Below are 55,757 nucleotides of genomic sequence, written 5' to 3'. Positions count from 1 at the left end.
CGAAGCTGCTGTTCCTGATGCCGTCGGCGCTGGACGGTCAGCTGACCCGCGACGCCGACCTGAACATGGGCGACTACATGGTGCTGGCGATCCTCTCCAACGAGCCCGGTCCGGCCCTGCGGATGAGCGAGCTGGCGGTGCGGGCCGGCTGCTCGCAGTCGCGGCTGTCCCGCATCGTCGGCCGGCTGGAGCGCGCCGACCTCGTCCAACGCACGATGTCGCCCGACGACCGGCGGGTGGTCATGGCCGAGCTGACCGAGACCGGGGTCCGGAGGATCGCGGCGGCCGCACCCGGTCATCTGCGGGAAGTGCGTCGGCTGGTGTTCGACCGGCTGAGCGACGAGCAGGTGCAGATGCTCGCCGAGGTCGGTGAGGCGCTGCTGGGTCAGGATGCGCTCCCGCCACCTCCTCGCTCACCGAAGTGACGTGGCGGCTGGCGGTGCCTGCGCCGCTCCTGGAGTCACAGCGGCGCTACTTCGGCGAGTCCGGTCGGTGCTGGGTCGACGCTCTGCCCGCGTTGGCCGCGGAGCGCCTCGCGGCGTGGTCCCTGCGGCCGGACGGCGACCCCCGTGTCGGGGCGGTGGCGCTGGTGCTGCCGGTGCTGCGGGCAGACGGCACGAAGGCTGCCCTCAAGCTGCAGCCCGTGGACGAGGAGACCGTCGGCGAGCCGGACGCGCTCCGCCGTTGGGCCGGGCTGGGTGCCGTCGCCCTGCTGGAGCACGATCCGGTGTCCGGCTCGATACTGCTGGAGCGGCTGAACGCGGAGCGCTCGTTGGCCGCCGTCACCGACGACCTGGCCGCGCTGTCGGTGATCGCCGGTCTGCTGCGGTCGTTCCACACCGTGCAGGCGCCCGCCGGCCTGCGGCGGCTGGCGGACCTCACGGCGACGATGCTGGGCGACCTGCCGGCTCTGCTGCCGCGGCTGACCGACCCGGACGAGCGTGCACTGCTCACCCGGAGCGCCGACCGGGTGCGGGAGCTGCTGGCCGAGCCCGTCGCGGACCGCCTGCTGCACTGGGACCTGCACTACGACAACGTGCTGGCCGTGCTCGACGCGGACGCCGGCGCGCGGGCAACTGAACCCCGGGCCTGGCGGGCGATCGACCCGAAGCCGCTCTCCGGCGACCCGGGCTTCGACCTGCTGCCGGCGCTGTGGAACCGCTGGGACGACGTGGTGGCCACCGGGGATGTGGCCGGAGCCGTGGGGCGACGCTTCGACCTGATGGTGGAGGTGCTCGAGCTGGACCCGGGCCGCGCCCGTACCTGGACCCTCGCCCGGGTGTTGCAGAACGCGCGGTGGGAGCTCGCCTCGGTCCGGTCCTCCCAGCTGGTCTCGTCCCACCGGGTGATCGCTGAGGCTCTGCTGAGATAGGTCCGACCCGGCTGGTAGTCCTCGCAGGCCGGGGGCCGTCCGGGCAGCAGGGGGTGCCCTCGATGGCGGCTCGGTGGGCACCCGGGGCAGCCTTCCCCTCGCTAACGTGGCCCGGGTGCATCACCTGTCGGCGGGTCGGGCCGAGGTGCTCGTCGACCGTCCGCCTCCGCGGCCGCCCCGCTCCTCGTTGACCCGGGCGCAGTCGGCCGTGCTCGACCTCCAGCAGAGCGCCGGGAACCGGGCCACCTCGCAGGCCTTCGCCGCGCCGGAGGCCATCACCGTGTCGCGGGCCCCGCTGACGGCAGCGGAGAAGGCGCAGGATCTCAGCTCGGCCCGTTACGCCGGTCAGCCTGCTCTCGAGGCGGCCTACGACGACTCCCCGATGCTGTCCCAGGGCGCCCGCGGAACCGGCGTCGCCGCGGTGCAGCAGGGACTCGTCGACGCCGGGTTCCCGATGCCCGTCTCGACGTCGTCCGGCAAGCCCGACGGCGTCTTCGGCTCCGAGACCGCCGCCACCGTCCGGGCCTTCCAGAGTCGCAACGGCCTGGTGCCCGACGGGCTGGTGGGCCGCAAGACGATGGGTCGGCTCGACGAGCTGGCCGGAGGGAAGGCGGCTGGGCAGCCGGAGATCGTCAACGACGAGGCGTCCCTCGGCAAGCACGTCGCCGACGAGATGACCCGGGTGAACCAGGACGCGTCCTTCGGGCCCGACAAGGGGGTCTGGTACGACTACAACTACTTCGCCGAGCACCAGAAGGACCCGGCGACCTACCCGTGGAACGACGACTGGCGCAGCGGGCTCGCCAGCCCGGCGCACTTCGACCGGACCGGTTGGATGGACTGGAAGCTCAAGCCGGGGCAGAGCGCGTCCGCCGCCATCCAGGCGTGGCTGCACGGGCTCACCATCGCGGAGTGCCTGACGGCCATCGTGGCCATCGAGATCGACACGGTGCGCGCCGCGGTCGGCGACACCGAGTTCGACCGTCGGTACGGCCAGGCCGGTGGTGGCGCGGCGGAGGGAGCGTTGCGCGTCCACGCCGGAACCGAGGGCACGCCCGTGGCCGGCTCGCTGACCTCCAACGCCGTCTCCGGGGCGTTCGGCAAGCGCGACCTCAAGCTGGGCGACTGGGTCTACTTCTACAACCACCCCCGCTACCTGCTGAAGCACCCCGGCGGCGCGTGGCAGGGCGAGAACGCGGTCTACACCGGCGACGATGCCGCGGGCCAGCAGCTCTTCACCGGACTGGGTGCGGCCGGCAAGACCGAAGCCGGGATGCTGACGGAGATGGTGGGCGCCTACGGCGGTGCCCGCGACGGCGCCGACTACGTCGCCCTGCTCGACACCTACGCCGCCGACAAGCCCGAGGTGGTCGCTCCGACCCGGCAGTACCTCGACCACGACGACGCCTACACCCAGGGGCTCTACCAGAAGTACCTCTCGAGCATTCCGGCGAAGTACCGCGAGGACGGCGGCGAGTTCCCCGACACCTGCACCAGCCAGGACATCCTGGACGCACCGCCGTATGAGCTGAACGGCACCACGCGCACGGGCGGCTTCACCGGCACCGCTAACCGGCTCGACCCTGCCAAGGTGAAGCCATGAGTGAGCTGTCGATGGCCGCGGCGCTCGTCGCGGTCCACCGTCGGCGCCCGCCACGGGTCGAGCTGGCGGTCACCCTGGAGCTGGCCAACGACGGTCCGGGACCGCGCTGGCTGCTGCTCCCGGACACGCTGGCGACGCCTCCACGCGAGCCGGCTGACCAGGTGGTGACGCTCGCCGGGTGGCTGCTGGGCGAGTACCGGACGATCCCCCTGCTGCGCGCCACGGCCGATCATGGCTGGTATGCCGTGCTGGTGCCGCCGCGGTCCGGGCTGACCGTGGTCGGGCTGCCACTCGGCTGGTGGGGGGCCCTGCCGAACGCGGTCACGGTCACAGCTCTCAGCGTCACCGACCTGCTGGTCGGGGGCGCGCCGGTGCTGGCGGCGCTGGGTCTGCCAGGGCCCACCACGGCTGATCGTGCGGGGAACGCGGAGGTGCTGACCGATCCGGGCGCGGTGGTCGGCGCGGTCGCCGGTGCGCCTGCCGAGCCTCTGGGTGTGAGCTGGGGGAGGGCTCAGCCGCTGACCGCACGGCTGGCGCTGGGGACCACCGGCTGACGAGGGTCCGTTGGACTGGCGGAGGACACGAGCTTCAGGGACGGTGCCGAACGCCGACAACGGAGACCAGAACTGAGACCGTTCTGGAGCGCGTTGTTTCCGGGCGTCGCCTGGCGACGAGACTGTCAGCTCATGGCGACAACATGACCCTCGGCTGGGTCGGTCACCGGAGGTCGTCGGTCTCGGTGTCCTCGTCGACCCACTCGAGCGTCCGACTGACAGCCTTCGCCCAGTTGCGGTGCAGCCGGTCGCGCTCGGCTACGGCCATGTGCGGGGTCCAGCGGCGGCCCTCGGCCCAGTTCTCCTTGATCTCGGCCTGGCTGTCCCAGAAGCCGACGGCCAGCCCGGCGGCGTAGGCGGCGCCGAGGGCCGTGGTCTCGGTCACCTGCGGACGAATGACGTCGACCCCTAGCTGGTCGGCCTGGAACTGCATCAGGAGCTCGTTGGCGACCATGCCGCCGTCGACCTTGAGCTCGCTGAGGGGACGACCGACGTCGGCGTTCATCGCTTCGACGACGTCCCGGGTCTGGTAGGCCACCGACTCCAGGACCGCCCGGCACAGGTGGGCCCGGGTGACGAAGCGGGTCAGGCCCACCAGGGCACCTCGGGCGTCGGCGCGCCAGTGCGGCGCGAAGAGGCCGGAGAAGGCCGGCACGATATAGGCGCCGCCGTTGTCCTCGACCTGGCGCGCGTAGGTCTCGACGTCGGCGGTGCGCTCGATCAGCCCGAGGCTGTCGCGGATCCACTGGACCAGTGAGCCGGTGACCGCGATCGAGCCCTCCAGCGCATAGACGGGATCGGCCTCGCCGATCCGGTAGCAGACCGTGGTCAGCAGACCGTGCTGGCTGCGGACCGGCGTCGTCCCGGTGTTGAGCAGCAGGAAGCTGCCGGTACCGAACGTGCTCTTGGCGCTGCCCGGCTCGAAGCACGCCTGGCCGAAGGTGGCGGCCTGCTGGTCACCGAGGATTCCCGCGATCGGCACGCCGGCCAGCAGACCGTCGGCCCGCCCGTGGCCGTACACCTCCGCCGACGACCTGATCTCGGGCAGCATGGCCAGCGGGATGCCGAGCTCGGCGCAGATGTCGGCGTTCCACTCCAGCGTGTCGATGTTCATCAGCAGGGTGCGGGAGGCGTTGGTGACGTCGGTGACGTGGATCCCGCCGTCCGGCCCGCCGGTCATGTTCCAGAGCAGCCAGGTGTCGATGGTGCCCATCAGGAGGTCGCCGGAAGCTGCCCGCTCCCGGGCCCCGTCGACGTGGTCCAGGATCCAGGCGACCTTCGGGCCGGTGAAGTAGGTGGCCAGCGGCAGGCCGGTCTGCTGCTTGAAGCGGTCGGCTCCGCCGTCGCGGCCGAGCCTCTCGACCATGGACTTGGTCCGCGTGTCCTGCCAGACGATGGCGTGGTGCACCGGTTGGCCGGTGTGACGGTCCCAGACCACGGCGGTCTCGCGCTGGTTCGTGATCCCGACGGCCGCGACTGCCCGGGCCGGGATGTCGCCCGACGCCAGAGCTTGAGCAACCACCTCGCGGACGTTGGTCCAGATCCGGATCGGGTCGTGCTCGACCCAACCGGCACGCGGGAACAGCTGCTCGTGCTCCACCTGACCGGTGGAGACGATCTGTCCGGCGTGGTCGAAGACGATCGCCCGGGTGCTGGTGGTGCCCTGGTCGATCGCCATCACGTAGCGCGCAGTGCTCATCATCGAGTTCTCCCTGGTATCGGGCTGCTGTCGGGGCTGGTGGGTGCCGGTCAGGCGAGCGAGGCGGGCTGGGCGGACGGCAGCTCGGCGAGGACGTCACCCAGCCGCTGTCGGGCTCCCTGGGCCGCCTCGTCGTCGGGGGCGCCGGCCGCGGCGTCCTCGGCGCCGCACCGGTCCCGGTAGGCCGTCAGCTCGGACCGGCGACGTGCGTCGTCCCAGCCCAGCTCCTCGGCCATCAGGTCGGCAATCTCCTCCGCGGCCGCGAGGCCGTGGCCGCGCACCTCGTAGGTGAGGCGGGTGCGCAGCGTCATCACGTCCTCCAGGTGCAGCGCGCCCTCGTGGGTCACGGAGTAGAGGATCTCGACTCGCAGGTAGGCCTCGGCGCCCGTGACCGGACGTCCGAGGTCGGGCCGGGCGTCGACGAGGGCGAGCAGCTCAGGCAGGTCCGAGCCGTAGCGGTGCAGCAGGTGCGCGACCATCTCCTCCGACCAACCGTAGGTGGCGGCGATCAGGGGGGCGCGGCGCGCGAACATGTGGAAGCCGGCGGCGCCGACCAGCGGGGTCTCGCTGGTGCCGGAGGGCAGCTCCTTCGCGCGAGCGGCGCCGAGAGCGAAGTCGACGGCGTCCTCGGCCATCACCCGGTAGGTCGTCAGCTTGCCGCCGGCGATCGAGATGAGCCCGGGAGCGACCTCGGTGACCGTGTGCTCGCGCGACACCTTGGTGGAGGCGGTGCTGTCGCCCTTGAGCGCCGGCTGCAGCAGGGGCCGCAGTCCGGCCCAGGTGCCGATGACGTCGGCGCGGGTCAGCGGCCGGGCCAGGACGGCGTTGGCGTGGTCGAGCACGTAGTCGATGTCGGCCGCCGTCGCGACCGGGTGGGTCAGGTCGCCGTGGTAGGCGGTGTCGGTGGTGCCGATGACCCAGTAGCGCGACCAGGGGATCAGGAACAGAACGGACTTCTCCGTCTGCAGGATCATCCCGGACTGGCCCTCGATACGGTCCCGGGGCACGACGATGTGGATGCCTTTCGAGGCGAGCACCTGCAGTCCGCTCTCCTCTCCGGCCCGGTGCTGGGTCTCCTCGGTCCACACCCCGGTCGCGCTGATCACCTTCTGGGCCTTGATCGTCCGCCGGTCGCCCGTCTCCAGGTCGCGCACGACCGCGCCGTTCACCACGCCGGCGTCGTCGCGGACGAAGTCGACCACCTCGGTCCGGCTGGCCGCCAGTGCCCCGAAGTTGACCGCGGTCCGGAGCAGGGCGACCACCAGGCGCGCGTCGTCGACCTGGCCGTCGTAGTAGCGGACGGCGCCGTGGCACACCCCCGGCTTGATGTCAGGGAAGATCCGCTGCACCCCGCGGGCACTCACGTGGCGGTGCACCGGGACCGCCCGGTTGCGCGTCCCGACCGTGGCGAGCGCGTCGTAGAGGGCGATCCCGGCTCCGACGTAGGGGCGCTCGTACCAGTGGCTGAGCGGGTAGAGGAACGGCACCGCGCGAACCAGGTGCGGAGCCAGCCGGTCGATCAGCAGACCGCGCTCGGTCAGTGCTTCGCTGACCAGCTTGAAGTCGAGCATCTGGAGGTAGCGCAGCCCGCCGTGCACCAGCTTGCTGGAACGGCTCGAGGTGCCCGAGCCCCAGTCCTGCGCCTCGACGATGCCGACGCGCAGTCCTCTGGTGGCCGCGTCGAGGGCGATGCCGGCTCCCGTGACGCCGCCGCCGACGACCAGGACGTCGAGACCGCGGTCGTCGGCCATCGAGTCCAGGGCAAGGGTGCGGCTGTGAGCGGTCAGGATGGACACGGGTGAGCTCCTCGTGGTCGGGGTGTCTGCGGTACTAGTGTCGTGGCTGAGTGCACGTTGTCTCAAGCGCGTGCACGAATGTGCAGAACTCTGGCGGTGGGCTGAGAGGAAGAGGATCCAGATGGCCGAAGGGATCTGGTCCGATGGGGAGCTGCAGCGGGTGGCGACGCTCTACTACGGGCACGACGAGACCACCGAGGCGATCGCCGCCCGGACGGGGGTGTCGCGCTCGACGGTCTCCCGTCAGCTCAAGGCTGCCCGGGACAAGGGCATCGTCCGGATCACGGTGGCAACCGACGGCGGCACAGGAAGCATCGGCCGCCAGCTCGCCGACCGCTTCGGGATCCGGGCTCACGTCGTGCCGGTGCGCGAGACCGCGACGGACGCGCAACGTCTCGCCCAGGTCGCTCGCACGGCCGGCCGGCTGCTGAGCGAGACGGTGACGAGCGACATGGTGCTGGGTCTGGCCTGGGGAACAACCGTTTCCACCACGATGGAGCACCTGGTGCCGAAGGCCACTCGGGGGACGGTCGTCGTCCAGCTCAACGGAGCGGTCCACGCCTCCAGCACCGAGGTGCTCTCCGTGAGCGACCTGCTGGGTCGGGCGTGCGCGGCTTTCGAGGCCCGCCCGGTGTTCTTTCCCGTGCCCGCGTTCTTCGACGACCCTGCGACGAAGGCCGCCCTGTGGCGGGAGCGCTCGATCCAGACGGTGGTCGACCTGCAGCGGTCCTGCCACGTCGTCGTGTTCGGGGTCGGGTCGTGGACGGGGTCGCTGACCTCGCAGGTCTACGACGGCACCTACCTCGACCAGGCCGACATGGCTGACCTCGAGGCGGCCCGCGCGGTGGGAGACGTGTGCACGACGTTCTACCGGGCCGACGGGAGCTACGCCGACCTGGCGATCAACCAGCGCAGCAGCGGTCCCGGCTTCGACCAGTTGAAGGACGTGCCGCGGCGGCTGTGCGTCTCCGCCAGCCCGGCGCGGGCGACCGGCACGATCGGGGCCCTGCGCGCGGGTGTGGTCACCGACCTCGTGGTCGACGAGCAGACCGCGCAGGCCGTCCTGGATCTGGAGGCCCGCCAGCGCCCGCTGCGTCCTGCGCGGTCACGAGACGCGAGGCGGTCGGGCGAGTGAGTCGCGGGTGACGAGGGGGCAGGGGACCGTGAGCCGCGCGGGCCGGTCGGTGCTGCCGTCCACGAGCAGTCGACCGGCCTGCCATCCCATGTCGTAGTGGGGGAGCCGGATGGTGGTCAGCCCGGGTCGGAGCTGGTCGGCGACGTCGGGCTGGGAGTGCCCGCAGATCCTCACCCTCGATGGACAGCAGGTGGCCCTGGTCGGTTCGTGGACACCGGAGGCCGGGACCATGGACGTCTTCTCCTTCGTCGTGTCCACGGCGGGCGGAGACGGCGTGGTCGCCCCGACGCCGGAAGACCTTCGGCTGGTCGACCACGGGCCTGACTTCTACGCGGCCTCCGTTCTGGCCCAGAGCCCGTGGGGATCTCTGGTCTGCGGCTGGGCCACCGAGGCCAGATCGAGCAGCTGGTGCGTGGACGACGGCTGGTCCGGGGTGCTGACGCTGCCTCGGGTGATCACCGTCCGAGCAGACGGCTCGCTCGCCAGCGCGCCGCTTCCGGCTTTAGCCGCCCTGCGCACGGAGCCGGCCGGTCGAGCGGTCCTCGACACGCTCGACGGGCTGGGAGCCCAGCTCGAGTTCCTGCTCGAGAGCGTGGACGACTCCGACTCCGACTCGGCCTCGGCCTCCGACCTCGACTCGGCCTTGGGCTACGGCTTGCGGCTCCGCTTCGGATCGACCGAGTTCCTCGACATCGTCGTCGACCCGGCGCGGAACCAGATGTCGGTCGACCGGAGGTGGGCGAGCGGCGATCCCCGAGCCGACGGGGGCTGCTTCACCGTGTCCGAGGTCGCCGGGCTGTCGGCGGCGGGGCAACAAGTCCGAGGCTTCGTCGACGGCTCGGTGCTCGAGCTCTTCCTGCCCGGCGGCCGTGTCATGACCACCAGGTTCTACCCCACCACGCCGCCACCCTGGCGGCTCGAGCTCCGTCCGAGCGAGAGACGGCTGCGCCTCACGGTCTGGCGCTTGTCGGGCTGAGCCACGAGCGCGCGCAACCCGTTCCTGCTGCCTGATCCACCGCCACCACCGATCCGCGACCACCCCCTGATCCACGACACACCCAAGGAGCACCACCATGGACATTCGCACCTCGGCCGACAGGGCCTCAGCCTCGCCGCGATCGGCTACGGCGCGATGGGCACCGCCGTCGGCTACGGCGCCACCGACGACACCGAGTCGATCGCCGCGATCCGCCGCGCCCACGAACTCGGCGTCACCCACTTCGACACCGCCGAGATGTACGGCTGGGGCGAGGGCGAGAGGCTCCTCGGCACCGCGCTGGCCCCGATCCGCGACCAGGTCACCATTGCGACCAAGTTCGGCTTCACCCCCAGCTACGCCCCGAACTCCCAGCTCGACCACGTTCGCCAGGTCGTCGACACCAGCCTCGAGAACCTGAACATCGACGTCATCGACGTGCTCTACCAGCACGTCAACGACCCGAGCGTGCCCGTCGAGGAGGTCGTCGGCGTGATGGCTGAGTACGTCACCGCCGGCAAGGTCCGATACCTCGGGCTGTCCAACACCGATGCCGACAACATCCGCAGGGCGCATGCGGTGCACCCCATCTCGGTGCTGCAGACCGAGTACTCGATCTTCGCCCGCGAGTCCGAGGCACTGCTCGGCACCCTCGAGGAGCTCGGCATCGGCATGGTTGCCTACTCCCCCCTGGCCCGCGGGTTCCTCAGCGGTGTGGTCAGGCCTCGAACCGCCTACGACGGCAGCGACTTCCGCCAGCACATCGGCTGGTGGGCGCCAGAGAACTACGACGCGAACGTCGCCCTGGTCGACCAGCTCACCGAGCTCGCCGACAGCCTGCGCGTCAGCCTGTCCCAGCTCGCGCTGGCCTGGCTGCTCGCCCGCAAGGACTACATCGTCCCCATCCCCGGCTCACGTAACCCCGACCGCGTTGCCCAGAACATTGCCGCCGCCGATCTGCAGCTCAGCGACGCCGACCTCGACGCGATCGACCAGATCGTCCCTGGCGGGGGAATCGACGGGCGCAACTGACCACGCCAGATCGGCGGCCGGTTCCGCCTCATCTCCCACGCGTGCTGGCCGATCCACCGCTGCCTGGCGGCCAAACCGTAGCGGGAAGCGGACCGGGCCCGTGTTACCGGAGACCGGCAGCCATTCGCCAGGACCGTCGGCCTCGATGCCGGGCAGCCGTGAGGCGAGCAGAGGGAGGGCGACGCTCATGTCGGTCCGGGCGACGAAGTGGCCGAGGCAGAAGTGCAACCCACCGCCGAAGCCGCTCTGCTGTGGTCGGTCCGTCACGGTGATGTCGAAGCCAGGTTCGTCGCCCATCGCCCGCGGATCGGTGCCGGCAGCGTGCGAGAGCACCTGGACCATCCCGCCCCGCGGAACGGCCAGACCGAAGAGGTCCACGTCCTCGGTCGCCTCCCGGGTGACCCAGGTGACCGTGGGATTGACCCGCATCACCTCCTCGACCGCGTTGCCGCCGAGCTCGGGCCGCTGCGCGAGCAGAGCCCACTGCTCGGGATGACGTAGGAAGGTCTGGAGAGCCAGCCCGAGCTGGTTGCGGGTGGTCTCCATCCCGGCGAAGGCCAGGAAGACCAGGCCGACGCTCAGCTCACGGCGGGTCAGCGCGTCGTCGTGCTCCTGGGCGGTCAACAACGTGGTGACCAGATCGGCCCGCGGGTGCCGACGCCGGTCGGCGACCACGGCGTCGACGTAGCCCGTGAGCCCGGCCAGAGCCGCCTCGATCCGCCCCAGGTCCTGTTTGAGGTTGACCCCGAACGACTTCCCGAGGTCGTCGGCCCAGTGGGCGACCTGCGGGGACTCATCCTCGGGTAGACCGAGCAGCAGGCAGATGATGCGGGCGGCGTACGGCTCGGCGAACTCGCGAACGAACTCCACCCGACCCCGCTCGACGAAGCCGTCGATCAGATCGTGCGCGAGAGCCTGGAACTCCTGCCGCATGGCCTCGATGGCCCTGCTGCGGAACGCCGGGCCGAGAAGCTTGCGCAGGCGGAGGTGGTCGGGGCCCTCGAGACTCAGCAGCGTCTCTCCCCACCACTGGGCGAACGGGCCGTCGTGGACGCCGTTCTGGGCGGGCCACTTGGCGTTCCCCTGCTGGAAACGCTTGTCCTTGAGCACAGCCGTTCCCTCGGCGTAGCGCAGAACGGCCCATCCGTACGGGGTTACGGCGTACCAGTCCTCCTCCCGCGCCTGGTGGACCGCCGCCGAGTTCACGTCGAAGGTGGGATCGGCGAGATCGAGAAAGGCGACCATACTCGGAGCCTACGACCGGCGGACGGGACGGCCCTACGCTCTGCTGGTCTCCGGTGCGGCCTTCCCTACAGGGTCCGTGCGCCGGGGTCCCAGTCCGGCGGTAACAGGGCCGCGCGGCGCACGGTGCTGGTGATGGGTGCGTATGCGGTGGTGGTGACCGCCTGGCCGATGCGGGTCATGATCTCGAGCACGTGGAAGGCCAGATCGCCTCGGGCGCGGTGTGGCCGGTCTGCCCGGATCGCCCGGGCCATCTCCAGTACTCCGGTACCGCGTGAGGACAGGGCGGGCGGCTCGGCCGCTACCCGCGGCACGTCGTCGGTCGGGTGCTGGATCGCGACGGCGCCGTCGAACGTGTTCGGGTCGGGAAAGACCATCGTGGCCTCGGTTCCAGTGATCTCAAGGACGGTGCGCTGAATGGGCGACTCGAAAGTCAGCACGAGCGTGGCCGACTGGCCCGAGGCGAACTGCACGGAAGCGCTCACGTGGGTCGGGACGGTCACGTCGAACTCCTCACCGGCCCTCGGCCCCGTGGCAATGGTCCGGCGCGTGCGGGCGGTCGAGCCGGTCGCGGCCACCCTCGATGCTGGTCCGAAGGTCTGGATCAGCGCGGTCAGGTAGTACGGTCCCAGGTCGAAGACCGGGCCGGCGCCGAGCTGGAAGAGGAAGGCCGGGTTGGGGTGCCACAGCTCCGGCCCGGGCTATTGCAGCAGGACCAGTGCAGTCAAGGGGCGGCCGATCCGACCCTCGTCGATCAGGCGCCGGGCGGTCTGCAGACCTGACCCGAGAAACGTGTCAGGGGCGCAGCCGACGCGGAGACCGGCTGAGTCGGCGGTGTCGAGAAGATCCCGGGCGTCCCCCAGGTCGAGGGCCAGGGGCTTCTCGTTCCAGACGTGCTTTCCGGCGGCGAGCGCGGCGCTGGCGACCTGAGCGTGAGCGGCGGGGATGGTGAGGTTGACCACGAGCTCGATGTCGGGGTGAGCGAGGACCGTCTCCACGTCCCCGGCGCTGCGGATGCCGAACTGGGCAGCCCGGGTCTGGGCTGCGGCCGGGAACATGTCTCCGACGGCGGCAACTCGGAGGTCGGGAAAGCTCGTCAGGTTCTGCAGGTAGGTCTCACTGATGACTCCGGCGCCGATGACACCGACGGTCACGGGACCCGAGGTGGCACTCATGCGCGGTGGACGGACTGAAGCGGGACCGAAGGCCGGGAGAGGGGATCGCGGGAAATGGTCATGGAACAGGGTCGTCCTCAGTTGTCGATGGGGAGTCGGTGGCGCTTTGACCAGCAGTCGGAGGACGAGCGGACCAACCGGGTCCGGACGGATGGGCCGGACCCGGTCGGGGCATCGGTCAGCGTCCGGCGAGCGATCCGCCGATGCCGCCGACGCTGAAGTACTTGTTCAGAACGGCGAACAAGACGGTGGGCGGTAGGAGCATCACGACCGACACCGCCATCACCGATCCCCAGTCGGTGGCGTTCTGCTGGAAGAAGCTCTGCAGCCCGACGGGAAGGGTGAACACGTTGCTGGACTTGAGGAAGACCAGCGCGACCAGATAGTCGTTCCAGGCGACCAGGAACGCGAAGATCGCCGTGGACAGGATGCCGGGCAGGGAGTTGCGCAGGATGATCCTCAAGAATCCGCCGAAGACGGACGCGCCGTCGACCCAGGCCGCCTCTTCCAGGGTCTGCGGGATGGAGTCGAAGTAGGCCGCCATCATCCACGTCGCCACCGACATCGAGCTCCCGACGTAGACGATGACCAGGCCGATCAGGTTGTCGGCGAGTCCGATCTTGGCGAACAGGATGAACAGCGGGATGATCGCGGTGATAATCGGCAGGGACTGGATGACGAACAGTAGAAGCGAGTAGCCGGCGACGGCCTTGCTCCGACCTCGCGACAGCACGTAGCCGGCCGGTGCGGCGACCACGACCGAGACGATGACCGTGACCAGGGTGACGCCGAGGCTGTTGGCGAGCCAGGTGAGGACCCCGGTGTTGGCGAAGACGGCGCTGAAGTTGTCCAGGGTGAAGAAGGCGGTGCTGTTGCTAAAGCCGCCCGGTCGGATGGAGAGGAACAGGGTCACGTAGATCGGAATCAGCACCACGGCGGTGACCACCAGGAGCAGGCTGAACCGCCCCCACCGCCCTTTCATCCCAGGCTCCTGGCTGGCCTTGACGGTCAGCGTCCTGGCCGGGATGGCGGCGGGACGACCGCCGATCTCGAGTGCGGTCATGCGGTCTCACCCTTTCGGATCTGGCGGTAGAGGATGGTCGAGATGATGACCAGCACGATGGTCATGATGAAGGCGATCGCGACACCGGGTCCGGTCTGGAAATCCTGGAAGACGGTCCGGTAGGCCAGCACGACCAGCGAGGAGGTCGCGGTGATCGGACCGCCTCCGGTGAGCAGGAAGATGGTCGGGAAGTCGTTGACGCAGAAGATCGTCATCAGGATCCAGCTGATGTAGGTGGAGCGGCTGATCATCGGCAGGGTGATCTGGGTGAGCTGCTGCCACTTGGTCGCCCCGTCCATGTTCGCGGCCTCGTAGACCGTGCCATCGACCGAGGCCAGGGCGGCTGAGGTCATCAGCATCATGAAAGGGAAGCTGACCCAGACCTTGAAGATGCAGACCGTGATCGCCGCCAGGGTGGGGTTGGCCAGGAACAGCAGCTCTCCCATGCCCAGGCTGCGGGCTAGGGCCGGGACCGGCGAGTCGGGGGTGGCGACCAACCAGTTCCAGGCCGTCGACGACACGACGATCGGCACTACCCACGGCAGCATCAGCAGGACCTTGAAGACGGCGTTGCCCGGGATGGTGGTCCGCATCAGCAGAGCCAAGGCCATGCCGATCAGCCAGGAGCCGAAGACTCCGATGATGGTGAAGATCACGGTGAACCGGGCAGCCTCCCAGAAAGCCGGCCGGGTCAGGACGTCGGTGTAGTTGGCCAGGCCGATGAACTTCCCGGTGATGATCAACGAACCTTTGTGCAGCGACTGGTTCGCCGCGTAGACGAGCGGATAGGCGTTGATCAACAGCAGCAGGATCACCGACGGTGCGACCAGCAGCACCATGGTGAGCGCGCCGCGGGAGGCCTGCGTGCTTCTGGCCGGCCGTCGCGACCCGCCGCCCCCGGCCACCCCTACCGCGGCCCTGGCCCGCTGGAGGCCGGTCGTCGTTGAGGTGGCCATCAGTTTCTCCAGCCGATCGCGACGCTGGTCACTTGACGGCCTCTTCGATGCCAGCCTGCAGCTTGGTGAGTGCGGTCTTGGCGTCGGTCTTGCCCTGCAGCATGGTCTGGGCGAACTGGGTCAGTGCCTGCCCGCCGTCGACCGAGGCCAGCCCCGCGAACATCTTCGTGCCCTTGGCGGCGTACGTGGTGGAGATCGGGACGTACTCCGAGATGATCTTGGTCTGCGCCTTGTTCTTCTTGATCGCGTCGGATGCGGCGATCGACTTCAGCACTGGCACTCCGCCCACCTGGTTGGCGTCCCAGTACTGGTGGATGTTCTTGAAGTAGTACGACATGAAGGCCTCAGACGCCGCCTGCGACGGGGTCTTCTGGTACATCATGATGCTGTTGACGAAGTGCAGTGCGGCCTTGTCGCCGTGCGGCCCAGCCAGTGGCGAGATCACCTCGAGGTCGTCGGCGACGGCCGCGGCCGAGGCCTGGAGACCGGCGTTGGCGATACCGAGGCCGATCTTCTTCTTGGACCACGACGCATAGAGGTTGTCGGAGGTGTAGCTGATGCTGGCCGGGTCGATGATGCCCTCGTTGGCCAGGGTCTTGACGAACTCCATCGCCTCGACGTTGCGGTCGATCAGGCAGTCGGGCTTGCCGTCGGGGGTGAACAGCCCGCCGCCGTTCATGATCATCAGCGCGACCATGGTGTGCGAACCGAAGTTGTTCCCCGCCCCGGTGCCGGTACCGAAGCCGAAGACGCCGATCTTCTTCAGTGCCAGCCCGGCCTTCAGCAGCGAGTCGAAGTCGGTCGGCACCTCAGCGCCGGCCTGCTCGAGGAGCTTCGTGTTGGCCCACATGATGCGGGAGTCGAGCTGCCAGGGCATGGCGGCGATGCCGTTGTCGGTCTTGTTGGCCTCGGCCAGACCCGGCAGGAAGTCGTCGTAGGTGCCGTCCTTCTTCCAGGCCTCGACCAGGTTGTCGGCGTAGGCGATCGCGCCCTGCTCCGCGAACTGGAACGGCTGGAAGCCGCCGCCGCTCGAGACCGCTGGGCCGGTGCCGGACGCGATCGCGGAGGCGTAGGTCTGGTAGAAGTTGTTCCACGGAATGACCTGGTAGTTCGCCTTGCCCATGCCGGCGGCCGGGGCGTACGCGTCGGTGATCTTCTTGCCCAGGTCGTTGTAGGCGGTGGTGCCCCAGGGCTGGTCCCAGAACTTGATCGGGTCCGCACTACCGCCGGTCCCGCCGGAGTTGCTCGACCCCGAAACGTTGCAGGCAGCCAACGTGGGAACGGCGGCGGCCGTGGCGGCCAGGCCCAGGAAGCCGCGACGGCTCATCGGGTTGGGAGTGGATCCTGTCATGTCTTGCTCCTTCTGCGACCGCGCGGTGGCGGCGGCTCTTCATTGAGGGGTGGAAGGTTGCTAGGAGGCTGGAGGCCTAGCCCTCGACGAGCAGGAACGCGGTTCGGGCCGCCTCCCCGTCGGACGCGAAGTCGTCGAGGTCGGTGGCGAGGTTGGGGGTGGCGGCGGTGGGCTGGGAGGAAAGCAGGGCCCGGAGCCTTCGCCAGGTGGCGCGGTGGCCGGACTCGTACCGGGTGGGTGACAGGCGGGTGCCCTCCGGATTGGTCACCGCGAGCGTCGCGGGCTGTGCGGTGACGCCGCTCGGGATCATCAGCTCGACGCTGCCGTCGTCGGTCAGCAGCCGTACCCACGCACTCTCCGGGACGGCGTCGGTGCAGACCAGGCTGAGGTCGACGGGGTGGTCGGCGACCAGACCGACGGCCGCGTACCCGTGGCTCGAGCAGGTGAGGAGGCGCGCGTCGCTCACCGGTCCGAGCAGCGCCCGGACCAGGGTCAGCTGTTCGAGCAGCGCGGCCTCCGGGCTCGAGCCAACAGGCCGGTGCACCTGGCTCTCGACCCGCGAGGCCCGCGGCAACGCCTCGACGAACGCCGCGGCCGCCGACTCGATGACTGGGTTCGCCGCCCAGCGGGTGTCGAGGGCGGTCAACGCCCCGCGGCTGCGGAGGCGGTCCACATCGGCCGGCTCCGGGTGGACCACGATGGCGGCGACCGCCCCGAGGTCGAGGGCACGGGCGACGGCTGTGGGCCAGCCCGTCGAGCCGCTGACCACAGCCGCGCCGCCGGGCGCGCCCTGACCGTGCGCGTAGGAGAGGGGTAGCGAGGCTAGCACCGTCGCCACCTCGGACCAGACCTCGGCGTCACCGTGGACGGTCACCGGCGTGGTCACGCCAGCGCCCCTTCGCGGTACGGGGACCGGACCAGGTCGGCAGCGGCATCAGCCACCGCAGTGGCGAAGCGCAGGTCCTCGACCAGGCCGGCGGTGTCTGGTGCCTGCTTCTCGCCGCGGACGATCGCCGCGAGGTCGCCCCACTCGCCCTCATAGCCGTTGTGCGTCGCCGGTCCCCAGGTCTGCGCCGAGCCCGCTGTGAGCAGGGTGGCGACGGCGGAGCCGGCGTGGACGTAGGACGGTGAGAACTCCACCCGCAAGGCCTGGGTGTCGCTGTAGACCTCGAGCGTCCAGTCCGGCTGCCAGGTCTTGGAGATGAGGGCGTGCAGCTCGACCCTTGTGCCCGCCACCGTCAGCACGATCTGGTAGCCGAACGGAGCCAGAGCGCAGGCGCTGAGCACGGCCAGGTCGTCGAAGTGCGGCAGCAGCGTTCGCACCAGGGGGAGGTCGTGGATGGCCAGGCCCATGATTCCGGCGTGTGCCAGCGCGGCCTGCGCCTCGACACTGCGGGCCTCGGCAGGCGGGCTCGTCCGTGGGCTGATGACCTCGGTCGCGAAGTCCTCGAACCTCGGGTTGGGTGGCAGCACGATCGACGAGCGGATCGTGTGGCTGTTCTGGGGGAGTGAGCCCCAGTGGGCGGTCGCTGCCTGCCATCCCGGGTCAAACGTGTGCATGGCGCCCACCACGATCGGCACGCCGGTCTCAGCCGACACGGCCGCGATCTCCGCGGCCTCGTCAGCCGAGGTCGCGAAGGGCTTCTCACAGAGCACAGCTCGCTTGCCTGCCCGGCAGGCCGCGATCACCTGGGCGGCATGGAACCGGTGCGGGGTACAGATGGCCACGACGTCCACGCGCGGATCGTCGAGCACGGCGTCGGCCGAGGTGGAGGAGCTGGCCCCGACCCGGCCGGCCACCCGGTCGGCGGTGTCGGCGTCGACGTCGCTGATGTGGACGACATGGAACGTGTCCGTCAGCCGAGCCAACGTCGGCAGGTGAATCGCCTGCGTGACCGGGCCGGCTCCGAGAAAGCCCACGCCCAGTGTGCTGCTCATCGCCGGACACCTTCCCGTTCGTGGTCAAAACCGACCGTTCGTACATGTTTCGGGAACCATAACCGGATGTTAGGGTTTCGTCAACCAGGAGGAGGATCTGACACCGTGACTGAGGGGTCGCCCACTCCCGCACCTGTGGCGCGGGGTCCGTACCGGACCGGCATCCGGCGTCGCGAGCAGATCGTGGCGAGGGCGGCCGAGGTCTTTGCGGAGTTCGGCTACGCCGGGGGGTCCATCCGGGTGATCGCGGCCCGGGTCGGGATCGCGCCGGCGTCCCTGCTTCAGCACTTCGGCAGCAAGGAAGGTTTGCTCGAGGCCGTCCTGGAGGACTGGACCCGGCAGACCGAGGCCCAGCGGCTGCCGTCCGACCTGCACGGCCTGGCAGCCCTGGAGTCGTTTCGTTCGGTCACGCGATTCCACCTCGAGCACCGCGGTCTGCTCGAGCTGTTCTTGACGATGGCCGCGGAGGCCAGCAGTGCCACTCATCCGGCGCGGGTGTTCATCCAGCGGCGTTACGCAGATGGGATCGCACGCCAGCAGCTGTACCTACGCGAGGCGCGCGACCTCGGCGAGGTGGGGCCGATGACCGATGAGCAGATCGAGGCCGAAGCCTCGATGTCCTTCGCGATCCTCGACGGGCTGGAGCTCCAGTGGCTGCTGGATGCCCGGGTCGACCTGGTCGGGCTGTTCGACACCTACCTGGACGCAGCTATCAGTCGTTGGCGTGCCGGTAGGCCGCTCTAGAATTCTGGGCCCTGTCGACGGCCTGCTGGAATTCTGACCGGTAGGCGTCAGCGCGTGGCCGCGATCGAGAGCCGGGGACGCGATCTGTGAGCCCACCACCCTGCGAACTGGATCGCTCTGGGTCTGGTGGAGTCTCTGGTGCGCTCCGGGTTCGGAGGAGTCGCGATTTGTGGATTCTCATGCCTCGGTGATGATGTGGTTGAGGTCGAACCCTGATCGGGGCGAGGGCGTGCGAACTGGCGTTCGGCGGGTCGCTGGCGATGACGTCGGTCCGGACCCTTTCCACTTCCGCCGCCCGGAGAGGCCCAGCAGGCCACCGCGGCGCATCCGAAGCTCGACCTGATGCCCGACCAGCACACCGCGGCCGAGGGTGAGCTCGGCGTCGACCCGCCGGCCGCCGTAGATCTCGTGAGACTCGACGTGGATCTGGCGGCTCAGGTCGGTCAAGCGCCCTGGACGGGCACGTTCTCCGCGGCCATCAACTCGATGCCGCGTACCTGCTCTTGGGCTTGTCTGCTTCTTCCAGGGCGCGCGACTGAGAGCGAGTTCGGCTCGAGCTCGGCGATGCGCTTCTCCGCCACTGCAGGTCTGCGTTCTCCCACGTGCTCAGACCAGGTTGCAGACCGCGGTCGATGCGGTGTTGGCGGCGCCAGCTGCAGATCGTCTGGTCGCTGAGGTCGAGGTCGTACGCGACGTCGGCCACGCTGTGTCCGCCAGCGAGCCTGTCCAACACTTCGCTTAAGAACTCTGCGAGTAGCCCCGTCGTCCCATCTGTACTCCTGGATCTCAGGACACGAGACTCCAGAACCCCAGACGCCGCGGAAGCAGGGACCCACAAGACCGGCGGAGGATACGAGATTCGAACTCGTGAGGGCGTGAACCCAACCCGCTTTCCAAGCGAGCGCCATAGGCCTCTAGGCGAATCCTCCGCCCGGAACCTTACCGGCTGCCCGGAGCCACAGCGAAACCGGCGGCCGGACCCGGGCATCCCGGCAGACGGGTGCAGCGCGCTGGCAGGGGGTCTCGGCGATCCCGTATGCTCAACTCCGGTCCCCCGCGTGGCGATAACTCGCCCAACTCCCCCAGGGCTTGACGGCAGCAAGGGTAAGTGAGCTCTTTCGGGTGCGCGGGGGGCTCCCACAACATCGGCCTCTCAGGCGAGACGGCCGGCGTCGGCGTCAGAGCAGGCCGTGCCGGGCCAGGATCCGGTCCAGCTCGGGCCGACCGCCGTCCCGGGCGAAGAGCTCGGCCCGGATCCCCAGCTGGGCCGCGGACTGGACGTTGGCCTCCGTGTCGTCCATGAACAGGGCCTCCTCCGGCTGCAGCCCGAGGGCGTCCAGGACGTGGTGGAAGTAGGCCGGATCGGGCTTGGCCAGCCCCATCTCGCACGAGTAGAACTGCGCCTCGAACAGTTCGCCGTAGGGCAGGTTCGCCTGCATCCACCGGGCTCGCGGGACGGACTGGTTGGTGGTCAGGGCGAGGATGATTCCTCGTCCGGCCAGTGCACGCACCCCGTCGAGCATCGCCGGATCCACCTCGATGTTCTGCCAGGCGCCGAGGACCTCCTCGACCTCCACGTCGGCGTCGTGGGCGTCGAGCACCTGCGTCAGCGAGTGGGCAAGGTCGACCTGCCCGGTCATCGTCGGCTTCTCGGCTCGGGCGATGGCGTCGAGGAGGCGCTCGGTGTGCGGACCGCCACTGCCCGCGCGCTCGCCGATCTCGTCCCGCCACTCCACCGTCATGTGCTGCAGCACCCCGTCGGCGTCGATGAGGACAGCGCGGAGCGAGGAGGCCATATGCACCATTCTCTCAGCCGCCGCCGACGGATGCCGTCCGAACACGTTCCAGCAGCTCCATCGCGTCGTAGGGGGCCCGGACCTTGGCGTCGTTGTCGCAGTAGACGTACACGTCCTGGCCGGCTTCGGCCCAGCCCAGCACCCGGGCCGCCCAGACGTCGAGGGCGTCCTCGGAGTACCCGCTGGCGTACAGCTCCTCGTGCCCGTGCAGCCGGACGTACATGAAGTCTGTGGTGATCTCCTCGATGATCGGCCACTTTCCGGGGTTGTCCGCGACCACCAGCCCGATGCCGTGCCTGCGCAGGAGCTCGTAGAAGGCCGGGCTGCGGAACGACTCGTGCCGGACCTCGACGGTGTGCCGCAGTGGCAGTCCCGGGTCGGGGGCCACGACCAGCGCGCGGTCCTCCGGCACCCGGTCGTCGTGCCCCGCAGCCAGCGACGCGGCCGCTGCGGCGGTGCGCGGCAGAGAGGTGAAAAAGCTGCTCATCCGCTCCGCGTCGAAGCCCAGGTTGGGCGGTAGCTGCCACAGGAACGGCCCCAGCCGCCCACCTAGGGCCAGGACGCCCGAGGCGTAGAAGTTGGCCAGCGGCACCGCGACGTCGGTGAGCTTCTTGAGGTGGGTGATGAATCGGCCGCCCTTCACCGAGAACTCGAAGTCGGCCGGTACCGCCGCGGCCCAGGCCTCGAAGCTCGTCCGGCGCTGCAGGGAGTAGAAGCTGCCGTTGATCTCGACGCTGGTCAGCCGCTCGGCGACGTAGCCCAGCTCGCGTCGCTGCGGCAGCCCGGGCGGGTAGAAGGTGCCGCGCCACGGCGGGTACGTCCAGCCGGAGATGCCGATGCGAATGGCCACCGGCTCATTCTCACCGAGCCCGGATTTCCGCGGACGGGACTGTCAGTCCAGGGGCATAGGGTCGTGCCCGTGGAGGAAGAGCTGCTCGCGGGGGATGCCGAGGCCGGGCCTGAGGAGATCGAGCACACTCAGGACGAGGCTTTCTTCGGCGGTGCGCCGGAGGATCCGTCGCCGCGACCGGCCGCGCCGCTCGCCCTCTACCGACGCTACCGCCCGGACACCTTCGCCGACGTGATCGGCCAGGAGCACGTGACCGAGCCGCTGCAGCGCGCGCTCACCAACAACCGGGTCAACCACGCGTACCTGTTCTCCGGTCCCCGCGGCTGTGGCAAGACCACCTCGGCCCGCATCCTGGCGCGCTGCCTGAACTGCGAGCAGGGTCCGCGGGCCGAGCCGTGCGGGCGTTGTCGCTCCTGCCTGGACCTGGCCCGGGGCGCCGCCGGCAGCATCGACGTGATCGAGATCGACGCGGCCAGCCACGGTGGCGTCGACGACGCCCGCGACCTCCGGGAACGCGCCTTCTTCGCCCCCGTGCAGAGCCGCTACAAGATCTACATCGTCGACGAGGCGCACATGGTGACCACGGCGGGCTTCAACGCCCTGCTCAAGCTGGTCGAGGAGCCGCCGCCGCACGTCAAGTTCATCTTCGCCACCACCGAACCCGACAAGGTGATCGGCACGATCCGGTCCCGCACCCACCACTACCCCTTCCGGCTCGTGCCGCCGCGGGTGCTTACCGACTACCTCGGCAAGCTGTGTGCGGCCGAGGGCATCACGGTCGAGCCGGCCGTGCTGCCGTTGGTCGTCCGCGCCGGCGCGGGCTCGGTCCGCGACTCGCTCTCGGTGCTCGACCAGCTGCTGGGCGGCGCCGAGGCGTCCGGTGTTGCGTACCGGCAGGCGACGGCCCTGCTCGGCTACACCCCCGACTCGTTGCTGGACGAGTTCGTGGACGCCTTCGCTGCCGGTGACGCCGGAGGGGTGTTCTCCTGCGTCGACAAGGTGATCGAGGTGGGCCAGGACCCGCGTCGCTTCGCCGAGGACCTGCTGCGGCGGCTCCGTGACCTGGTCATCGTGGCGGCCGTCCCGGACGCCCTGCGCTCGGGGCTGGTGGACGTCGCGGCCGATCAGGCCGAGCGGCTCTCGTCCCAGGCCGCTGCGCTGGGGCCGGGCGAGCTGACCCGCGCGGCCGAGGTGATCGCCGCCGGGCTGACCGACATGCGGGGGACGACCGCACCCCGGCTGCACCTGGAGCTGATGTGCGCGCGGGTGCTGCTCCCGGGGGCCGACGTCGACCAGCGGGGGGTGCACGCCCGGCTCGACCGGCTGGAACGTCGGCTCGGTATGCCCGGCACGGCGGCCGAGGTGGCCACCCCGGCCGCCACCCCCGTTGCCCCCGTCGACCGGGCCCCCTTGCCGGAGCCGGCACCAGGACCGGCACTGGCGGCAACGCCCGCACCAGCGCCGGCGGCGCCCGTCGAGCCCGAGCCTGCCCTCTCGCCGACTGAACCAGCATCACCACCGGCTCCCGCCGCGGAGTCTGCCCAGGCCGCCCAGCCCCGCGAGGACCAGACAGACCTCCGTGGACCGGCGGGGGGCGGGTCGGACGACACCGCGCTCGGGGCCACCGCGCCGGCGAACAGCGCGCCCGACGACCAGCTCTCGGTCACCGACGTCCGACGGCTCTGGCCCGAGGTCCTGGAGGAGGTCAAGGGCAAGCGCCGCTTCACCTGGATCCTGCTCAGCCAGAACGCCCAGGTCTCCGAGCTGCGGAACGGCACGATGGTGCTGGCCATGGCCAACGTCGGCGCGCGGGACAGCTTCTCCCGCGGCGGCAACGAGGACGTGCTGCGGGAGGCGCTGGTCGTCGTCCTCGGGGCCGACTTCCGGATCGAGACGATGGTCGAGGGTGGCCCCACCTCGCCCACACCGGCCGCCCGTCCCGTCCCGGTCAGCGAGCAGGCTGCCGCCTCGTGGGACGCGCCGGCGCCCGCTCCCGCGCCTCCCGCGGAGAGCGCACCGCCGTTCCGTCCCGAACGCGACCCGGCCGGCCGGGAGCGGATCCGGCAGGAGATCCGTCCGACCCGACAAGGCGGTGCGGCCGGGGGCTCGGCCGACGACCGCGACGCCGGGGTCAGCCGGCTCGACAGCGACCTCGAGGACTCCACGGAGTCCCATACCGAGCTGCTGGCGCGCCACCTCGGGGCGGAGATCATCAGTGAGGAAGAGGAACGCGCATAGGGTGGGCTGCGCAGCCCGACCCCCGCACGTCCGAACTCAGCAGATCAGCACAGCCGAGGAGCGTCCATGATTCCCGAAGGTGACATGTCCGGCTTCCTGGCTCAGGCCCAGGCCATGCAGCAGCAGCTGTTCGCTGCCCAGGCCGAGCTGGCCGAGGCGCGGGTGGACGGCACCGCGGGTGGCGACCTGGTCACGGCCACGATCACCGGTGCCGGTGAGCTGGTCGGTCTGGTGATCAAGCCCGAGGCCGTCGACCCGGAGGACACCGAGACCCTCGCCGACCTGGTCCTCGCGGCCGTCCGGGACGCGACGGGCAAGTCCCAGGCCCTCGCAGCGGCCAAGCTCGGTCCGCTGGCGGGCGGCATGGGCGGCGGCGGGCTGCCGTTCTGACTCCTCCGGAGGCGAAGGTCTGAGCGGGCACGACAGCAGGTGGAGGAGCAGGAGTGTACGAAGGTCCGGTCCAGGATCTGATCGACGAGCTCGGGCGGCTGCCCGGGATCGGTCCGAAGAGCGCCCAGCGGCTGGCCTTCCACATCCTGGCCGCCGACCCCGAGGACGTCCAGCGGCTCGCGGACGTGCTGAAGCTGGTCAAGGACACCGTCCGCTTCTGCGAGATCTGCTTCAACGTCTCCGAGGAGGCGCAGTGCCGGATCTGCCGCGACCCGCGCCGGGACCCGGCGACGATCTGCGTGGTCGAGGAGTCCAAGGATGTCGTCGCGGTCGAGCGCACCCGGGAGTTCCGCGGCCGCTACCACGTGCTCGGTGGCTCCATCAGCCCCATCGACGGCATCGGTCCGGCTGACCTGAAGATCCGCGAGCTGTGCCTGCGGCTGGCCGACGGCACCGTCACCGAGGTCATCCTGGCCACCGACCCCAATCTCGAGGGTGAGGCCACCGCCACCTACCTGAGCCGGCTGCTGCTGCCGCTGGGTGTCCGGGTGAGCCGGCTGGCCAGCGGTCTGCCGGTGGGTGGCGACCTCGAGTACGCCGACGAGGTCACCCTGGGCCGGGCCTTCGAGGGGCGGCGGTTCGTCGAGGTCTAGCCAGTCCGCCCGGGGCCGCGCGTCTGCCGCAGGTACAGGTAGACCCCGATGCCGCCGAAGATGAGCACGAACAGCAGGGACGGCAGTCCGATCAGCCGACGCCACTCCAGGAACTGCAGGGGCGCGCCGCGGTGCCGGGCGAGCACCGTGATGTTGACGAGCAGCGCGGCGACGTAGGCCACCAGGCTGCCGGTGAGCCAGGAGCGGATCAGCCCCTGACGGCGCTGGCTCCACATCACGATGCCGCCCGTGACGGCGCCCAGGACCGCGCCGGCCAGGATCGACGGCGCCAGGCTGAGCAGGCCGCCGACGACCTCCACCCCGAAGATCCGGTCTGGGCTTTCGAGGCCGCTGGCCGCCACAGCGCCCGAGCGGGTCACCTCGTGCACCAGGGCCCAGCTCACCCGCAGCAGCTGGTAGATGAACATCACCGCGAGAGACGCGGAGGCGCCGGTCACCGCGCCGATCACCAGCAGCGACGGCTCCGGCCGCGACTCGGGTGGCTGTGCGTCGAAGCTGATCCGGGCGGGGGAGTCGGCGAAGACGCTCTCGCCGTCGATGGTGGTCACAGGGTCATCTCCGTGTCGTCGTGCTGGGTGACGCCGAGCTGGGCGGCGGCGTCCTCGAGGATCCGCTGGACCGCGAGCGTGTCGTCCAGCGGCATCACGGCGCTCTCGAGACGGCCGGCGGCGACCGCCTGCGTCACCTCGGCGAGCTCGTGGGCGTAGCCGCCGCCCCGGGGTGGTCGGGTGATCGTCTCGGGGTCGTGCCCTCGGCGCGTCAGCACGATCGTGGTGGGGTGGTGGAAGCGCGGGTGGACGTCGATCCAGCCGTCGGTGCCGTGGATCCTGGCCGCCCCCGGCGTCTGGTGCTTGACGGTGGCGAGCAGGGTCGCCGCTCGCCCGTCCGCGTACCCGAGGAGCAGGCCCGCCTCGGCGTCCACGCCGGTCGGGGCGAGGGAGCCGCTGGCCACGACCCGGTCAGGCGAGCCGAGGAAGTACTGCGCGAAGGAGACCACGTAGACGCCGAGGTCGAGCAGCGCGCCCCCGCCCTGGGCCGGGTCGTAGAGCCGGTCCGTCGGGTCGAACGGCCGGTCGACGCCGAGGTCGGCCTGGACCTGGCGCACTTCACCGATCACGCCGTCCTCGATCAGCGTCCGCGCGGCCACGATGGCCGGCAGGAAGCGCGTCCACATCGCCTCCATGGCGAAGACGCCGTGCTCACGGGCCGTCGCCACCATGCGTTCGGCCCCGGCCAGCGTGGCCGCGAAGGTCTTCTCGACCAGGACGGCCTTGCCTGCCTCGAGCGCGGCGACCGCAACGACCAGGTGCTGCGGGTGGGGCGTGGCGATGTAGAGGACGTCCAGGTCGTCCGCCGCGATGATCTCGCGGTAGGACCCGTACGCGGCGGCGAGCCCGAACTCGTCGGCGAAGGACTGCGCCCGTTCCGGCGAGCGACTGGCCACCGCCACCGCCTCGGCCCCGTCGACGTGGACGAAGTCCCGCACCACGTTGCGGGCGATCCGACCCGGTCCGATGATGCCCCACCGGACGGTGCGTGCGCTGGTCACCTCGCCACTCTAGGCGCGGCGAACCGCGGCCCGGCTCAGCGGCCGAGCGAGGGGGGCCCGTCGTTGCGCCCGTGCAGGTCAGGGTGGTCGGAGCCTGGCCCGAACGCCTTCCGGACGAACACCGTCAGCATGGCCGCGACTACCCAGATCCACCAGAACCGGAAGTCGGTGGCGAAGGAGAGGATGATGGCGGCCGGCCAGACCGCAGCCAGGGCGATCGCAGCTGCGCGCGGCATGCCCTCGCGCTGAACGGACGTCGAGGCGACCGGGGCGGGCGCGGGTACCGGAGCCGGGACGGCGGCGCCCGCTCCCGACCAGGGCGGCGGAGTGAAGGGGGCCGGCGCGACGAGCTCGGCCGGCCGGGGCTCGGGCAGGTCGGTGAACAGGGGCTCCAGGTCGGCGGCGGTCTTGGCCCCGAGCGCCCTGGTCAGCCGCTCGTCGAACTCCTCGGCGTCCAGCCGGCCCTGGGCCATGTGCTCCTGGAGGTAGCTGGCCGCGCGGTCACGCTCGGCGTCGCCGATCCGACGCTGCAGCTCGGCCGGCCGGTCGCCGGGCAGGTCCGCCGATGGGTTCCCAGGCACGGTCACCCCTGGAGTATTCCACCCAGGAGTGTCCGGGGTTCGGCGCCAGCCGGCGTCCCGCCCCTCGAGCACTACAGTGGGCCGCGGTCGAGGCGGCCGCAGTGGGCGTTGCCGCCGGGCCGAGGCTGAGCTGGAGGAGTCGGTGTGGGTCGGGTAGTGCAGAAGTACGGAGGGTCCTCCGTCGCCGACGCCGACAGCATCAAGCGCGTGGCCAAGCGGGTGGTCGCCACCAAGCAGGCCGGTAACGACGTCGTGGTCGTCATCTCCGCGATGGGAGACACCACCGACGAGCTGATGGATCTGGCCCTGCAGGTCTCGCCGCTGCCCCCGCCGCGCGAGCTCGACATGCTGCTGACCGCGGGTGAGCGGATGAGCGCGGCACTGCTCGCCATGGCCATCCACGACCAGGGCCTGCACGCCCGGTCGCTCACCGGCTCCCAGGCGGGCATCATCACCACCGGGACCCACGGCAACGCCCGGATCATCGACATCACCCCCGGTCGGATCACCAGCGCGCTCGACCTCGACGACATCGTGATCGTCGCCGGCTTCCAGGGCGTCGCCCAGGACACCAAGGACGTCACGACCCTCGGCCGCGGCGCCTCCGACACCACGGCCGTGGCGCTGGCCGCCGCCCTGGGTGCGGACTTCTGCGAGATTTACACCGACGTGGACGGGGTCTACACCGCCGACCCGCGGATCGTGCCCAGCGCGCGTCGGATCCCTGACATCAGCTACGAGGAGATGTTGGAGATGGCCGCCTGCGGCGCCAAGATCCTGCATCTGCGCTGCGTGGAGTACGCGCGTCGGGAGAACGTCCGGGTGCACGTCCGGTCCTCGTTCTCCAGCCTCGAGGGCACCTGGGTGCAAGAACGGACAGAAGGAAGCGCGATGGAGCAGGCGATCATCTCAGGCGTGGCCCACGACCGGAGCGAGGCCAAGATCACCATCGTCGGGGTCCCCGACAGGGTGGGCGAGGCGGCTCGGATCTTCGAGGCGGTGGCCGCCACGGAGATCAACATCGACATGATCGTGCAGAACGTCTCGGCGGTGGAGACCGGTCGCACCGACATCTCGTTCACCCTGCCGAAGACCGACGGGCCCGCCGCGATGGCGACGCTGGACGCGCTCAAAGCCAGTGTCGGCTTCACCGACGTGCTGTACGACGACCTGATCGGCAAGGTGTCGGTGGTCGGGGTCGGGATGCGCTCCCACCCGGGCGTGACGGCCAAGTTCTTCACCGCGCTGGCCAGCGCGGAGGTCAACATCGAGATGATCTCGACCTCGGAGATCCGGATCTCGGTGGTCGTCGACCAGGACGACGTCGATCGCGCCGTCGTGGCCGCGCACACCGCCTTCGGCCTCGACAGCGAGGATGCTGAGGCCGTGGTCTACGCCGGAACCGGACGCTGAGGACAACGTGAGAACGGCCGGCGCGGTCCGGCGGGCGAGAAGAAACCTCGCCTGAGCACCAAACCTCTCCCGGCGGGGTGTCGAATAACCGGCAGATGCAGGTCCCCGGGTAGTACCGCAGTGGGCCTGGACGTCTGGAACCAACAGGCGATGCATCACCGCACAGGGGCGAGGGGTTCCCCGGCGCATCTCACCGTTGCGCCGGGGAGCTCACTCGATTGCTCGGCGGTCCACTCCCGCAGCGGTCCCGGCAGGGGCATGATGGGGGCAGGGCAAGTCCTTGGCAGCGTGGTCAGGGCAGGCGGGCGGTGAGTCGACGTGTTCGTCCAGGTGGTGCGCGGTGTGGTGCGCGACCCGGAGGAGACGTTCGCGCGTCTCGACCTCTGGCTGCACGACCTCGCTCCTGCCGCCCGCGGCTGGCTCGGCACGACGGCCGGCGTCACCCGGGACGGCGAGCTGGTCTCGTTCGTGCGTTTTGCCTCGGCGGCCGACGCCCGGCACAACAGCGACCGCATGGAGCAGGGCCAGTGGTGGGTCGAGAGCGCCCGCGTCTTCGCCGGTGACGTCAGCTTCGACAACTACGACGGGGTCACGGTCTTCGGGGATGGAGGCTCCGACGACGCGGTCCGGGTCGAGGTGCTCCTGGGCCGGGTACCACGCCGCCGGGACCTGACCGGTCTTGCCGCGCAACTAGCCGAGGAGGGCCTGGCTCCGGGTGCCCAGGCCATCGGCGGCATGGTCGGGTTGCACGAGGACGGTCTGACCCAGGCGGTCTACTACCACCAGCCCAATCACTGCCCGGACGCCCACCTGGTCAAGCCGGTGTCCTCGGTGGCGAGATCGCTGGGTCTGGCGGACCTTCGGCTGCTGCACCTGGAGCGGCTCTGGTTCGGCTCGCCGAGCGGCGCCGTGCGCCAGCCGGGTCATCATCGGATCACGGTGCCCTAGCCCTGGACGTTGCGAGCCCGCCGAGGGGCTCATCCGAAGACCGCGATCAGTCCTGGTTCACACAGTCGGGGTGACAGGATTTGAACCTGCGACCTCGTCGTCCCGAACGACGCGCGCTACCAAGCTGCGCCACACCCCGTGGCCCAAGAGCCTCGGAGAGTCTAGCCCATGAGCGGCGCGGGATCCGCATCGTCGACGGCGACCAGGGTGAGCAGGGTGGCCTCTGGTCGGCAGGCGAACCGCACCGGCGTGTAAGGCGAGGTGCCCAGGCCTGCGGAGACGTGCAGCCACGACGTGTGGCCGCCGGAGGTGTGCTGGGAGAGGCCCTTGACCCGCTTCGGGTCGAGGTCGCAGTTGGTCACCAGGGCGCCGTAGCCCGGGACGCAGACCTGGCCGCCGTGGGTGTGGCCGGCGACGATCAGGTCGTGACCGTCCGCGGCCATCGGGTCGAGGAGCGCCAGGTAGGGCGCGTGGGTGACGGCCAGGCTGACGTCGACCGCGTCCCGGTCGACCGGACCGGCTACCTCCGCGTAGCGGGCCAGGCGCAGGTGCCCGTCGTCGGTGCCGCACAACCCGATCCGGACGCCCTGGATCTGCAGCGTCGTCCGCCGGTGCGTCAGGTCGGTCCAGCCGGCGCGCTCGAAGCCGGCCCCGAGGTCGCGCCAGGGCAACTCCTGCTTGGTCATCCGACGCGGCTCGCTCGGGCGGGTGAGGTAGCTCAGCGGGTTCTTGAAGGTGGGTGCGTAGTAGTCGTTCGAGCCCCACACGAAGACCCCGGGCACCTCCAGCAGCCGACCCAGGCTGCGGAGCACGTAGGGCACAGCCTCGGGGTGGGCGAGGTTGTCACCGGTGTCGATCACCAGGTCGGGCTCGAGGGCCGCCAGCCCGGCGACCCACTCCTGCCGGGCGCGCGCGCCGGGAGTCAGGTGCAGGTCGGAGATCTGCAGCACCCGGACCGGCCCGGCTCCGGCGGGCAGGATCGGCACCACGACCCGGCGCAGGACGAAAGCCCTCACCTCGTACAGGCTCGCGTACGCCAGGCAGGCGGCTCCGACCCCGACGGCGCCGAGCGCGCTCCGTCCGAGGACCGTCGCGGCGGAGGTGGTCGACATAACCGGAAGGCTACAAGGGCGACGCCCTGACAGACTGGAGGGCATGGCGCCCGACACCCCACTCAAGGACCGTCTCCGGACCGACCTGACCGCGGCCATCCGCGGGCGGGACAAGCTCCGGGCCGGCACGATCCGGATGGTGCTGGCGGCGATCAGCGAGGCCGAGGTGGCCGGCAAGCAGGCGGTGGTGCTCTCCGACCAGCAGGTGCTCGACGTGGTCGTCCGGGAGGCGAAGAAGCGGCGGGAGGCCGAGGAGGCCTTCCTGTCCGCCGGCCGCGCCGAGCTGGCCGACAAGGAGCGGGCCGAGGCGGGCGTGCTGGCGGACTACCTGCCCGCGCAGCTGAGCGCGGAGGAGATCAGCACCCTCGTCAGCGCCGCGATCGAGCAGACCGGGGCTGCCCCCCTCGGACCCAGGGGGATGGGCAAGGTGATGGGCGTGCTCACGCCCCAGACCCGGGGCAAGGCCGACGGTGGTGCCGTGGCGACCGAGGTGCGGCGGCAGCTGGCGGGCTGACCCCGGCCGAGCGAGCTAGCCGCCAGCCTTCTTCTTCTTCTTGGCTTCGGCGGCCTTCTTCTTCGCCTCGGCGGCGGCCTTCTTCTTTGCGGCGGCCTCGGCCTTGTCGCGCGCCTTCTTGGCCTTCGCGATGGCGGGGTCCTTGCCCTTGGAGAAGTTGGCGTAGACGGTGCTGTACTGCGGCACCGTGGCGAAGGAGTTCGGCGACCAGCCCAGGAACGAGTACTTGTCGCGCGAGCTGTAGACGTAGCGCTTCTCGACGGTGAAGCCCGCCTTCTCCAGCTTCTTGGTGGCGGCGCTGATGTCGTAGCCGAGGTAGGGCAGCTTGACCTTCTTGCCGACCTCGAGCCGGTGCGAGGGCTGCTTGAACTTGGTGTCCGGCAGCGACTTCAGGTACTTCTCCATCACCGGCTTCCAGATCTTCATGCCGGCGTCGCCGCTACCCGAGCCCTCGAGCAGCTGCTGGGTGTCGCTCACGTAGTAGTTCTTCACCCCGGTGCTGCGGTAGCCGGCCTTGTCCTTGTCGAAGGGCTTGCGGGTGCCGTCGACGCTGATCATGGCGACGCCGGCCGTCTCGGGGGTGTAGCCGGCGAACCACACGGCGCGGTTGCTGTCGATCGTGCCCGTCTTGCCGGCCTGGTCGTACCCGTTGAGCACCTTGGCGCGGGTACCCGTGCCGTGGTCCATCACGGACTTCAGGATCTTGCTGACCCCGTCGGCGACGTCGGGGTCCAGGACCTGCTTGCAGTTGGCGCTCGGCACCGGAATGGATTTGCCGGCCCGGTTGGTGATCTTGGAGACGATGATCGGGTCGCAGTGCACCCCGCGCGCCGCGAAGGTGGCGTAGGCCTCGGCCATCGACATCGGGCTCACCTCGGCCGTGCCCAGGGTGAACGACGGCTTGTCGTTGAACTCCTTGACGATGTCGACGGCGGGCTGACCGATGGGGTGACCCACCTTGACGCCGAGGTTCTGCGCCATCTTGGTCACGTTGCACATGCCGGCCGCCAGCTCGAGCTGGACGAAGTAGGTGTTCACCGAGTACTCCGCGGCCTCGGTCATGTTGATGGTCTTGCTGTGACCGGTGACGGAGTTGCCGACCTTGAAGTCGCCGTAGACGTGGGTCTGCCCGGCGCAGGACTCGTAGCTGCGGCCCGAGAAGTCGATGGGCGAGCGGGCGTTGAACTTCTTGCTGATCGGGATGCCCTTCTCCAGGGCCGCCGCCATGGTGAAGGCCTTGAAGGTCGACCCGGCCTGGTAGCCCTGGATGCCGCCGTGCTCGACGTCGGCCGACAGGTTCCAGTAGGTCTGGCCCTTCTTCTTGCTGCGGCCCATCACCGGGCGGCTCTGGGCCGAGGCCACGATCAGGCCGGTCCCGGGCTGGATCATGTTCATGGTCGAGATCAGCGGGTCGGTCGGAGAGACGACCGAGGAGACCTTCTTCTGCGCGAGGTCCTGGGTCTTGGGGTCGATCGCGGTCTGGATGGTGAGCCCGCCGCGGTAGAGCGCGTCCCGCCGTTCGGCCTCGGTCTTGCCCAGGGCCGGGCTCTGCAGCAGCGTGAGCCGGACGTAGTCGCACAGGAAGGGGTAACGGGTGTCCAGGCAGCCGGCGTGGACGACCTTGCCGTCCTTCGGGTCGAACTCGACCTTCTTCGCCTTCTTGGCCTGGGCTGAGGTGATCAGCTTGAGCTCGGTCATCCGGTTGAGCACGACGTCGCGTCGGTCCAGGGCGGCCGCCGGATGGGTGACCGGGTTGTAGGAGTCCGGGTTCTGCACCAGTCCGGCCAGCATGGCCGCCTCGGGCAGGGTCAGCTTCTTCGCGGTCACCCCGAAGTAGTGCTTGGCGGCGGACTGGATGCCGTAGGCGCCGTCGCCGTAGTAGGCGATGTTCAGGTAGCGCTCGAGGATCTCGTCCTTGCTGAACTTGCGCTCGAGGGCGATGGCGTAGCGGAGCTCGCGGATCTTGCGCTTCAGCGTCCGCACCTGCGCCTGCTTGACGCACTTGACCTCGCCCTTGCACGCCTCGATCTGCACCATCTTCACGTACTGCTGGGTGATGGAGGAGCCACCCTGGGTGCCGGAGTCGGTAGTGGAGTTGCGGACCAGCGCCCGCAGCGTGCCCTTGACGTCGAGGGCTCCGTGCTCGTAGTAGCGGTGGTCCTCGATGGCCAGCTGGGCCTGCCGCATCACGGGCGCCACCTGGCTCAACGTGACCGGGACACGGTCCTCGTCGTAGAAGTAGGCCAGCGTCTTGCCGTCGCCCATCAGGACCCGGGAGCGGGTCGGCGGCGCCGGAGTGGAGAGCTCGGCTGGCAGGCTCTCGAGCTCGGCCGCGGCCGCCTTGCTGCTGACGCCGGCCATGCCGGCGACGGGGACGAAGAGTCCTGCGATCAGAACCCCCGCGAGCACGCTGACGATGACGAACATCACCAGCGAGTACACGACGCTCCCCGCGCGCTTCGGGCTGAATGGCATGCGAGCCAGGGTACGGGAGGATTCCTGCCACACCGAAATCTCAGGGGTGTCTGCGTGACCTGTGTCTGGGCTGTGACTTCAGCCTCCGGCGTGGACCTCCCGGAGGCGTGGGAAAAGGTCACGAATAGGAAAAGGTTCAACTCCTACCCCTAGCCAGAGCCTGAGAACCATCCTTAGCATACGAGCGTCGTACCGATCAGGCCGGGGAAGCCTGGTGCGACTTCGCCCAAGGGGAAGTAGAGACATGACCACCATGCACGAGCAGGACTGGACCACGCGCGCCAAGTGTCGGGGTCTGGAGGACGGCCTCTTTCCGGAGGCGGCCGACCAGAAGCGGGCCCGGCAGATCTGCGCCGGCTGCCCGGTCCGCTACGAGTGCCTCGCGGAGGCGCTCGACAACCGGATCGAGTGGGGGGTGTGGGGCGGCATGACCGAGCGTGAGCGCCGGTTGCTGCTGCGTCAGCGGTCCGACGTCACGTCCTGGAGTGCGTTGTTGGTCAACCGGACCTGATCGACGACGACGGCGGGCGGAGCAGGCCTCAGTCCTGCTTCGCCAGCAGCGCACCGACCTGGCGAAGGCTGTCCAGGTCGGTCACGTCGGTGGGCAGAGTCTCCACCAGGGTGCGGGCCACCTGCGACCGTGACCCGGAGAAGCGACTGAGAAGCTGCTGCTCGGACTCGACCACCCGCATCAGGTCGGCGTGCCGGCGGAGGGCCTCGACCTCGATCCGGGCCTCCTCGGGCAGGTCCTCGGCAAGCGAGCGCGCCCGGTCGGCCGAGATGCTCAGCGCGCTCGTGTGGATGCGGTTGACCACCAGCCCCGAGAGCGGCATCTGCTCCTCGGTCAGCCGGTCCACGAAGTAGGCCGCCTCGCGGAGGGCGTCGCGCTGTGGGGTCGCCACCACGACGAACGTGGTGTGCCGCGAGGACAGCAGCCGGTAGGTGACGTCGGCCCGCGCCCGGAAGCCGCCGAACAGCGCCTCGAAGGCCGCGACGAAAGTCTGCAGGTCACGGATGATCTGGGTGCCCAGGATCTTGTTCATCGCCGAGGACACCAGGGTGAAGCCGACGCTCATCAGCCGCAGCGGACCGCGGGCGGGGGCGAGCAGCAGCCGCAGGAAGCGTCCGTCCAGCAGCGTGCTCAGGTGCTCCGGTGCGTCGAGGAAGTCCAGCGCCGAACGGGACGGGGGCGTGTCCACCACGATCAGGTCCCACCGGGCGTCCGTCGCCGAGCGGCCCTCGGTCACCGACTGCTCGTGCAGCTGGCCGAGCTTCTCCATCGCCATGTACTCCTGCGTCCCGGAGAAGGAGGAGGAGAGCGCCTCGTAGAACGGGTTGGACAAGATCTCCTGAGCGCGTTCGGGAGTCGAGTGAGCCGCCACGACGTCGTCGAACGTCCGCTTCATGTCCAGCATCATCGCGTCGAGGCTGCCGCCGGCGGCGGTGTCGACGCCCAGCACCGGGCGCGGGGTGTTGTCCAGCTCGCCGAGCCCGAGGGACTGGGCCAGCCGGCGCGCCGGGTCGATGGTCAGCACGACGACCTTGCGGCCGGCCTCGGCGGCCCGCAGCGCCAGCGCGGCCGAGGTGGTGGTCTTGCCCACCCCGCCCGAGCCGCAGCAGATGACGATCTCGGTCTCCCGGTCGGCGATCACCGCGTCCAGGTCCAAGAAGGCGACGGGGGCCGCCACGACCTTGGGCCGCCTCGCCTGCCGGGCCATCAGGCGGCCTCGAGCTGGAGCTGGGCCTGCAGCTGGTCCGCGATGGAGAAGAGGGCGGCCTCGTCGATCCCGGCCGGGTCGAAGGGGACGGCGACCAGGGGCAGCGACAGGCCGGTCAGCCGGTCGTGCCGGCCCTGCTGCTGCAGGATCCGGGCGGCGTCGGTCGCGAACTCGGCCGCGAGCGCGCGGTTCTGGGCCTCCGACCAGCCCGGCACCGCGAGCGGCAGGGTGCCGGCCGCGGCCTGATGCAGCTCATCGGGGTCGAGTGGGGTCGGGCTGACCATGTTCTCGATCACGGCGCCGACGGCGATCCGGGTGGGTCGCAGCGCCACGACGGCCTCCTCGGTCTCGGTGACCGGCATGTCCTCGAGCAGGGTGACCAGGTGCACCACGGTGGTGGGGGAGCGCAGCACGGTCATGATCGAGTCCGCCTGGTTGCGGATCGGACCCACCCGGGCCAGTCCCGACACGGCCTCGTGCACGTTCAGGAACTGCGAGATCCGACCGGTGGGCGGTGCGTCCAGCACGACCGCGTCGTAGGCCCCCGGGCGGCCGGTCGGACCACGCCGCACCGCCTCGTAGACCTTGCCGGTGAGCAGCACGTCCCGCAGCCCGGGAGCGATCGACGTCGCGAAGTCGATGGCCCCGAACCGGTCGAGGGCGCGGCCGGCCAGCCCCAGGTGGTAGAAGGTCTCGAGGTACTCCAGCAGGGCGTCCTCGGCGTCGATCGACAGGCCGTGCACGTGGCCGCCGGCGGGGGTGCGGACCAGCCGGCGCTCCTCGTCGCCGACCAGCGCAGGTGCGCCGAACAGCTCGGCGATGCCGCCCCGGCCCTCGACCTCGCAGAGCAGCACCCGGCGACCGTCGGTGGCCAGGGCGCAGGCGAGGGCGGCGGCGATCGTGGTCTTGCCCGTTCCGCCCTTGCCGCTGACGATGTGCAGACCGTGCCGGGGGCCGGGAGCCGTCCGGGTGCCGGCTCGGGATGCCTGGCTCACGAGGAGGCGGGCAGGTCGGTGATGCTCAGCCCCGCGTGCGCCTTGTACCGCCGGTTGATCGCGATCAGGTTGGCCGTGAAGGCCTCGACCTGGCCGGCGTTCCGCAGCCGGCCGGCGTACAGACCGCGCGCTCCGGGGATGGCGGTCGCCAGCTCGCAGACGATCCGGACGGCCTCCCGGTCCTCGCCCAGGACCAGGACGTCCCCCTCGATCCGCGTCACCGCCGGGTCGTCCAGGAGCACCGCGCTCACGTGGTGGAACGCCGCCACGACCGTGGACGCTGTCAGGATCTGCTGCGCCTCCTGCGCGGCCGAGCCGGCCCGGACCGGTAACGCGTACGGTCCCTGGCCGTCGAAACCCAGGGGGTTCACGCTGTCGACGACGATCTTGTCGGCGAGGGCGTCGCGGAGTCCAGTGAGCAGCTCGGCGTGTCCTTCGTACGGGACGGTCACGACCACCAGGTCGGCCGCCGCGGCGTCAGCGTTCGTGCCGCCACTGACCGCACCCACGTCGGCGTACCCGGCCGCCACCTCGGCTGCCCGTTCCGCGGACCGGCTGCCGATGACCACGGTGTGGCCGGCGGCGGCGAAGCGTCGGGTGAGGCCGCGGCCCTGGGGACCGGTGCCGCCGAGGATGCCGACCCTCACCGGAAGGTGCCGTGGCCGGTCGGGGAGGTCATGGGAGCCATCGTAGGCAGAAGCTTCACGCCGCCGTGGGCCGAGGCGTGCTGCGGCTCCGACGACGGGTCAGCGGTCCGCACTAGGGTTGGCGCCATGACCAAGTGGGAGTACGTGACCGTTCCGCTGCTGGTGCACGCGACCAAGCAGATCCTCGACAACTGGGGGCAGGACGGCTGGGAGCTGGTCCAGGTGGTACCCGGTCTGAACCCGGAGAACCTGGTCGCCTACCTCAAGCGGCCGATCACCTCCGCCACGGCATGAGCTCGCCCTCGACGCGGCTCGAGGAGCTCGGGCTGCGGCTGCCGGAGGTGGCGGCTCCGCTGGCGGCGTACGTGCCGGCGGTGCAGGTGGGCAACCTCGTCTACACCTCCGGCCAGCTGCCGAGCGTCGAGGGACGTCTCGCGTCCACCGGCAAGGTCGGGGCCGAGGTCACCTCCGAGAGTGCCGCCGAGTGCGCCGGCCTGGCCGCCCTCAACGCCCTGGCCGCCATCGCCGCCGAGGTCGGGGGCCTGGACGGGATCCTCCGGGTGGTGAAGGTGACGGTCTTCGTGGCCAGCGACCCCGGCTTCACCGGTCACGCCCAGGTCGCGAACGGGGCCAGCCAGCTGCTCGGTGACGTCTTCGGCGGAGCCGGCAAGCACGCGCGGAGCGCCGTGGGGGTGGCGGTGCTGCCGCTCGACTCGCCGGTGGAGGTCGAGCTGATCGTCGAGGTGGCCGCCAAGCCGACCATCCGCCCCCTGTGAGTCCGGCCGATCCCGGCCGGCCGGGCTACGTCCGGCTGGTTCGGGCGCCGAACCCGGGACCGATGACGCTGGAGGGCACCAACACCTGGCTGGTGGGCGACCCGGACGAGGGACCGCCGGTGGTGGTCGACCCTGGCCCGGCGATCGCGGCCCACCTGGACGCGGTGCTGGCCGCCGCGGGCGGGCGGCTGGCCGGCGTCATCCTCACCCACCGGCACGCCGACCACTCCGAGGGTGCGGCCGAGCTGGCCGGACGGGCCGGCTGCGGCGTCCGGGCGCTCGATCCCACCTTCCAACGCGGACCTGACGGGCTCCCTGACGGGGCCGTCATCGTGGTGGGATCGGTGAGCCTGACCGTTCATCACACGCCCGGTCACACCAGCGACTCGTGCTCGCTGCTGCTGCGAGGCCGGGACGGGACCGCCTGGCTGCTGACCGGCGACACCGTGCTGGGCCGCGGCACCACGGTCATCACCCACCCGGACGGCGATCTCGGTGCCTACCTGGGCTCGCTCGACCGGCTGCAGCGACTGGTGAGCGAGGAGCGCGTGGTCGCGCTGCTTCCCGGGCACGGTCCGCCGGTGGACGACCCCGTGGAGCGGCTCGAGCACTACGTCCGACACCGCCGGCAACGGCTGGCCGAGGTGCGGGCGGCTCTGGCCGACGGGGCCCGGACGCCGGCCGAGGTGGTCGACCGTGTCTACGTCGGTCTCGACCCCTCCGTCCGGCCGGCCGCCGAGCAGTCGGTCCGGGCTCAGCTGCACTACCTCTCTTCCCTTTCGCCAGGATCCTGAGACACTTCTGTCAGTGGTCAGTGGAGCCATTTCGCCCGGACGGGAAAGGCGACAGGCGCGCTCGGGGTGAGGGGTTCTGATGGTGGCGACGACGTTCCTCGTCTTTCACGCGCTGCGCACGATGCCCGATCCCGAGGCGCTCGGGTTGTGGCAGGCCGAGCTAGGGCGCCGGTTGGGCCTGTGCGGCCGGGTGGTCCTCGCACCCCAGGGCCTGCACGGCATCGTCGGCGGGTCGCCCCAGCAGCTGGGCGAGTACGCCGCCGCGACGAAGCAGCACCAGACCCTCGCCGACGTCCGCTTCAGCTGGAGCGAGGGCCGGGGCTCTGAGGCCCACGAGCTCACGGTCTCCGTTCGGGCGGACGTGTCGGGTTTCGGGGCAACCGCTGAGCGTCAGGTCAGCGGCGTCGAGCTCGGGCGGGACCGACAGCTCACGCCCCACCAGGTGCACGACCTGGTGGCGGCCAGCGGTGAGGAGGTCGTCTTCGTCGACGGCCGTAGCCGGCGCGCCTCGGAGGTCGGTCGTTTCCGCGGGGCTCTGGTGCCCGACGCCGACGAGTCGCGTGACGTCCTCCGGGACCTGGACAACGGCAGGTTCGACGGGCTCGAGGACCGACCGGTGGTCATCTACAGCGCGGGCGGCCTGCGGTCGGAGATCCTCGGCTCGCTGATGGTGCAGCGAGGATTTTCCCAGGTCTACGCCCTCGACGGCGGCATCGTCTCCTACGGAACCGCCTTCGCCGATCGCGGCCTGTGGGAAGGCGCGCTCTACGTCCTCGGCGAGCGGGTCCAGATCGTCTTCGGTGACCACACCTCCGCCATCGGCGGCTGCGAGACCTGCGGTGCCCGGACCTACTCCTACCGCGCCTGCGTCGCCCCGCTGTGCACGGCCCACGCCCTGCTCTGCAACGGCTGCGCCGACTTCGCGCTCTGCGTGGCCCACCGGAACTAGCCGTTCCCCGCGCGGCGCGGGCACTCGTAGCAGGCGCTGACCTGACGCACAGGCGACGCACAGCGAGCGGGACGACGGTTGAATCATGACGTCAGACGACCAGCCGGGAACGCCCACCTCCCCCTTCGGGAGCTACCCCTCGGCTGGCTACTCGGGTCCGCAGTACGTCGCGGGGGATTACCAGAACACGCAGCCGGAGTACCAGAACACGCAGCCGGACTACCAGCACACCCAGCCGCTGGGCGGCTACAGCGCCGCCGACTTTCCGGCTCCGGCCGGGGTGCCGCCGCTGGTCCCGCGGCCGGTCGACACCCGCTACGGCGCCGGTGCGGGCGGCTCAGCAGTCGGGCTGGCTACCAGGCCACGGCGTCGGGCCGGGTCGTTGATCGCGGCCGCCTCGCTCGCGGCGCTCATCGGGGCGGGCGCCGGGGTCGGCTCCTACGCGTACCTGACGGATGACTCGACGGCCGGCAGGTCCACCATCTCGGTGACGACCGCCTCCGCGAGCCAGGCGCCGACGCTCAACGGCACCATCTCGGCGGCGGCCGCCAAGATCCAGCCCTCGGTGGTCACGATCACCGTCCAGAGCGGCTCGTCCGGCGACATCGGCAGCGGCGTCGTTCTCGACACCGACGGCCACATCCTCACCAACGACCACGTCGTCGCCGATGCGGTGGCCGCCTCCAGCGACCAGACCCAGGGCGGCCAGGACGGCCAGACCGGCAGCGGACAGAGCAGCAGCGCGAGCACCATCACCGTCACCTTCCATGACGGCACCACCGCGAAGGCGACCGTGGTGGGCACCTCGGAGACCAACGACCTCGCGGTGATCAAGGTGGACGGGGTGAAGAACCTGACGCCGGCGGTCTTCGCGAAGTCGAGTGCGGTGACGGTGGGTGAGGCTGTCGTCGCGGCCGGCGCCCCGCTCGGCCTCTCCGAGTCGATCACCAGCGGCATCGTGTCCAACGCCGCGCGTCCGGTGCGTTCGGGCAACAACGACGACGCGGTCTACCTCGCCGTCCAGACCGATGCCGCGATCAACCCGGGCAACTCCGGCGGTCCGCTGGTCGACCTGAACGGTTCGGTGCTCGGCATCAACTCCTCGATCGCCAGCACGGGCTCCAGCTCGAGCACCACCACCCAGTCGGGCAACATCGGCATCGGCTTCGCCATCCCCGCCGACGTGGCCGTCCGCGTCTCCGGCGAGCTGATCAGCAGCGGGAAGTCGGTCAACGCAGCCCTCGGCGTCACGGTCGGCGGCTCGGACTCCGACCTCTCCACCGCGACCGGCGTGGCTCTGCAGTCCGTGACCAGCGGGGGCGCCGCGGCCAAGGCCGGTCTGCAGCAGGGTGACGTGGTGACCAGGGTCGACGACTTCTCCACGACCACGTCCGACGGCCTGATCGCCGCCACCCGCTTCTACGCCCCGGGCACCGAGATCACGGTCACCTACACCCGTGGCGGCGGAGCAGCCAAGACCGCCAAGGTCACCCTCGGCCAGCAGTAGACCAAACAGTGTGTAGACCTGGGTCCTGAGTCCAGGACCCAGGTTCTACACACACTCTGGTCCGGGACCCGGAAGCAGCGGCGGCAGCGCGTGGGCGGGTCGGTCCAGCCGAGCCGGGTCAGCGCCGTCGCGACCTGGACCGCGACCTCGCAGGAGCTGCCGACGACGTCCACGGTGCCGTAACGCAGCGTCGGTCGTCCCTCGAGCAGGGTGCGGTTGTCACGCCACATGTCGCGGAACCGGCCCATCCCGGTGTGCCCGAGCCGGCCGTCGAGCTCCACCACCAGGCCGTACGGGTGGTAGACGACGTCCCGGCTGTACTCCGGCGTCGAGGAGTCCTGGCGCTGGCCTCGCGGTAGCCCGTGAGCCCGCTCGGCGTCGCGCAGGTAGCGCACCTCCAGCGGGGACTCCGCGCCGACGGCGACATCAGCGAGCAGATCGGACACGAGCTTCCGGTGCCGGATCCGCAGCCGCCGGCGCAGTGCGCGCCGCAGGGCGGCCGGGGTGGTTCGACGGGTCTGGACGGCGGTCGTGACCCAGCCGACCACCTGCTCCGCCGAGCCCTCGTCGCAGAGGTCGAGGACGGTGTCCTCGACCGTGGTCCGCGGTGGTGAGCCGGGCGAGCGGAGGTCCCGGACCCCCTCACGTTCGCGCCGGAACTGCCAGCAGCCCCGGGAACGGTTTACCTGGTGGAGCGGGACCAGCACCGACATCTCCGGGCCGGGTCAGATGACCGAACGCTCGAGGCGCTGCCACTGGCCCTGGTCGGCGAGTCGTTCGGCGGCGCGTCGCGACAGTCCATGACCGGCCAGCTGCTCGGTGACGACGACTCCGTGTTGTTGCTCGGCCAGAGCAAGGAGCTGTCGGCCGGGGACATGACGTTCGCGCACCCGGCAAGGGTCGGGTCTGCTCACCCCCGATTTCGAGGGCTGCGGAGCAATCTGTGGACAACTCCGGTCACCGTGTGCCCGACGGCTAGCTGTTCTGTCCTGACAGGTTAGGGACGCGGCTGGCGGGTGGTTGTCCTTGGAGTGCGGTGTGGCCGCGGTGGTGATTGTAGGTGTGCAGCCAGCCGGGGAACGCGGCGACTCGTTCTGCTTCTGACTGGTAGGGCCGGGTGTAGGCCCATTCGTCGAGGAGGGTGCGGTTGAACCGCTCCGCTTTGCCGTTGGTCTGGGGTCGGTAGGGGCGGGTCCGCTTGTGGGTGATCTCGCCGAGAGCGGTGGCGAAGTCGTGGGATCGGTAGCAGGAGCCGTTGTCGGTCAGTACCCGCCGAACGGTGATGCCGCAGCTGGTGAACCAGGCCTGAGCTCGCAGCCAGAAACCGGCAGCGGTCTCCTTCCGTTCATCGGCAAGGATCTCGGAGTAGGCGAGTCGGGAATGGTCGTCGACGGCGTTGTGGAGGTAGGCGTAGCCGATCACCGGGTGGCTGTTTGTGCGGGCGGTGGTGGTGGCTCGGGCGTTACGCCCGCCGACCGCCCGGCCGTGGACCCGCCAGCCGCCGCCGTCGGGGATCCGGCCCAGCTTTTTGATGTCGACGTGCACCAGATCACCGGGATGAGGATGCTCGTATCGGCGCACGACCTGGCCGGTGGCCCGGTCCAGCCACGACAGCCGCGCCAACCGGTAACGGCTGAGGACCCGGTGCACCGTCGAGGGATGCAGCCCGAGGAGGTAGCCGATCCGCGCCGGCCCCCACCGGCGCAGCACCCGCACCTTGATGATCCGCCGCTCGGTGCGGGTCGGAGTCCGCGTGGGTGATCGGTGGGGGCGGGAGGACCGGTCGAGCATCCCGGCCGGCCCGTCCTGGCGGTATCGGCCCGCCCAGCGGGCGGCGGTCGTCGTAGAGATCTGGAACCGTTCCGCGGCCCGCCGCAGCGGCCAACCGTCGTCCACGACACAGCGGGCGACGCGAAGCCGACCGACCGGGGACAGCGCAGCTTTAGGGTGGGACATGAAGACCTCCGGGGAGAAGTGCTGGACCTAGACAGCTCGCACTTCACTCGGAGGTCATCGCCTTGTCACCCAGCCACGCCGTCACCAACCTCTGTGGTCAGTACAGCTAGCGGGCGCGGCGCTCGACCCGCTCGACGTCCAGGATGGTCACCGAGCGGGGCTCGAGCCGGATCCAGCCACGGGCGGCGAAGTCGGCGAGGGCCTTGTTCACCGTCTCGCGGGAGGCACCGACGAGCTGGGCCAGCTCCTCCTGGGTCAGGTCGTGGTGCACGTGGACGCCGTCGTCCCGCTTGTCGCCGAAGCGGTTGGCGAGCTCCAGCAGCTGCTTGGCCACCCGACCCGGCACGTCGGAGAAGACGAGGTCGGCCACCACATCGTTGGCCCGACGGAGCCTCGCGGCCAGCTGGGCCAACAGGCCCTGGGCCACCTCGGGGCGGCCGGTCAGCCAGCCCATCAGCTCGTCGTGCTCGAGGGTGCGGATCTCGCAGGCGGTGACGGCCGTGGCCGTGCTCGAGCGGGGGCCGGGATCGAAGAGGGACAGCTCGCCGAACATCTGCCCCGGCCCGAGGATGGCCAGCAGGTTCTCCCGACCGGCCGAGCCGCTGCGGCCCAGCTTGATCTTGCCGGTGATGACCACGTAGAGCCGGTCCTCGCCGTCACCCTCGTGGAACAGCACATCGCCCTTGCTCAGCCGGATGGTCCCCATGGCGTCGGAAAGCGCGCTCGCTGCCTCGTCGTCGAGGCCCGCGAAGAGCGGCGCTTTCTTCAAGACTTCCGGATCCACGAACGACCTCCTGGTCACGAATCACCTAACCGGCGGGCACAAGGCTACCGTTGCGGGGCTCGGATGTGGCAGGGGCCACACAGTCTCGGAGCCCGTGACGTACCGCCCCGACGACCCTCGGGAGCCGGGTCCCCCAGCACGTAGGGTGTCCCCATGACGACGAGCCGGGCCGGGGCCGCCTCGGGCTCGGTGGAGCAGCCGGGCGTCCCCACCCCGTACGACCGGTCCCGGACCGCCCTGGTGCGGCGGGCGCGGAACATCAACCGGACCCTGGCGGTGACCTACCCCGACGCGGTGATCGAGCTCGACTTCACTAACCCGCTGGAGCTGCTGGTGGCGACGATCCTGTCGGCGCAGAGCACCGACAAGCGGGTCAACTCGATCACGCCCGTGCTGTTCGCGCGCTACCCGGACGCCGCCGCCTACGCCGCGGCCGACCGGGCCGAGCTGGAGCTGCTGATCACGCCCACCGGCTTCTTCCGCGCCAAGACCGACAGCCTGCTCAAGCTCGGGGCGGCGCTGACGACGCGGTTCGGCGGCGAGGTCCCCCGGACCCTGGCCGAGCTCGTCACCCTGCCGGGCGTGGGCCGCAAGACGGCGAACGTGGTGCTGGGCAACGCGTTCGGCGTCCCCGGCATCACCGTGGACACCCACGTCGGGCGGCTCTCGCGTCGCTTCGGCTGGACGACCCAGGTCGACCCCGAGAAGGTCGAGCCCGAGCTCGGCGCGCTCTTCCCGCCGCGGGACTGGACGCAGCTGTGCCACCACGTCATCTGGCACGGACGCCGCTGCTGCCACGCCCGCAACCCGGCCTGCGGCGCCTGTCCCGTCGCCCGTTGGTGCCCCGCCTACGGCGAGGGTGAGACCGACCCGAAGAAGGCGGCGAAGCTCATCCGGGAGCCGCGCGGATGACCGCCCGCCGCCGCAGCGTGGTCGCGGCGGCGCTCGCCGTCCTGGTCGTGCTGGCCGGCTGCACCGAGAGCCCGGCGGTCACCCGCTCCCCGGGGACCATGCCCGCCGCGGGGATGACGCCGACCAGCACCGGGCGCGCTCCCGACTCCTCCCGCCTGGGTGCGGCCAAGAAGGCGGCCGGGATCGCCGACTGCCCCACCTCGCAGGAGAAGGCGCCCACGGTCACCGACGGACTGCCCGACGCGGTGCTGCCGTGCCTCGGCGGCGGCCGCCCGGTCCGCCTGTCCGGGTTGCGCGGCGAGCCCATGATCATCAACGTCTGGGCTTCGTGGTGCCCCTCGTGCCGGACGGAGGCGCCGTTCCTGGCCGAGGTGGCCCGCGGGGCCACCGGGGTGCGGGTGCTGGGCGTGGACCACGCGGACCAGGACCCGGCCGGCGCCATCGCCTTCGCCGGACAGGCCGGCTGGACCTACGCCCAGCTGCAGGACCGCGACCTCGTGCTGCGGCGCGACCTGCAGGTGATGGCGCTGCCGATGACCTTCTTCGTCCGCGCGGACGGCAGCATCGCGTACCGCAACCTGGTGCCGTTCAGCTCCGCCGACCAGATCCGCGACCTCAGCGAGCGCTACCTCGGGGTCCGGCCGTGACTCCTGCCCGGCCGGGCTGGCTCCGGCCGCTGACCGCGGCTCTCGCCGCACCGGAACGGCTGCAGCAGGTGGTCGCGGTGCGTCCCGGCGTCGGCGGTCGAGCGGCTGCGGTCCTGGTCCTGCTCGGCGAGGGCGACCGGGGGCCCGAGGTCCTCTTCGTGGAACGGGCGGCCACGCTGCGCACGCACGCCGGCCAGATCGCCTTCCCCGGCGGGGCGGCCGACCCCGGCGACGCCGACCTGGTCGACACCGCCCTGCGCGAGGCCGAGGAGGAGGTCGGGGTGCAGCGCGCCGGCGTCGAGGTGCTGGGCCTGCTGCCTGCCGCACACGTCGCGGTCAGCGGCTTCGACGTCACGGCCGTCCTCGGCTGGTGGCGCGAGCGGGCGCTGGTCAGTGCGGTCGACGCCCGCGAGGTGGCCTCGGTACCGGTCGTCCCGGTCGCCGATCTGACCGACCCGGCGAACCGCGCCAGCGTCCGCCACCCCTCCGGCTACACCGGGCCGGGCTTCGAGGTCCAGGGCCACCTGATCTGGGGCCTGACCGCGCACCTGCTGGACGGGGTGCTCGACCTCGGCGGGTGGCAACGCTCCTGGGACACTGCTCGCGAAGTCCCCATCCCTGTCCGCTACCTCACCGATCGCCGCGATGCCGGAGGACCCGATGCCGGAGGACCCGATGCCCACTGACGACCCGTACGGCACCACCGCCCTGAGTCCGGACGAGCTCGACGCCGAGCTGGCCCGCCGCTGGGACGCCCTGCTGCCGGCGCTGCCCGAGCTGGGGCGCAGCCTGGTCCGTCGTTACGCCGAACCCCACCGCCGCTACCACGACCGGGCCCACCTGCTGCAGGTGCTGCTGAGCGTCGACGCCCTCGCCGGCGATGAGGACCTCTACCTCGTCCGGCTGGCCGCCTGGTTCCACGACGCGGTCTACGACCTGCCCGAGCGCGAGCTGACCAATGAGGAAGCCTCCGCCCGGCTCTCGGTCCGCGAGCTGGGCCGGGCCGGTTTCGAGCAGGAGGACCTCACCCAGGTGTCCCGGCTGGTGCGGCTGACCACCACCCACGCCGTGGGCGCCCGCGACCCGGAGGGCGAGCTGCTCTGCGACGCCGACCTGGCCATCCTGGCCGCGCCGCCGGAGCGCTACGACGCGTACGTGGCGGCGGTCCGGGAGGAGTACGCGGCCGTCCCCGAGGAGCAGTTCCTGGCCGGCCGGCTGGCCGTGCTGGAGCCGCTGGCCGACTCCGAGATCTTCCGTAGCGGCAGGGCCCAGGGCCTCAAGCCGGCCGCCCGGGCCAACCTCGGGCGCGAGCTCTGGAGCCTGCGCGACCGCCTCGGTCTCGAGCAGCCCGACGACGCGGTTGTGGGAGACTCGCGGTCGTGACGAGCTCCTCCCCGACGACCCAGCCGACCGCCCAGAACGTGATCGAGCGCCCCGCCGACTGGTGGAAGAAGGCGGTGGTCTACCAGGTCTACCCGCGGTCGTTCGCCGACAGCAACGGTGACGGGATGGGCGACATCCCGGGGATCACCGGGCGGGTGGACTACCTGGCCGAGCTGGGTGTGGACGTGGTCTGGCTGTCCCCGGTCTACGCCTCGCCGCAGGACGACAACGGATACGACATCAGCGACTACCAGGACGTGGACCCGACCTTCGGCACCCTCGCCGACCTCGACGAGCTGATCGCCGCCCTGCACGAGCGCGGCATCAAGCTCGTGATGGACCTGGTCGTCAACCACACCTCCGACGAGCACCCCTGGTTCGTCGAGTCCCGGGACCCCGCCTCGGCCAAGCGCGACTGGTACTGGTGGCGCAAGCCCCGGCCCGGCGTCGAGCCGGGGACGCCGGGTGCGGAGCCGACGAACTGGGCTTCGGCCTTCTCCGGCCCGACCTGGACCCACGACGAGGCGAGCGGGGAGTACTACCTGCACCTGTTCAGCCCCAAGCAGCCGGACCTGAACTGGGAGAACCCCGAGGTCCGCCAAGCCGTCTACGCGATGATGCGCTGGTGGGTCGACCGGGGCGTCGACGGCTTCCGGATGGACGTCATCAACCTGATCTCCAAGCCGGCCGAGCTCGCCGACGGTGAGGTCGCGCCGGGACAGCGCTACGCGGACACCCTCTGGATCACCGCGAACGGGCACCGGCTGGAGGAGTTCCTCGCCGAGATGAACCGCGAGGTGGGGCTGGACGAGCGCCACCTGCTGACGGTGGGCGAGATGCCGGGCTCGACCATCGAGCTGGCCCGGTCGATCACCGACCCGGCCAACGGCGAGCTGAACATGGTCTTCACCTTCGAGCACGTGAACCTCGACGTGCAGGAGGGTGGCGGCAAGTGGGACCTGGCTCCGCTGGAGCTGCCGCGGCTGAAGCAGAACCTGGCCGAGTGGCAGGAAGGTCTGGCCGGTGTCGGCTGGAACTCCCTCTACTGGGACAACCACGACCAGCCGCGGGCGGTGTCGCGCTTCGGGGACGACTCCCCGGAGCACCGGGTCAACTCGGCCAAGACGCTGGCCGTTGTCCAGCACATGCACCAGGGGACGCCGTACGTCTACCAGGGTGAGGAGCTGGGAATGACCAACACCCAGTTCCTCGACATCAGCTCGTTCCTCGACATCGAGTCGGTCAACTACTACACCGAGGCGATGAGCGTCGGGCTGCAGGCCGAGAGCGTGCTCAGCGCGCTGGCCCTACGCAGCCGCGACAACGCGCGGACCCCGGTGCAGTGGGACGACAGCTCGCACGCCGGCTTCACCCAGGGCATCCCGTGGCTGCCGGTCAACCCCAACTACGTCTACGTAAACGCCGCCGCGGCCGTGGCGGACCCCGACTCGACCTTCCACCACTTCCGCCGGCTGATCGCGCTGCGCCACGAGCTGCCGGTGATCGTCGAGGGCCGGTTCGCGCTGCTGCTGCCCGAGCACGAGCAGATCTGGGCGTTCACCCGGACGCTGGGCGACCAGGTGCTGGTCGTGGTGGCCAACTGCTCGTCCCGGCCCGCGACCGTGCCGCCAGGCTCGGTCCCCGACATCGCGGGCGCGACGGAGCTGCTGAGCACCCACGCCACCCCCGTGTCGGCGCAGCTGGCGCCGTGGGAGTCCCGGATCCACCTGATCGGCTGAGGCGGTGACCCTCCCGGTGGAGCCCGCTCTGGCGGGCGACCCGCGGCTCCGGGCGGCCGTGGACGCCGTGGTCCCGGCCGACGACGTGCCGTCGGCGTCGGAGGTCGGGGTGGCGCGCTTCCTGGCCTCCGAGGCGGTGGACGCCGCCGGCTGGACGTCGCGGATCGCCGCCGTGCTGGACCGGCTGGACGAGGCGGCCGGTGGCCTCGGTGGGCGCACCTTCGCCGCGCTGGGGTTGGACGAGCAGCAGCAGGTGCTGGACGAGCTGGCGGCTGAGCCGGAGGTCGACTGGTTCCTGACCAGCGTGAACGCCGCCTACTACGCCGACCCGGCCTCCGGCGGTAACGACGACCCGGCCGTCTGGGCGGCGCTGGGTTGGGCGTCAGAACCCCGCGGTGGCTGGCCGGACGTCGACGTCCCGCCGCTCGACCGCAGCGCCGTGGTCGGCCGGGGCCAGCTGCGACCGCGCTACGACGCGGTGGTGATCGGCTCGGGTGCCGGCGGCGGGGTGGCGGCCGCGGAGCTGACCGCGGCCGGCCGCACGGTGCTGGTCGTCGAGCGCGGTGACTACCCCGACACCGCCCGCCTGGCCGAGGACCACCTGCGCAACGCCCGCACCGACATCGGGCTGGACCACCGGACGCTGGTTCCCTCCCGCGGGAACCCGCGCACCTTCGAGGTCGGGGACCGCGTCGAGACGTTGTCCGCCTGGGATCCGCGGTGGGGCAGCAACGCCTACACCCTCGGCGGCGGCACCCGGGTCTACGGCGCCCAGGCCTGGCGTTTCGTCCCCGAGGACTTCGCGATGGCGAGCACCTACGGCGTCCCCGAGGGCAGCGCGCTCGCGGACTGGCCGATCAGCCACGCCGACCTCGAGCCGTTCTACAGCCGGGCCGAGGTCGAGATCGGCGTCTGCGGTACCACGGAGGGCGATTCGGCCCTGGCGCCGCGTTCGCAGCCGTTCCCGATGCCGCCGATGCCGAGCACTCAGCCCGCCCGGCTGCTGGCCGACGCGGCAGGACGGCTGGGACTGTCGACCCTGCCGGTACCGCTGGCCGTCAACTCGGTCCCCTACGGCGGACGGCCCGCCTGCGCCCGCTGTCGGCAGTGTGTCGGCTTCGCCTGTCCGGTGGAGGCCAAGAACGGCTCGCACAACACCACGCTGGCCCGGGCGGCGGCTACCGGCCGGCTGCACCTGCTGCTCGGGACCCGCGTCGAACGGCTGGCCTTCGACGCTCGCGGTCGGGTCACCGGCGTCGTGCTGATGGCTGAGGCGGACGGTTCCCGGGTGCGGACCGAGGTGGCGGCGGAGGACGTCGTGGTCTCCGCCGGTGCCGTCGAGTCGGCCCGGCTGCTGCTGACCAGCACCAGCGAGCAGGAGCCGAACGGGGCCGGCAACAACGCCGACCAGGTCGGCCGGCACTTGCAGGGCCACCTGTACGCCGGCGCGCTGGGGATCTTCGACGAGCCCGTCAACGACTACGTCGGACCCGGGCCGAGCATCGCAACCAACGACTTCCGGCACCACAACCGCGACGCGGGCGGTGAGCTGACCGGTGGGGGGATGATCGCCAACGAGTTCGTGCCCACCCCGACCAGCACCTTCCTCTACCTCAGCGGGGCCGGCCTGCTGCCGCGGCACGGCTTGGCGGCGAAGTCGGGGATGCGTGACCTGATGCCGCGGATGCAGCGGGTGGTCGGTCCCGTGCAGGAGATGACGTCGGCTGACGCCCGGGTCCGGCTCGACCCGCAGGTCCGCGACAGCCTCGGGATCCCGGTGGCCCGGCTGAGTGGCCGGCTGCACCCCGAGGACCACCGGACGGCCGCCTTCCTCGGCGAACGGGCCGCGGAGTGGCTGCGCGCGGCCGGCGCCTCGACGGTCGTCGTCGCCGGCCGACGCCCCGACGAGCTCGGTCCCAGCAGCGGTCAGCACCAGGCGGGCAGCTGCCGGATGGGGACGGACCCGGCGCGCTCGGTGACCGACCCCTACGGGCGGGTCTGGGGCCACGACAACCTGCGGGTCGTCGACGGCTCGCTGCACGTCACCAACGGCGGGGTCAACCCGGTGCTCACGATCTTCGCGAACGCCTACCGGGTGATGGCGGCCTGGTTGGGCCCGACGACCCCGTGAGAGGCTGAGGCCGACCCGGCCCGCCGAGCACCGAAGGGGACACGATGACGAACCAGCCCGAGGCCCCTGAGCCCGACATCTCCGAGCCCGAGACCGAGCCCGAGAAGGCTGAGCCCGAGGACACCGAACAGCTCGACCATGCCGAGGAGCTGATCGACGAGGCCCGCACCGCGGCCCACGACGCGCTGCCGGACACGCAGTCCGACGACGACCTGGACGCACCCAGCACCAGCGAGGGCCTGGCCGCCGACGAGCCTGCCACCCCCGGCCCCAACTGACGCCTCCTCCCGCCCGACCCGCCGCCCCCGCTCCCGCCCGCGGCGACGCGCACCTTCCGTCGAACCCTGACGGTCACTTCACAGCCCCACGAGCCACTTCACCCCCGTTAGCGCAGGGCGAAACGGCTCGTAGGGCTGTGAAGTGGGGGACCTGGGTGAGGCTCGAGCCGGTGAGCAGGCCCGGGTTCGTCCGGTCAGCGGATCGCGCGGCTGGCGACGACCTCGCCTTCGATCTCGGGGGACTTCGCCGCGTCGTTGCCGCGCTGCACGGCGCCCTTGAGCTCGGCGACGGTGGTGTTGACGCTGGCGATCGTCCGCTGAGGGCCCTTGACCTTCTTGACCAGGGTCAGCCCGATCAGGCCGAGGACGGCGGCGACGACCAGCAGGACGACGCCCACGATCAAGAACGAGAGCCAGTAGCTCAGCCCGAGGGCCACGAGCCCGAAGGCCGCCGCGAAGTAGAGCACCGACAGGGCGCAGATCCCGAAGTAGCCGGCCGCACCGAACATCCCGGCGCCGATGCCGGCGTTCTTGGCGGCGGGCACCAGCTCGGCCTTGGCCAGCTGGATCTCGTCCCGGACCAGCAGCTTGACGTCGTCGGTGATGCTCTTCACGATGTCGCCCACACCTTGATCGGCCACGGTGGCTCCTTCCCTCGCGGGAAGCCTAGCGGGTGCCTCCCGCGGTCTTGGCCGCCCTGGTCCGGCTCAGGCGTCGGTGGCCCTCGTGCTGGCCCGGCGACGCAGGGAGACCGCCGCCAGCAGCCCGGCCAGCAGGGACGCCAGCAGGACGGCGGCCTTGGCTCGCTCGCGGAGCGCGGGATCGCCGGGAAAGGCGAGATCGGAGATGAGCAGCGCCACGGTGAACCCCACGCCGGCGAGCACCGAGACCGAGAACACCTCGCTCCAGCGCAGGTCGGGAGCCAGTTCGGCGCGGGTGAACCGGGCGCTGAGGTAGGCGCCGCCCAGCACCCCGACCGGTTTCCCCACCAGCAGTCCCACGACCACCCCGAGCCCGACCGGCGCCGTCACCAGCTGCGCCAGCACGGACGGGGACACGGTCACCCCGGCTGCCAGGACCGCGAACACCGGCACGGCGAAGCCGGCGGACACGGGCTGCCAGCGGTGCTCCCAGGCCCGGACCGGCGCTTCGGGGTCGGTCGCCGAGGAGCGGGAGAGCAGGCCCAGCAGTACCCCGGCGATGGTGGGGTGCACGCCACTGCTCAGCATCGCGAACCAGCAGAGAACCCCGAGCGGAAGATAGAGGTACCAGCCGCGGACCCGGCGACGCTGGAGCAGCCACCAGAGCGCGGCCACGGCCACAGCGACGGCCAGCCAGCCGAGCCGGATCTCCTCGGTGAACACCACCGCGATGACCACGATCGCGCCGAGGTCGTCCACGATGGCCAGGGTCAGCAGGAAGGCGCGCAGGCTGGTGGGCAGCGAAGGCGCGGCCACCGCCAGGACCGCCAAGGCGAACGCGATGTCGGTCGCCATCGGGATCGCCCAGCCGCCGGGGTGCCCGGAGCTGCCGGAGAGGTTGACGACCAGGTAGATGAGCGCTGGCACCGCCATCCCGCAGACGGCGGCGATCATCGGCACCACGGCCTCGGCGGGCCGGGACAGCGAGCCGACCGTCAGTTCTCGTTTGAGCTCCAGCCCCGCGACGAAGAAGAAGATGGTCAACAAGCCGTCGGAAGCCCAGGCTTCGAGCGTGAGTGGGCCGAGGTGCAGCTCACGGACGTGCTCGTAGCCGGCGTGGTCGAGGTTGGCCCAGACCACCGCGGCGGCCGCGGCGAGCAGCATCAGCACCCCGCCGACGGTCTCCCGGCGCAGCAGGTCGGTCAGGGTGACCGCGTCCGTGTCCGTCCCTCGGCCGAACAGGACGAGCGGGCGTCGCTCCGGCCGTCCGCCTGAGGTCAACGCCGGGTACCTCCGGGGATGGTCAGCCCTCCGAGCTGTCCGGGCTGCTGCTGAGGTTGTCCTTGATCAGGTCCATCACCGACGAGTCGGTCAGTGTCGTCACGTCGCCCAGCTCGCGGTTCTCGGCGATGTCGCGCAGCAGCCGGCGCATGATCTTGCCCGACCGGGTCTTCGGCAGCTCCTGCACCACCATGATCTGGCGGGGACGTGCGATGGCGCCGATCTGCTTGGCGACGTGCTGCCGCAGCTCCTGAACCACGTCCGGCCCGCCGTCGCCGGCTTCGGAGCGCAGGATTACGAAGGCGACGATGGCCTGGCCGGTGGTCGGGTCGGTGGCCCCCACGACGGCCGCCTCGGCCACCTTGGGGTGCGAGACCAGGGCCGACTCGATCTCCGTGGTCGACATCCGGTGCCCGGACACGTTCATCACGTCGTCGACCCGGCCGAGGAACCAGATATCGCCGTCCTCGTCCTTCTTGGCGCCGTCGCCGGCGAAGTACATGCCGGGGAACCGGGACCAGTACGTGTCGACGTAGCGCTGGTCGTCGCCCCACAGGGTGCGCAGCATGGCGGGCCACGGCCTGGTGATGGTGAGGTAGCCGCCGGAGCCGTTGGCCACCGGCTGCGCCTCGTCGTTGACGACCTCCACCGAGATGCCGGGCACCGCCGTCATGGCCGCACCTGGCTTGCCCGCGGTGACCCCGGGCATCGGCGAGATCATGTGCATCCCGGTCTCGGTCTGCCACCAGGTGTCGACGACAGGGGTCCGGTCGCCACCGATCTCCCTGCGGTACCAGACGTAGGCCTCGGGGTTGATCGGTTCCCCGACCGAGCCCAGCAGCCGCAGCGACGACAGGTTGAAGCCGGACGGGATGTCACTGCCCCACTTCATGAAGGTCCGGATCGCGGTCGGCGCGCAGTAGAGGATCGACACCCCGTACTTCTGGATGATCTCCCACCACCGGCCCTGGTGCGGAGTGTCGGGCGTGCCCTCGTACATCACGCTGGTGGTGCCGTTGACCAGCGGACCGTAGACCAGGTACGAGTGCCCGGTGACCCACCCGATGTCGGCCGCGGTCCAGAAGATGTCGGTCTCGGGCTTCAGGTCGAACGTGGCCCAGTGGGTCCACGAGGTGCCCACCAGGTAGCCGCCGGTCGTGTGCAGGATGCCCTTGGGCTTACCGGTGCTGCCGGAGGTGTACATGATGTAGAGCGGGTGCTCGGCCGGGAAGTGCTCGAGCTCGTGCTCGGTGGACTGGCCGCCGACGTGCTCGTGCCACCACAGGTCGCGGCCCTCCTGCATCGCCGTCTCCTGCTGGGTGCGCTGCACGACCAGGACGTTGCGAACGGTCGGGCAGGACTCGAGCGCGGCGTCCACCGCGGGCTTGAGCGCCGACGCGGCACCTTTGCGGTAGCCACCGTCAGCGGTGATCACCACCTCGACCCCGCAGTCCTGGATCCGCGAAGCCAGCGCGTCGGCCGAGAAGCCCCCGAAGACGACGGTGTGCGGGGCGCCGATCCGCGCGCACGCCAGCATCGCGACGACGGCCTCGGGGATCATCGGCAGGTAGATCGCCACCCGGTCGCCGGCGTGGACGCCCAGCTCGACCAGCCCGTTCGCGGCCTGGCGCACCTCCGCGGCCAGCTCGGCGTAGGTGATGGTGCGGGTGTCGCCCGGCTCGCCCTCGAAGTAGTAGGCCACCCGGTCGCCGCGTCCGGCCTCGACGTGGCGGTCCAGGCAGTTGTACGCGGCGTTCAGGGTGCCGTCGGCGAACCAGGTCGCGAACGGCGGGTTGCTCCAGTCGAGGCCCCGGGTGGGCTCGGTCGCCCAGCTGAGCCGGCTCGCCTGGCGCAGCCAGAACGCCTCGGGATCGGCCGCGGCATCGGCGTAGGTCTCGGCGGTGACGTTGGCGGAGGCCACCAGCTCCGGTGGCGGCGGAAAGCGTCGCTCCTCGTGCGCCAGGTTGGACAGGGCCTCTTCGCTCACGCTGGTCCTCCTTGAGGGTGTTCAGACGCTCCGGGCGGTAGGGGCAGCACCCGTCGTTGCTCAGGCTACCGACGTGCTGTCGGCGGTCGGTGCGCGGTTCAGTGGCTGCCCGCCTTCTCCGCACCCGCTCCGGTCAACGAACGCACCGACAGCTCGTCGTAGCGGCGCTCGGACTCGGGGTCGCGGCTGAGCAAGGTGCCGACGACGCCGCAGAGGAAGCCGAAGGGGATGGAGACCAGTCCGGGGTTCCGCAGTGGGAACCAGGCGAAATCCATCGCCGGTGCCAGCGAGGTCGGCGTACCGGAGCCGACCGGGGAGAAGATCACCAAGATCACCGCGGCGGCCAGACCCCCGTAGATGCTGCAGGTCGCGCCCAGGGTGTTGAAGCGTCGCCAGAACAGGTTGAAGAGCAGCGCCGGCAGGTTGGCCGACGCGGCGACGGCGAAGGCCAGCGCGACGAGGAAGGCGATGTTGAGCCGCTGGGCCGGGATGGCCAGCGCGATCGCGACCGCGCCGATGACCAGGGCGGCGATCCGAACGACGACCATCTCGCTCCGCTCGCTCGCGCGACCCTTCTTGAGCACGCTCGCGTAGAGGTCGTGGGCCACCGAGGACGCCGAGGTCAGCGTCAGGCCGGCCACCACGGCCAGGATGGTGGCGAAGGCGACCGCGGAGATGAGGGCCAGCAGCACCGCCCCGCCCAACGTCCCCTCGCCGCCGCCGACCGCCTGGGCCAGCAGCGGGGAGGCCGCGTTGCCCGAGCTGGTGGCGATCTGGCTGCCCTTGCCGGTGTCGACCAGCGCAGCGGCACCGAAGCCGAGCACCAGGGTCATCAGGTAGAAGCCGCCGATCAGGCCGATGGCCCACAGCACCGACTTCCGGGCGGCGTGGGCCGTCGGCGTGGTGTAGAAGCGGATCAGGATGTGCGGCAAGCCGGCGGTGCCCAGCACCAGGGCCAGCCCCAGGGACAGGAAGTCGAACTTGCCGACGAGGTCACGACCGTAGAGCTGGCCGGGCTGGAGGAAGGCAGCGCCCTTGCCCGACTTCTCGGCGGCCGCCCCCAGCAGCTCGGAGAGGTTGAAGTGGAACTTGGCCAGCACGAGCACGGTGATCAGCAGGGTCCCGATGATCAGCAGCACGGCCTTGACGATCTGCACCCAGGTGGTGCCCTTCATGCCGCCGAGGGTCACGTAGATGACCATCAGGATGCCGACGCCGATGATCACGAGGTTCTTCACCCCGGGGTCGCTGACGCCGAGCAGCAGACCGACGAGGCTGCCTGCGCCGACCATCTGCGCCAGCAGGTAGAAGATCGAGACGACGATCGTCGAGGACGCAGCCGCCGAGCGCACCGGCGTCTGCCGCATCCGGTACGCCAGCTGGTCGGCCATGGTGTAGCGGCCGGAGTTGCGCAGCAGCTCCGCCACCAGCAGCAGGGCGACGAGCCAGGCGACCA

At 70.8% G+C, this 55,757-nt stretch carries 56 protein-coding genes, 2 tRNA genes and 1 other RNA gene (1 of these 59 running past the window's edge); 28 read left to right on the top strand and 31 right to left on the bottom strand.

Going from position 1 to position 55,757, the window contains the following annotated elements; all coding sequences use genetic code 11:
• The 4 genes from ACFE7W_RS18430 to ACFE7W_RS18415 form a co-directional block, all read left to right on the top strand.
• On the top strand, window positions 1-425 hold the 3' portion of the coding sequence (locus ACFE7W_RS18430; RefSeq protein ID WP_375426286.1) for a MarR family winged helix-turn-helix transcriptional regulator. Its footprint begins 55 nt before the window's first position; the window shows 425 of its 480 coding nt (coding positions 56-480); its start codon lies off the left edge, out of view; the stop codon is at window positions 423-425.
• Window positions 422-1,372, top strand: coding sequence for an aminoglycoside phosphotransferase family protein (locus ACFE7W_RS18425; protein ID WP_375426285.1), 951 nt, complete (start codon window positions 422-424; stop codon window positions 1,370-1,372). Before ACFE7W_RS18430 ends, ACFE7W_RS18425 begins: the two co-directional genes overlap by 4 nt.
• A 106-nt stretch (window positions 1,373-1,478) precedes the next feature.
• Window positions 1,479-2,975, top strand: coding sequence for a peptidoglycan-binding protein (locus ACFE7W_RS18420; RefSeq protein WP_375426284.1), 1,497 nt, complete (start codon window positions 1,479-1,481; stop codon window positions 2,973-2,975).
• Window positions 2,972-3,529 carry a hypothetical protein gene (locus tag ACFE7W_RS18415; protein ID WP_375426283.1) on the top strand — a complete coding sequence of 186 codons (558 nt, stop codon included), beginning with the start codon at window positions 2,972-2,974 and terminating at the stop codon, window positions 3,527-3,529. Before ACFE7W_RS18420 ends, ACFE7W_RS18415 begins: the two co-directional genes overlap by 4 nt.
• Before the next feature lie 163 nt (window positions 3,530-3,692).
• Here ACFE7W_RS18415 and glpK read toward each other — a convergent pair whose 3' ends face one another.
• Both glpK and ACFE7W_RS18405 read right to left on the bottom strand, forming a co-directional pair.
• A complete protein-coding gene (gene glpK, locus ACFE7W_RS18410; protein ID WP_375426282.1) occupies window positions 3,693-5,228 on the bottom strand; it encodes a glycerol kinase GlpK in 1,536 nt (511 codons plus the stop codon).
• 50 nt (window positions 5,229-5,278) lie between these two features.
• A complete protein-coding gene (locus ACFE7W_RS18405; RefSeq protein WP_375426319.1) occupies window positions 5,279-6,979 on the bottom strand; it encodes a glycerol-3-phosphate dehydrogenase/oxidase in 1,701 nt (566 codons plus the stop codon).
• A 166-nt stretch (window positions 6,980-7,145) separates the two neighbouring features.
• Here ACFE7W_RS18405 and ACFE7W_RS18400 point away from each other — a divergent pair, with 166 nt between their 5' ends.
• A complete protein-coding gene (locus tag ACFE7W_RS18400; protein WP_375426281.1) occupies window positions 7,146-8,159 on the top strand; it encodes a sugar-binding transcriptional regulator in 1,014 nt (337 codons plus the stop codon).
• On the opposite strand, the gene ACFE7W_RS18395 is transcribed toward ACFE7W_RS18400, so the two are convergent.
• On the bottom strand, window positions 8,130-8,333 hold the full coding sequence (locus ACFE7W_RS18395; protein WP_375426280.1) for a hypothetical protein: 204 nt from the start codon (window positions 8,331-8,333) through the stop codon (window positions 8,130-8,132). The two genes, ACFE7W_RS18400 and ACFE7W_RS18395, sit on opposite strands and share 30 nt — an antisense overlap.
• Here ACFE7W_RS18395 and ACFE7W_RS18390 point away from each other — a divergent pair.
• Complete coding sequence (locus ACFE7W_RS18390; protein WP_375426279.1) at window positions 8,269-9,135, top strand: GH32 C-terminal domain-containing protein; 867 nt, start codon at window positions 8,269-8,271, stop codon at window positions 9,133-9,135. The two genes, ACFE7W_RS18395 and ACFE7W_RS18390, sit on opposite strands and share 65 nt — an antisense overlap.
• Before the next feature lie 156 nt (window positions 9,136-9,291).
• Window positions 9,292-10,167: an aldo/keto reductase gene (locus ACFE7W_RS18385; RefSeq protein WP_375426278.1), complete on the top strand. Its 876-nt coding sequence runs from the start codon at window positions 9,292-9,294 to the stop codon at window positions 10,165-10,167.
• Here ACFE7W_RS18385 and ACFE7W_RS18380 read toward each other — a convergent pair.
• The 8 genes from ACFE7W_RS18380 to ACFE7W_RS18345 all read right to left on the bottom strand — a co-directional run bounded on the left by ACFE7W_RS18380 (window position 10,048) and on the right by ACFE7W_RS18345 (window position 17,892).
• Complete coding sequence (locus tag ACFE7W_RS18380) at window positions 10,048-11,412, bottom strand: cytochrome P450 (protein WP_375426277.1); 1,365 nt, start codon at window positions 11,410-11,412, stop codon at window positions 10,048-10,050. The genes ACFE7W_RS18385 and ACFE7W_RS18380 overlap by 120 nt on opposite strands.
• Window positions 11,413-11,477: 65 nt before the next feature.
• Window positions 11,478-12,098: a hypothetical protein gene (locus ACFE7W_RS18375; protein ID WP_375426318.1), complete on the bottom strand. Its 621-nt coding sequence runs from the start codon at window positions 12,096-12,098 to the stop codon at window positions 11,478-11,480.
• Between the two features lie 12 nt (window positions 12,099-12,110).
• On the bottom strand, window positions 12,111-12,584 hold the full coding sequence (locus ACFE7W_RS18370) for a Gfo/Idh/MocA family protein (RefSeq protein ID WP_375426276.1): 474 nt from the start codon (window positions 12,582-12,584) through the stop codon (window positions 12,111-12,113).
• Window positions 12,585-12,762: 178 nt separating this feature from the next.
• The gene (locus ACFE7W_RS18365) at window positions 12,763-13,647 is read right to left on the bottom strand and encodes a carbohydrate ABC transporter permease (protein ID WP_375426275.1); all 885 of its coding nucleotides are present in this window, start codon (window positions 13,645-13,647) and stop codon (window positions 12,763-12,765) included.
• Window positions 13,644-14,603: a carbohydrate ABC transporter permease gene (locus tag ACFE7W_RS18360; RefSeq protein WP_375426274.1), complete on the bottom strand. Its 960-nt coding sequence runs from the start codon at window positions 14,601-14,603 to the stop codon at window positions 13,644-13,646. The genes ACFE7W_RS18365 and ACFE7W_RS18360 overlap by 4 nt, the downstream gene beginning before the upstream one ends.
• A 28-nt stretch (window positions 14,604-14,631) precedes the next feature.
• A complete protein-coding gene (locus ACFE7W_RS18355) occupies window positions 14,632-15,954 on the bottom strand; it encodes an ABC transporter substrate-binding protein (protein WP_375426273.1) in 1,323 nt (440 codons plus the stop codon).
• A 76-nt stretch (window positions 15,955-16,030) separates the two neighbouring features.
• Entirely contained in the window at window positions 16,031-16,840 is an 810-nt protein-coding gene (locus ACFE7W_RS18350; RefSeq protein ID WP_375426272.1) for a hypothetical protein, read from the bottom strand.
• Window positions 16,837-17,892 (bottom strand): Gfo/Idh/MocA family protein, encoded by a 1,056-nt coding sequence (locus ACFE7W_RS18345; RefSeq protein ID WP_375426271.1) that lies wholly within the window; start codon window positions 17,890-17,892, stop codon window positions 16,837-16,839. Before ACFE7W_RS18345 ends, ACFE7W_RS18350 begins: the two co-directional genes overlap by 4 nt.
• 105 nt (window positions 17,893-17,997) lie before the next feature.
• Between ACFE7W_RS18345 and ACFE7W_RS18340 the strand changes: the two genes are divergently transcribed.
• Window positions 17,998-18,636 carry a TetR/AcrR family transcriptional regulator gene (locus ACFE7W_RS18340; protein WP_375426270.1) on the top strand — a complete coding sequence of 213 codons (639 nt, stop codon included), beginning with the start codon at window positions 17,998-18,000 and terminating at the stop codon, window positions 18,634-18,636.
• Window positions 18,637-19,480: 844 nt separating this feature from the next.
• Here ACFE7W_RS18340 and ACFE7W_RS18335 read toward each other — a convergent pair.
• Window positions 19,481-19,565 (bottom strand) — tRNA-Ser (locus ACFE7W_RS18335).
• A 116-nt stretch (window positions 19,566-19,681) separates the two neighbouring features.
• On the opposite strand from ACFE7W_RS18335, the gene ffs reads away from it, so the two are divergent.
• Window positions 19,682-19,778, top strand: an RNA gene (gene ffs / locus ACFE7W_RS18330) — signal recognition particle sRNA small type.
• A 36-nt stretch (window positions 19,779-19,814) separates the two neighbouring features.
• On the opposite strand, the gene ACFE7W_RS18325 is transcribed toward ffs, so the two are convergent.
• Together ACFE7W_RS18325 and ACFE7W_RS18320 are read right to left on the bottom strand one after the other, a co-directional pair.
• Entirely contained in the window at window positions 19,815-20,432 is a 618-nt protein-coding gene (locus ACFE7W_RS18325) for an HAD family hydrolase (protein WP_375426269.1), read from the bottom strand.
• Window positions 20,433-20,445: 13 nt separating this feature from the next.
• On the bottom strand, window positions 20,446-21,282 hold the full coding sequence (locus ACFE7W_RS18320) for a DUF72 domain-containing protein (RefSeq protein ID WP_375426268.1): 837 nt from the start codon (window positions 21,280-21,282) through the stop codon (window positions 20,446-20,448).
• 69 nt (window positions 21,283-21,351) lie between these two features.
• Between ACFE7W_RS18320 and ACFE7W_RS18315 the strand changes: the two genes are divergently transcribed.
• The 3 genes from ACFE7W_RS18315 (at window position 21,352) to recR (ending at window position 24,563) form a co-directional block, all read left to right on the top strand.
• The gene (locus tag ACFE7W_RS18315; RefSeq protein ID WP_375426267.1) at window positions 21,352-23,520 is read left to right on the top strand and encodes a DNA polymerase III subunit gamma and tau; all 2,169 of its coding nucleotides are present in this window, start codon (window positions 21,352-21,354) and stop codon (window positions 23,518-23,520) included.
• Window positions 23,521-23,586: 66 nt separating this feature from the next.
• Entirely contained in the window at window positions 23,587-23,910 is a 324-nt protein-coding gene (locus ACFE7W_RS18310; protein ID WP_375426266.1) for a YbaB/EbfC family nucleoid-associated protein, read from the top strand.
• Between the two features lie 53 nt (window positions 23,911-23,963).
• Window positions 23,964-24,563 (top strand): recombination mediator RecR, encoded by a 600-nt coding sequence (gene recR / locus ACFE7W_RS18305; protein WP_375426265.1) that lies wholly within the window; start codon window positions 23,964-23,966, stop codon window positions 24,561-24,563.
• Here recR and ACFE7W_RS18300 read toward each other — a convergent pair.
• The 3 genes from ACFE7W_RS18300 to ACFE7W_RS18290 are packed head-to-tail and all read right to left on the bottom strand — an operon-like array spanning window position 24,560 to window position 26,720.
• Entirely contained in the window at window positions 24,560-25,132 is a 573-nt protein-coding gene (locus tag ACFE7W_RS18300; RefSeq protein WP_375426264.1) for a hypothetical protein, read from the bottom strand. The genes recR and ACFE7W_RS18300 overlap by 4 nt on opposite strands.
• A complete protein-coding gene (locus ACFE7W_RS18295) occupies window positions 25,129-26,133 on the bottom strand; it encodes a Gfo/Idh/MocA family protein (protein ID WP_375426263.1) in 1,005 nt (334 codons plus the stop codon). The genes ACFE7W_RS18300 and ACFE7W_RS18295 overlap by 4 nt, the downstream gene beginning before the upstream one ends.
• A 35-nt stretch (window positions 26,134-26,168) precedes the next feature.
• Entirely contained in the window at window positions 26,169-26,720 is a 552-nt protein-coding gene (locus tag ACFE7W_RS18290; protein ID WP_375426262.1) for a DUF1707 domain-containing protein, read from the bottom strand.
• 138 nt (window positions 26,721-26,858) lie between these two features.
• Here ACFE7W_RS18290 and ACFE7W_RS18285 point away from each other — a divergent pair, with 138 nt between their 5' ends.
• The gene (locus ACFE7W_RS18285; protein ID WP_375426261.1) at window positions 26,859-28,127 is read left to right on the top strand and encodes an aspartate kinase; all 1,269 of its coding nucleotides are present in this window, start codon (window positions 26,859-26,861) and stop codon (window positions 28,125-28,127) included.
• A gap of 318 nt (window positions 28,128-28,445) precedes the next feature.
• Window positions 28,446-29,075, top strand: coding sequence for a hypothetical protein (locus ACFE7W_RS18280; RefSeq protein ID WP_375426260.1), 630 nt, complete (start codon window positions 28,446-28,448; stop codon window positions 29,073-29,075).
• Window positions 29,076-29,140: 65 nt separating this feature from the next.
• On the opposite strand, the gene ACFE7W_RS18275 is transcribed toward ACFE7W_RS18280, so the two are convergent.
• Window positions 29,141-29,214, bottom strand: a tRNA-Pro gene (locus ACFE7W_RS18275).
• A 22-nt stretch (window positions 29,215-29,236) separates the two neighbouring features.
• Window positions 29,237-30,187, bottom strand: a complete 951-nt coding sequence (locus tag ACFE7W_RS18270; RefSeq protein ID WP_375426259.1) for a metallophosphoesterase — start codon at window positions 30,185-30,187, stop codon at window positions 29,237-29,239.
• Window positions 30,188-30,230: 43 nt separating this feature from the next.
• On the opposite strand from ACFE7W_RS18270, the gene ACFE7W_RS18265 reads away from it, so the two are divergent.
• On the top strand, window positions 30,231-30,701 hold the full coding sequence (locus tag ACFE7W_RS18265; protein WP_375426258.1) for a GatB/YqeY domain-containing protein: 471 nt from the start codon (window positions 30,231-30,233) through the stop codon (window positions 30,699-30,701).
• Between the two features lie 15 nt (window positions 30,702-30,716).
• On the opposite strand, the gene ACFE7W_RS18260 is transcribed toward ACFE7W_RS18265, so the two are convergent.
• On the bottom strand, window positions 30,717-33,176 hold the full coding sequence (locus ACFE7W_RS18260; protein ID WP_375426257.1) for a transglycosylase domain-containing protein: 2,460 nt from the start codon (window positions 33,174-33,176) through the stop codon (window positions 30,717-30,719).
• A 244-nt stretch (window positions 33,177-33,420) separates the two neighbouring features.
• Here ACFE7W_RS18260 and ACFE7W_RS18255 point away from each other — a divergent pair, with 244 nt between their 5' ends.
• Complete coding sequence (locus ACFE7W_RS18255; RefSeq protein ID WP_375426256.1) at window positions 33,421-33,687, top strand: WhiB family transcriptional regulator; 267 nt, start codon at window positions 33,421-33,423, stop codon at window positions 33,685-33,687.
• Between the two features lie 28 nt (window positions 33,688-33,715).
• On the opposite strand, the gene ACFE7W_RS18250 is transcribed toward ACFE7W_RS18255, so the two are convergent.
• From ACFE7W_RS18250 to npdG, 3 genes are read right to left on the bottom strand one after another with little or no spacing between them, the layout of a single operon-like run.
• Window positions 33,716-34,894, bottom strand: coding sequence for an ArsA family ATPase (locus tag ACFE7W_RS18250; RefSeq protein WP_375426255.1), 1,179 nt, complete (start codon window positions 34,892-34,894; stop codon window positions 33,716-33,718).
• A complete protein-coding gene (locus tag ACFE7W_RS18245; RefSeq protein ID WP_375426254.1) occupies window positions 34,894-35,889 on the bottom strand; it encodes an ArsA-related P-loop ATPase in 996 nt (331 codons plus the stop codon). The genes ACFE7W_RS18250 and ACFE7W_RS18245 overlap by 1 nt, the downstream gene beginning before the upstream one ends.
• A complete protein-coding gene (gene npdG / locus ACFE7W_RS18240) occupies window positions 35,886-36,536 on the bottom strand; it encodes an NADPH-dependent F420 reductase (RefSeq protein WP_375426253.1) in 651 nt (216 codons plus the stop codon). Before npdG ends, ACFE7W_RS18245 begins: the two co-directional genes overlap by 4 nt.
• Window positions 36,537-36,662: 126 nt before the next feature.
• On the opposite strand from npdG, the gene ACFE7W_RS18235 reads away from it, so the two are divergent.
• The 5 genes from ACFE7W_RS18235 to ACFE7W_RS18215 all read left to right on the top strand — a co-directional run bounded on the left by ACFE7W_RS18235 (window position 36,663) and on the right by ACFE7W_RS18215 (window position 40,562).
• Window positions 36,663-36,830, top strand: a complete 168-nt coding sequence (locus ACFE7W_RS18235) for a DUF4177 domain-containing protein (protein WP_375426252.1) — start codon at window positions 36,663-36,665, stop codon at window positions 36,828-36,830.
• On the top strand, window positions 36,827-37,312 hold the full coding sequence (locus tag ACFE7W_RS18230) for a RidA family protein (protein ID WP_375426251.1): 486 nt from the start codon (window positions 36,827-36,829) through the stop codon (window positions 37,310-37,312). Before ACFE7W_RS18235 ends, ACFE7W_RS18230 begins: the two co-directional genes overlap by 4 nt.
• Window positions 37,309-38,106, top strand: coding sequence for an MBL fold metallo-hydrolase (locus ACFE7W_RS18225; RefSeq protein ID WP_375426250.1), 798 nt, complete (start codon window positions 37,309-37,311; stop codon window positions 38,104-38,106). Before ACFE7W_RS18230 ends, ACFE7W_RS18225 begins: the two co-directional genes overlap by 4 nt.
• A gap of 79 nt (window positions 38,107-38,185) precedes the next feature.
• Window positions 38,186-39,055: a rhodanese-like domain-containing protein gene (locus ACFE7W_RS18220; RefSeq protein ID WP_375426249.1), complete on the top strand. Its 870-nt coding sequence runs from the start codon at window positions 38,186-38,188 to the stop codon at window positions 39,053-39,055.
• An 85-nt stretch (window positions 39,056-39,140) separates the two neighbouring features.
• The gene (locus ACFE7W_RS18215; RefSeq protein WP_375426248.1) at window positions 39,141-40,562 is read left to right on the top strand and encodes a S1C family serine protease; all 1,422 of its coding nucleotides are present in this window, start codon (window positions 39,141-39,143) and stop codon (window positions 40,560-40,562) included.
• Here ACFE7W_RS18215 and ACFE7W_RS18210 read toward each other — a convergent pair.
• The 4 genes from ACFE7W_RS18210 to ACFE7W_RS18195 all read right to left on the bottom strand — a co-directional run bounded on the left by ACFE7W_RS18210 (window position 40,505) and on the right by ACFE7W_RS18195 (window position 43,302).
• Window positions 40,505-41,269, bottom strand: coding sequence for a hypothetical protein (locus tag ACFE7W_RS18210; RefSeq protein ID WP_375426247.1), 765 nt, complete (start codon window positions 41,267-41,269; stop codon window positions 40,505-40,507). The genes ACFE7W_RS18215 and ACFE7W_RS18210 overlap by 58 nt on opposite strands.
• Before the next feature lie 18 nt (window positions 41,270-41,287).
• Window positions 41,288-41,452, bottom strand: a complete 165-nt coding sequence (locus ACFE7W_RS18205; RefSeq protein ID WP_375426246.1) for a type IV toxin-antitoxin system AbiEi family antitoxin domain-containing protein — start codon at window positions 41,450-41,452, stop codon at window positions 41,288-41,290.
• Between the two features lie 85 nt (window positions 41,453-41,537).
• Window positions 41,538-42,518 carry an IS481 family transposase gene (locus ACFE7W_RS18200; protein WP_375426245.1) on the bottom strand — a complete coding sequence of 327 codons (981 nt, stop codon included), beginning with the start codon at window positions 42,516-42,518 and terminating at the stop codon, window positions 41,538-41,540.
• 106 nt (window positions 42,519-42,624) lie between these two features.
• On the bottom strand, window positions 42,625-43,302 hold the full coding sequence (locus tag ACFE7W_RS18195) for a Crp/Fnr family transcriptional regulator (RefSeq protein WP_375426244.1): 678 nt from the start codon (window positions 43,300-43,302) through the stop codon (window positions 42,625-42,627).
• Window positions 43,303-43,455: 153 nt separating this feature from the next.
• On the opposite strand from ACFE7W_RS18195, the gene nth reads away from it, so the two are divergent.
• Genes nth through ACFE7W_RS18160 form a run of 7 tightly spaced genes read left to right on the top strand, consistent with a single transcriptional unit; the run spans window position 43,456 to window position 50,392 of the window.
• On the top strand, window positions 43,456-44,214 hold the full coding sequence (nth, locus tag ACFE7W_RS18190; RefSeq protein WP_375426243.1) for an endonuclease III: 759 nt from the start codon (window positions 43,456-43,458) through the stop codon (window positions 44,212-44,214).
• The gene (locus ACFE7W_RS18185; RefSeq protein WP_375426242.1) at window positions 44,211-44,861 is read left to right on the top strand and encodes a TlpA family protein disulfide reductase; all 651 of its coding nucleotides are present in this window, start codon (window positions 44,211-44,213) and stop codon (window positions 44,859-44,861) included. Before nth ends, ACFE7W_RS18185 begins: the two co-directional genes overlap by 4 nt.
• Window positions 44,858-45,547, top strand: coding sequence for an NUDIX hydrolase (locus ACFE7W_RS18180; protein WP_375426241.1), 690 nt, complete (start codon window positions 44,858-44,860; stop codon window positions 45,545-45,547). Before ACFE7W_RS18185 ends, ACFE7W_RS18180 begins: the two co-directional genes overlap by 4 nt.
• On the top strand, window positions 45,537-46,244 hold the full coding sequence (locus ACFE7W_RS18175; RefSeq protein ID WP_375426240.1) for a metal-dependent phosphohydrolase: 708 nt from the start codon (window positions 45,537-45,539) through the stop codon (window positions 46,242-46,244). Before ACFE7W_RS18180 ends, ACFE7W_RS18175 begins: the two co-directional genes overlap by 11 nt.
• Window positions 46,241-47,983, top strand: a complete 1,743-nt coding sequence (locus tag ACFE7W_RS18170) for an alpha-glucosidase (RefSeq protein WP_375426239.1) — start codon at window positions 46,241-46,243, stop codon at window positions 47,981-47,983. Before ACFE7W_RS18175 ends, ACFE7W_RS18170 begins: the two co-directional genes overlap by 4 nt.
• Before the next feature lie 4 nt (window positions 47,984-47,987).
• The gene (locus ACFE7W_RS18165) at window positions 47,988-50,114 is read left to right on the top strand and encodes a GMC family oxidoreductase (protein WP_375426238.1); all 2,127 of its coding nucleotides are present in this window, start codon (window positions 47,988-47,990) and stop codon (window positions 50,112-50,114) included.
• 44 nt (window positions 50,115-50,158) lie between these two features.
• Window positions 50,159-50,392: a hypothetical protein gene (locus ACFE7W_RS18160; protein WP_375426237.1), complete on the top strand. Its 234-nt coding sequence runs from the start codon at window positions 50,159-50,161 to the stop codon at window positions 50,390-50,392.
• Between the two features lie 194 nt (window positions 50,393-50,586).
• Here the strand turns inward: ACFE7W_RS18160 and ACFE7W_RS18155 are convergent, their stop codons facing one another.
• The 4 genes from ACFE7W_RS18155 to ACFE7W_RS18140 form a co-directional block, all read right to left on the bottom strand.
• Window positions 50,587-51,033, bottom strand: coding sequence for a phage holin family protein (locus tag ACFE7W_RS18155; RefSeq protein ID WP_375426236.1), 447 nt, complete (start codon window positions 51,031-51,033; stop codon window positions 50,587-50,589).
• Between the two features lie 66 nt (window positions 51,034-51,099).
• Entirely contained in the window at window positions 51,100-52,314 is a 1,215-nt protein-coding gene (gene nhaA, locus ACFE7W_RS18150) for a Na+/H+ antiporter NhaA (RefSeq protein WP_375426235.1), read from the bottom strand.
• Between the two features lie 22 nt (window positions 52,315-52,336).
• Window positions 52,337-54,301 (bottom strand): acetate--CoA ligase, encoded by a 1,965-nt coding sequence (gene acs, locus ACFE7W_RS18145; protein WP_375426234.1) that lies wholly within the window; start codon window positions 54,299-54,301, stop codon window positions 52,337-52,339.
• Between the two features lie 98 nt (window positions 54,302-54,399).
• On the bottom strand, window positions 54,400-55,757 hold a 1,358-nt coding region (locus tag ACFE7W_RS18140; RefSeq protein WP_375426233.1), incomplete at its 5' end, for a cation acetate symporter.

Source organism: uncultured Friedmanniella sp. (assembly GCF_964244285.1).
In the GTDB taxonomy this organism is placed as follows: domain Bacteria; phylum Actinomycetota; class Actinomycetes; order Propionibacteriales; family Propionibacteriaceae; genus Microlunatus.
Note: the sequence above shows the minus strand (reverse complement) of the source record. Positions and strands in the feature narration are given on the sequence as shown.

Coding starts and splice junctions, on each gene's coding strand:
- ACFE7W_RS18415 (WP_375426283.1), top strand. CDS start 2,972: ATGAGTGAGCTGTCGATGGCCGCGGCGCTCGTCGCGGTCCACCGTCGG.
- glpK (WP_375426282.1), bottom strand. CDS start 5,228: ATGAGCACTGCGCGCTACGTGATGGCGATCGACCAGGGCACCACCAGC.
- ACFE7W_RS18405 (WP_375426319.1), bottom strand. CDS start 6,979: ATGGCCGACGACCGCGGTCTCGACGTCCTGGTCGTCGGCGGCGGCGTC.
- ACFE7W_RS18400 (WP_375426281.1), top strand. CDS start 7,146: ATGGCCGAAGGGATCTGGTCCGATGGGGAGCTGCAGCGGGTGGCGACG.
- ACFE7W_RS18390 (WP_375426279.1), top strand. CDS start 8,269: ATGGTGGTCAGCCCGGGTCGGAGCTGGTCGGCGACGTCGGGCTGGGAG.
- ACFE7W_RS18385 (WP_375426278.1), top strand. CDS start 9,292: ATGGGCACCGCCGTCGGCTACGGCGCCACCGACGACACCGAGTCGATC.
- ACFE7W_RS18380 (WP_375426277.1), bottom strand. CDS start 11,412: ATGGTCGCCTTTCTCGATCTCGCCGATCCCACCTTCGACGTGAACTCG.
- ACFE7W_RS18370 (WP_375426276.1), bottom strand. CDS start 12,584: ATGAGTGCCACCTCGGGTCCCGTGACCGTCGGTGTCATCGGCGCCGGA.
- ACFE7W_RS18365 (WP_375426275.1), bottom strand. CDS start 13,647: ATGACCGCACTCGAGATCGGCGGTCGTCCCGCCGCCATCCCGGCCAGG.
- ACFE7W_RS18360 (WP_375426274.1), bottom strand. CDS start 14,603: ATGGCCACCTCAACGACGACCGGCCTCCAGCGGGCCAGGGCCGCGGTA.
- ACFE7W_RS18355 (WP_375426273.1), bottom strand. CDS start 15,954: ATGACAGGATCCACTCCCAACCCGATGAGCCGTCGCGGCTTCCTGGGC.
- ACFE7W_RS18345 (WP_375426271.1), bottom strand. CDS start 17,892: ATGAGCAGCACACTGGGCGTGGGCTTTCTCGGAGCCGGCCCGGTCACG.
- ACFE7W_RS18325 (WP_375426269.1), bottom strand. CDS start 20,432: ATGGCCTCCTCGCTCCGCGCTGTCCTCATCGACGCCGACGGGGTGCTG.
- ACFE7W_RS18310 (WP_375426266.1), top strand. CDS start 23,587: ATGATTCCCGAAGGTGACATGTCCGGCTTCCTGGCTCAGGCCCAGGCC.
- ACFE7W_RS18270 (WP_375426259.1), bottom strand. CDS start 30,187: ATGTCGACCACCTCCGCCGCGACGGTCCTCGGACGGAGCGCGCTCGGC.
- ACFE7W_RS18265 (WP_375426258.1), top strand. CDS start 30,231: ATGGCGCCCGACACCCCACTCAAGGACCGTCTCCGGACCGACCTGACC.
- ACFE7W_RS18260 (WP_375426257.1), bottom strand. CDS start 33,176: ATGCCATTCAGCCCGAAGCGCGCGGGGAGCGTCGTGTACTCGCTGGTG.
- ACFE7W_RS18255 (WP_375426256.1), top strand. CDS start 33,421: ATGACCACCATGCACGAGCAGGACTGGACCACGCGCGCCAAGTGTCGG.
- ACFE7W_RS18250 (WP_375426255.1), bottom strand. CDS start 34,894: ATGGCCCGGCAGGCGAGGCGGCCCAAGGTCGTGGCGGCCCCCGTCGCC.
- ACFE7W_RS18235 (WP_375426252.1), top strand. CDS start 36,663: ATGACCAAGTGGGAGTACGTGACCGTTCCGCTGCTGGTGCACGCGACC.
- ACFE7W_RS18230 (WP_375426251.1), top strand. CDS start 36,827: ATGAGCTCGCCCTCGACGCGGCTCGAGGAGCTCGGGCTGCGGCTGCCG.
- ACFE7W_RS18220 (WP_375426249.1), top strand. CDS start 38,186: ATGGTGGCGACGACGTTCCTCGTCTTTCACGCGCTGCGCACGATGCCC.
- ACFE7W_RS18215 (WP_375426248.1), top strand. CDS start 39,141: ATGACGTCAGACGACCAGCCGGGAACGCCCACCTCCCCCTTCGGGAGC.
- ACFE7W_RS18200 (WP_375426245.1), bottom strand. CDS start 42,518: ATGTCCCACCCTAAAGCTGCGCTGTCCCCGGTCGGTCGGCTTCGCGTC.
- nth (WP_375426243.1), top strand. CDS start 43,456: ATGACGACGAGCCGGGCCGGGGCCGCCTCGGGCTCGGTGGAGCAGCCG.
- ACFE7W_RS18185 (WP_375426242.1), top strand. CDS start 44,211: ATGACCGCCCGCCGCCGCAGCGTGGTCGCGGCGGCGCTCGCCGTCCTG.
- ACFE7W_RS18175 (WP_375426240.1), top strand. CDS start 45,537: ATGCCCACTGACGACCCGTACGGCACCACCGCCCTGAGTCCGGACGAG.
- ACFE7W_RS18160 (WP_375426237.1), top strand. CDS start 50,159: ATGACGAACCAGCCCGAGGCCCCTGAGCCCGACATCTCCGAGCCCGAG.